Source organism: Paenibacillus azoreducens (assembly GCF_021654775.1).
Lineage (GTDB): Bacteria > Bacillota > Bacilli > Paenibacillales > Paenibacillaceae > Paenibacillus_AQ > Paenibacillus_AQ azoreducens.
Genome location: NZ_AP025343.1, coordinates 173,015 through 230,685 on the forward strand (window position 1 = coordinate 173,015; position 57,671 = coordinate 230,685).

55 protein-coding genes (2 of these 55 running past the window's edge) are annotated in these 57,671 nt (G+C 50.2%); 44 read left to right on the forward strand and 11 right to left on the reverse strand.

Annotated features, from left to right (window positions below; all coding sequences use genetic code 11):
• A protein-coding gene (locus L6442_RS00850) for a TetR/AcrR family transcriptional regulator (protein ID WP_212981213.1) crosses the window boundary here: on the reverse strand, nt 1-704 show its 5' portion. It extends 73 nt beyond the left edge of the window; 704 of the gene's 777 nt are visible here — the first part of the coding sequence; the start codon lies at nt 702-704; its stop codon lies off the left edge, out of view.
• Nucleotides 705-914: 210 nt separating this feature from the next.
• On the opposite strand from L6442_RS00850, the gene L6442_RS00855 reads away from it, so the two are divergent.
• The 16 genes from L6442_RS00855 (at nt 915) to L6442_RS00930 (ending at nt 17,840) form a co-directional block, all read left to right on the forward strand.
• Entirely contained in the window at nt 915-1,799 is an 885-nt protein-coding gene (locus L6442_RS00855; protein ID WP_212981212.1) for an ATP-binding cassette domain-containing protein, read from the forward strand.
• Nucleotides 1,796-2,584 carry an ABC transporter permease gene (locus L6442_RS00860; protein ID WP_212981211.1) on the forward strand — a complete coding sequence of 263 codons (789 nt, stop codon included), beginning with the start codon at nt 1,796-1,798 and terminating at the stop codon, nt 2,582-2,584. The genes L6442_RS00855 and L6442_RS00860 overlap by 4 nt, the downstream gene beginning before the upstream one ends.
• A gap of 489 nt (nt 2,585-3,073) precedes the next feature.
• Nucleotides 3,074-4,051, forward strand: coding sequence for a ring-cleaving dioxygenase (locus L6442_RS00865; protein ID WP_212981221.1), 978 nt, complete (start codon nt 3,074-3,076; stop codon nt 4,049-4,051).
• Between the two features lie 190 nt (nt 4,052-4,241).
• Entirely contained in the window at nt 4,242-5,186 is a 945-nt protein-coding gene (locus L6442_RS00870) for a phosphotransferase family protein (protein WP_212981210.1), read from the forward strand.
• Nucleotides 5,187-5,520: 334 nt separating this feature from the next.
• Nucleotides 5,521-6,870 carry a glycosyltransferase family 2 protein gene (locus tag L6442_RS00875; protein WP_212981209.1) on the forward strand — a complete coding sequence of 450 codons (1,350 nt, stop codon included), beginning with the start codon at nt 5,521-5,523 and terminating at the stop codon, nt 6,868-6,870.
• Nucleotides 6,871-6,888: 18 nt separating this feature from the next.
• Nucleotides 6,889-7,989: an acyltransferase gene (locus tag L6442_RS00880; RefSeq protein WP_212981208.1), complete on the forward strand. Its 1,101-nt coding sequence runs from the start codon at nt 6,889-6,891 to the stop codon at nt 7,987-7,989.
• 5 nt (nt 7,990-7,994) lie between these two features.
• A complete protein-coding gene (locus tag L6442_RS00885) occupies nt 7,995-9,140 on the forward strand; it encodes a glycoside hydrolase family 18 protein (protein WP_212981207.1) in 1,146 nt (381 codons plus the stop codon).
• Between the two features lie 120 nt (nt 9,141-9,260).
• Entirely contained in the window at nt 9,261-10,448 is a 1,188-nt protein-coding gene (locus tag L6442_RS00890; protein WP_212981220.1) for an NAD(P)/FAD-dependent oxidoreductase, read from the forward strand.
• A gap of 35 nt (nt 10,449-10,483) precedes the next feature.
• Nucleotides 10,484-11,347, forward strand: a complete 864-nt coding sequence (gene sigJ, locus L6442_RS00895) for an RNA polymerase sigma factor SigJ (protein WP_212981206.1) — start codon at nt 10,484-10,486, stop codon at nt 11,345-11,347.
• Nucleotides 11,348-11,628: 281 nt separating this feature from the next.
• Nucleotides 11,629-13,239: an ABC transporter substrate-binding protein gene (locus L6442_RS00900; protein WP_212981205.1), complete on the forward strand. Its 1,611-nt coding sequence runs from the start codon at nt 11,629-11,631 to the stop codon at nt 13,237-13,239.
• A 171-nt stretch (nt 13,240-13,410) separates the two neighbouring features.
• Nucleotides 13,411-14,361, forward strand: a complete 951-nt coding sequence (locus L6442_RS00905) for an ABC transporter permease (protein ID WP_194234769.1) — start codon at nt 13,411-13,413, stop codon at nt 14,359-14,361.
• A 4-nt stretch (nt 14,362-14,365) separates the two neighbouring features.
• Nucleotides 14,366-15,211, forward strand: coding sequence for an ABC transporter permease (locus tag L6442_RS00910; RefSeq protein WP_212981204.1), 846 nt, complete (start codon nt 14,366-14,368; stop codon nt 15,209-15,211).
• A 38-nt stretch (nt 15,212-15,249) separates the two neighbouring features.
• Nucleotides 15,250-16,263 carry an ABC transporter ATP-binding protein gene (locus L6442_RS00915; RefSeq protein WP_212981203.1) on the forward strand — a complete coding sequence of 338 codons (1,014 nt, stop codon included), beginning with the start codon at nt 15,250-15,252 and terminating at the stop codon, nt 16,261-16,263.
• Nucleotides 16,260-17,147, forward strand: a complete 888-nt coding sequence (locus L6442_RS00920; protein WP_212981202.1) for an ABC transporter ATP-binding protein — start codon at nt 16,260-16,262, stop codon at nt 17,145-17,147. The genes L6442_RS00915 and L6442_RS00920 overlap by 4 nt, the downstream gene beginning before the upstream one ends.
• 20 nt (nt 17,148-17,167) lie before the next feature.
• The gene (locus L6442_RS00925; protein WP_212981201.1) at nt 17,168-17,596 is read left to right on the forward strand and encodes a hypothetical protein; all 429 of its coding nucleotides are present in this window, start codon (nt 17,168-17,170) and stop codon (nt 17,594-17,596) included.
• Between the two features lie 70 nt (nt 17,597-17,666).
• Nucleotides 17,667-17,840 (forward strand): hypothetical protein, encoded by a 174-nt coding sequence (locus L6442_RS00930; RefSeq protein ID WP_212981200.1) that lies wholly within the window; start codon nt 17,667-17,669, stop codon nt 17,838-17,840.
• Nucleotides 17,841-17,998: 158 nt separating this feature from the next.
• Here L6442_RS00930 and L6442_RS00935 read toward each other — a convergent pair whose 3' ends face one another.
• From L6442_RS00935 to L6442_RS00950, 4 genes are read right to left on the reverse strand one after another with little or no spacing between them, the layout of a single operon-like run.
• Nucleotides 17,999-19,006, reverse strand: a complete 1,008-nt coding sequence (locus tag L6442_RS00935; protein ID WP_194234763.1) for a FecCD family ABC transporter permease — start codon at nt 19,004-19,006, stop codon at nt 17,999-18,001.
• On the reverse strand, nt 19,003-20,010 hold the full coding sequence (locus tag L6442_RS00940) for a FecCD family ABC transporter permease (RefSeq protein WP_212981199.1): 1,008 nt from the start codon (nt 20,008-20,010) through the stop codon (nt 19,003-19,005). The genes L6442_RS00935 and L6442_RS00940 overlap by 4 nt, the downstream gene beginning before the upstream one ends.
• A gap of 6 nt (nt 20,011-20,016) precedes the next feature.
• Nucleotides 20,017-20,958 carry an iron-hydroxamate ABC transporter substrate-binding protein gene (locus L6442_RS00945; RefSeq protein WP_212981198.1) on the reverse strand — a complete coding sequence of 314 codons (942 nt, stop codon included), beginning with the start codon at nt 20,956-20,958 and terminating at the stop codon, nt 20,017-20,019.
• A 40-nt stretch (nt 20,959-20,998) separates the two neighbouring features.
• The gene (locus L6442_RS00950; RefSeq protein WP_212981197.1) at nt 20,999-21,784 is read right to left on the reverse strand and encodes an ABC transporter ATP-binding protein; all 786 of its coding nucleotides are present in this window, start codon (nt 21,782-21,784) and stop codon (nt 20,999-21,001) included.
• A gap of 211 nt (nt 21,785-21,995) precedes the next feature.
• Here L6442_RS00950 and L6442_RS00955 point away from each other — a divergent pair, with 211 nt between their 5' ends.
• The 6 genes from L6442_RS00955 to L6442_RS00980 all read left to right on the forward strand — a co-directional run bounded on the left by L6442_RS00955 (nt 21,996) and on the right by L6442_RS00980 (nt 30,059).
• Nucleotides 21,996-23,051, forward strand: a complete 1,056-nt coding sequence (locus tag L6442_RS00955; protein ID WP_212981196.1) for an NAD(P)/FAD-dependent oxidoreductase — start codon at nt 21,996-21,998, stop codon at nt 23,049-23,051.
• Between the two features lie 141 nt (nt 23,052-23,192).
• A complete protein-coding gene (locus tag L6442_RS00960) occupies nt 23,193-23,690 on the forward strand; it encodes a DinB family protein (RefSeq protein WP_212981195.1) in 498 nt (165 codons plus the stop codon).
• A 60-nt stretch (nt 23,691-23,750) separates the two neighbouring features.
• Nucleotides 23,751-24,752, forward strand: coding sequence for a helix-turn-helix transcriptional regulator (locus tag L6442_RS00965; RefSeq protein ID WP_212981219.1), 1,002 nt, complete (start codon nt 23,751-23,753; stop codon nt 24,750-24,752).
• Nucleotides 24,749-25,051 carry a putative quinol monooxygenase gene (locus L6442_RS00970; protein ID WP_194234757.1) on the forward strand — a complete coding sequence of 101 codons (303 nt, stop codon included), beginning with the start codon at nt 24,749-24,751 and terminating at the stop codon, nt 25,049-25,051. The genes L6442_RS00965 and L6442_RS00970 overlap by 4 nt, the downstream gene beginning before the upstream one ends.
• A gap of 507 nt (nt 25,052-25,558) precedes the next feature.
• On the forward strand, nt 25,559-28,366 hold the full coding sequence (locus L6442_RS00975) for a bifunctional diguanylate cyclase/phosphodiesterase (RefSeq protein WP_212981194.1): 2,808 nt from the start codon (nt 25,559-25,561) through the stop codon (nt 28,364-28,366).
• A gap of 55 nt (nt 28,367-28,421) precedes the next feature.
• Nucleotides 28,422-30,059 (forward strand): thiamine pyrophosphate-binding protein, encoded by a 1,638-nt coding sequence (locus L6442_RS00980; protein WP_212981193.1) that lies wholly within the window; start codon nt 28,422-28,424, stop codon nt 30,057-30,059.
• Between the two features lie 787 nt (nt 30,060-30,846).
• On the opposite strand, the gene L6442_RS00985 is transcribed toward L6442_RS00980, so the two are convergent.
• Nucleotides 30,847-31,608: a hypothetical protein gene (locus tag L6442_RS00985; protein WP_237100168.1), complete on the reverse strand. Its 762-nt coding sequence runs from the start codon at nt 31,606-31,608 to the stop codon at nt 30,847-30,849.
• A gap of 242 nt (nt 31,609-31,850) precedes the next feature.
• On the opposite strand from L6442_RS00985, the gene L6442_RS00990 reads away from it, so the two are divergent.
• The 9 genes from L6442_RS00990 (at nt 31,851) to rlmN (ending at nt 40,821) form a co-directional block, all read left to right on the forward strand.
• The gene (locus L6442_RS00990; protein ID WP_212981192.1) at nt 31,851-32,531 is read left to right on the forward strand and encodes a cupin domain-containing protein; all 681 of its coding nucleotides are present in this window, start codon (nt 31,851-31,853) and stop codon (nt 32,529-32,531) included.
• Between the two features lie 342 nt (nt 32,532-32,873).
• Nucleotides 32,874-33,320, forward strand: coding sequence for a hypothetical protein (locus tag L6442_RS00995; RefSeq protein ID WP_212981191.1), 447 nt, complete (start codon nt 32,874-32,876; stop codon nt 33,318-33,320).
• A gap of 18 nt (nt 33,321-33,338) precedes the next feature.
• Nucleotides 33,339-33,551, forward strand: a complete 213-nt coding sequence (locus L6442_RS01000; RefSeq protein ID WP_212981190.1) for a helix-turn-helix transcriptional regulator — start codon at nt 33,339-33,341, stop codon at nt 33,549-33,551.
• A 343-nt stretch (nt 33,552-33,894) separates the two neighbouring features.
• Nucleotides 33,895-34,869 carry an aldo/keto reductase gene (locus L6442_RS01005; protein ID WP_212981189.1) on the forward strand — a complete coding sequence of 325 codons (975 nt, stop codon included), beginning with the start codon at nt 33,895-33,897 and terminating at the stop codon, nt 34,867-34,869.
• A 191-nt stretch (nt 34,870-35,060) separates the two neighbouring features.
• Nucleotides 35,061-35,525, forward strand: a complete 465-nt coding sequence (locus tag L6442_RS01010) for an SRPBCC domain-containing protein (protein WP_212981188.1) — start codon at nt 35,061-35,063, stop codon at nt 35,523-35,525.
• Between the two features lie 39 nt (nt 35,526-35,564).
• Complete coding sequence (locus tag L6442_RS01015; RefSeq protein ID WP_212981187.1) at nt 35,565-36,506, forward strand: helix-turn-helix transcriptional regulator; 942 nt, start codon at nt 35,565-35,567, stop codon at nt 36,504-36,506.
• Between the two features lie 68 nt (nt 36,507-36,574).
• Complete coding sequence (locus L6442_RS01020; RefSeq protein ID WP_212981186.1) at nt 36,575-37,123, forward strand: DinB family protein; 549 nt, start codon at nt 36,575-36,577, stop codon at nt 37,121-37,123.
• A 172-nt stretch (nt 37,124-37,295) separates the two neighbouring features.
• Nucleotides 37,296-38,573 (forward strand): IS110 family RNA-guided transposase, encoded by a 1,278-nt coding sequence (locus tag L6442_RS01025; RefSeq protein ID WP_237099969.1) that lies wholly within the window; start codon nt 37,296-37,298, stop codon nt 38,571-38,573.
• A 1,165-nt stretch (nt 38,574-39,738) separates the two neighbouring features.
• Nucleotides 39,739-40,821 carry a dual-specificity RNA methyltransferase RlmN gene (gene rlmN, locus L6442_RS01030; protein ID WP_194234745.1) on the forward strand — a complete coding sequence of 361 codons (1,083 nt, stop codon included), beginning with the start codon at nt 39,739-39,741 and terminating at the stop codon, nt 40,819-40,821.
• A 486-nt stretch (nt 40,822-41,307) separates the two neighbouring features.
• Here rlmN and L6442_RS01035 read toward each other — a convergent pair whose 3' ends face one another.
• Complete coding sequence (locus L6442_RS01035; protein WP_194234744.1) at nt 41,308-41,676, reverse strand: DUF423 domain-containing protein; 369 nt, start codon at nt 41,674-41,676, stop codon at nt 41,308-41,310.
• Between the two features lie 473 nt (nt 41,677-42,149).
• Between L6442_RS01035 and L6442_RS01040 the strand changes: the two genes are divergently transcribed.
• The 9 genes from L6442_RS01040 to L6442_RS01080 all read left to right on the forward strand — a co-directional run bounded on the left by L6442_RS01040 (nt 42,150) and on the right by L6442_RS01080 (nt 51,504).
• On the forward strand, nt 42,150-43,118 hold the full coding sequence (locus L6442_RS01040) for an AAA family ATPase (RefSeq protein WP_212981473.1): 969 nt from the start codon (nt 42,150-42,152) through the stop codon (nt 43,116-43,118).
• 1 nt (nt 43,119) lies between these two features.
• Nucleotides 43,120-44,223: a DUF58 domain-containing protein gene (locus L6442_RS01045; RefSeq protein WP_212981474.1), complete on the forward strand. Its 1,104-nt coding sequence runs from the start codon at nt 43,120-43,122 to the stop codon at nt 44,221-44,223.
• The gene (locus tag L6442_RS01050) at nt 44,223-45,521 is read left to right on the forward strand and encodes a hypothetical protein (RefSeq protein WP_212981475.1); all 1,299 of its coding nucleotides are present in this window, start codon (nt 44,223-44,225) and stop codon (nt 45,519-45,521) included. The genes L6442_RS01045 and L6442_RS01050 overlap by 1 nt, the downstream gene beginning before the upstream one ends.
• An 88-nt stretch (nt 45,522-45,609) precedes the next feature.
• On the forward strand, nt 45,610-46,578 hold the full coding sequence (locus L6442_RS01055) for a helix-turn-helix transcriptional regulator (protein WP_212981476.1): 969 nt from the start codon (nt 45,610-45,612) through the stop codon (nt 46,576-46,578).
• Nucleotides 46,579-46,622: 44 nt separating this feature from the next.
• On the forward strand, nt 46,623-47,111 hold the full coding sequence (locus L6442_RS01060) for a GyrI-like domain-containing protein (RefSeq protein ID WP_212981477.1): 489 nt from the start codon (nt 46,623-46,625) through the stop codon (nt 47,109-47,111).
• Between the two features lie 172 nt (nt 47,112-47,283).
• Nucleotides 47,284-47,685, forward strand: a complete 402-nt coding sequence (locus tag L6442_RS01065; protein WP_194234738.1) for a BlaI/MecI/CopY family transcriptional regulator — start codon at nt 47,284-47,286, stop codon at nt 47,683-47,685.
• 32 nt (nt 47,686-47,717) lie between these two features.
• Entirely contained in the window at nt 47,718-49,961 is a 2,244-nt protein-coding gene (locus tag L6442_RS01070; protein WP_212981478.1) for a M56 family metallopeptidase, read from the forward strand.
• 174 nt (nt 49,962-50,135) lie between these two features.
• Nucleotides 50,136-50,543: a hypothetical protein gene (locus L6442_RS01075; RefSeq protein ID WP_212981479.1), complete on the forward strand. Its 408-nt coding sequence runs from the start codon at nt 50,136-50,138 to the stop codon at nt 50,541-50,543.
• A 148-nt stretch (nt 50,544-50,691) separates the two neighbouring features.
• A complete protein-coding gene (locus L6442_RS01080) occupies nt 50,692-51,504 on the forward strand; it encodes a polysaccharide deacetylase family protein (RefSeq protein WP_212981480.1) in 813 nt (270 codons plus the stop codon).
• A 237-nt stretch (nt 51,505-51,741) separates the two neighbouring features.
• On the opposite strand, the gene yedF is transcribed toward L6442_RS01080, so the two are convergent.
• Nucleotides 51,742-51,969 (reverse strand): sulfurtransferase-like selenium metabolism protein YedF, encoded by a 228-nt coding sequence (gene yedF, locus L6442_RS01085; RefSeq protein ID WP_212981481.1) that lies wholly within the window; start codon nt 51,967-51,969, stop codon nt 51,742-51,744.
• Nucleotides 51,959-53,185 (reverse strand): selenium metabolism membrane protein YedE/FdhT, encoded by a 1,227-nt coding sequence (gene yedE / locus L6442_RS01090; RefSeq protein WP_212981482.1) that lies wholly within the window; start codon nt 53,183-53,185, stop codon nt 51,959-51,961. Before yedE ends, yedF begins: the two co-directional genes overlap by 11 nt.
• Nucleotides 53,186-53,412: 227 nt before the next feature.
• On the opposite strand from yedE, the gene L6442_RS01095 reads away from it, so the two are divergent.
• From L6442_RS01095 to L6442_RS01105, 3 genes are all read left to right on the forward strand, one after another.
• Entirely contained in the window at nt 53,413-53,691 is a 279-nt protein-coding gene (locus tag L6442_RS01095; protein WP_194234732.1) for a hypothetical protein, read from the forward strand.
• 253 nt (nt 53,692-53,944) lie between these two features.
• A complete protein-coding gene (locus L6442_RS01100; RefSeq protein ID WP_212981483.1) occupies nt 53,945-54,646 on the forward strand; it encodes an N-acetylmannosamine-6-phosphate 2-epimerase in 702 nt (233 codons plus the stop codon).
• A gap of 16 nt (nt 54,647-54,662) precedes the next feature.
• Nucleotides 54,663-55,583, forward strand: a complete 921-nt coding sequence (locus L6442_RS01105; protein WP_212981484.1) for an ROK family protein — start codon at nt 54,663-54,665, stop codon at nt 55,581-55,583.
• A gap of 127 nt (nt 55,584-55,710) precedes the next feature.
• On the opposite strand, the gene L6442_RS01110 is transcribed toward L6442_RS01105, so the two are convergent.
• On the reverse strand, nt 55,711-56,193 hold the full coding sequence (locus tag L6442_RS01110; protein WP_212981485.1) for a GyrI-like domain-containing protein: 483 nt from the start codon (nt 56,191-56,193) through the stop codon (nt 55,711-55,713).
• 231 nt (nt 56,194-56,424) lie between these two features.
• Nucleotides 56,425-57,309: a LysR family transcriptional regulator gene (locus tag L6442_RS01115; RefSeq protein ID WP_212981486.1), complete on the reverse strand. Its 885-nt coding sequence runs from the start codon at nt 57,307-57,309 to the stop codon at nt 56,425-56,427.
• Nucleotides 57,310-57,476: 167 nt separating this feature from the next.
• Between L6442_RS01115 and thrC the strand changes: the two genes are divergently transcribed.
• A protein-coding gene (gene thrC / locus L6442_RS01120; protein ID WP_212981487.1) for a threonine synthase crosses the window boundary here: on the forward strand, nt 57,477-57,671 show its 5' end (the start). The gene runs 1,044 nt beyond the window's last position; the window shows 195 of its 1,239 coding nt (coding positions 1-195); the start codon lies at nt 57,477-57,479; the stop codon falls past the right edge of the window.

Sequence of the window (57,671 nt, forward strand, 5' to 3'; positions counted from 1 at the left end):
TCGAAGTCGTCCGGGATCGGGTTGGCTCCCTGAACCTCATCCGTATAGGCTCCGGACATGACGACCGGATATAAATCCGGGAAACGATCGGGCGTCACCAGCTTCTTCAAGGCGTCGCTGTAGTCGAGACCCGAAAACGATCCCGGACTTTTGCCGGCTTTAAGAGCCTGATCCATATCTTTCATAACGATTCCAATAGAGCGGGCGTAGCTGCTGAGAAGAAGGATGATCGACATTTTCTCGTAATCGTTGAGCGGAAGACCCCGGGTGCACCGTAATCCGATATCTACGATCTCCAGATTTTTGGGCGTAATGGGCACACCGGAAATCGGAATATCGGTATACCAGGGATGTTTCCGCATGACGGCGAGAGTGTCTCTTACATACCTGCGCATCTTTTCCCGCCAATCCAGACCCTCTTCTTCCTCAGGAATGTCCATATCGCAGGCCGCATCCATCATCAGCAGCAGTAAATCGTCTTTGCTTGGAACATAGCGGTACAGGGACATGGTCGTAAAACCGAGAGACGAAGCGACCCGGCTCATGGACACGGAGGAGAGACCTTCCTCATCCGCAATTGCGATGGCGGCATCAACAATCTTTTGGATACTCATCTCTCTTTTGGGTCCCCGCTTCGGCGGCTGGACAAGCCCCCAGCTGAGCGCTACCCCAAGAGGCAGGTTGCCTACTTTTTCATTATCCATTGCTTCACAATCCCCTCATGACTGATCAATCAGTGGTTCAGTTGCAGCTTCTTTGACCTCTTCCTCATTCATTTTATCCGAAAGGGGGAACAGATTTATATAAATTTTACGATTTTAGTTGCACTGTAATTGTATATGCAATATACTGTGTATGCAATAAACTGTTTATGACATACACAATATATAACCAGATGAAGAGGAGGAGTACGAATGAGCTCTTTGGCGATTGAGATTTCCAGTTTGCATAAAGGTTTTGGCGGGCAAGCGGTTCTGAATGGCATCGATTTAAAGGTTCCTGAGGGCAAAATCGTCGCGCTGCTCGGTCCAAATGGAGCAGGCAAAACAACCTTGATCAACATACTTTCGACGCTGGTGGCTCCGGACGGAGGATCTGTCAAGGTTGCGGGATACGATGTAGTCCGGGATAAAGAAAAGGTGAAGCAGTCGATTAGCCTGACAGGACAATTCGCGGCGGTGGATGAAGCTTTGTCGAGCGAGGAAAACCTGCGGATGATGGGCAGGCTTTGCGGACTTTCGCGCTCCGCGGCGCGGCTTCGGACCAACGAGCTGCTTGAACATTTTGGCCTGGCCGAGGTTGCGCGTAAGCGGGTAAAAACTTTTTCGGGCGGGCTGCGGCGCCGCTTGGACCTGGCGCTCAGTCTGGTAGTCAGACGCCCGATTTTATTTCTGGATGAGCCGACGACAGGGCTTGACACCCGCAGCAGGCGCGCATTATGGGATATCATTCTCGATTTGTCCGCAAACGGGGTTACGGTGCTTTTGACGACGCAGTATTTGGAAGAAGCCGATCAGCTGGCAGACTCCATTGCCGTCATTTCAGGCGGACGTATTGTCGCCCATGGAACCCCGGCAGAGATGAAGTCCCGGGTCGGGGGCGAAGTGGTTGAACTCCGCAATGCCCATGATGATGTCATCCGTGAAATCCCGACAGGCGGCAGTATTGCGGATGTGAAGGATATTTTGGATGGGCTGGCGCATACAGCCGAGGAAGGAATGCGGATCAGCATCCGCAGACCGAGTCTGGACGATGTGTTCCTGGCTTTCACCGAAACGGAAAAGGGGGCTTCCTTATGATTCACAACACATCGGCAATGAAAAAGCCGTCCCAACTCGTGACAAGCAGCGTATTTATCGGACGCAGCCTGCTGCACAGCCTGCGCAACACCGAAGCGCTGATGATGGCAATCATGCTGCCCATTATGCTTATGCTGCTGTTTACCTATGTATTCGGGGGAGCTCTTGACCCTGGCGGGAATTATGTGAATTATGTCGTCCCGGGAATCATTTTGTTATGCGCGGGTTTCGGATCATCCAGTACGGCCGTGGATGTATCGACCGACATGACCAATGGCATCATCGACCGATTTCAGACACTGCCGATTCGCAGCATTCATGTCATTACGGGTCATGTGGTTTCAAGCCTCATCCGGAATTTGGTCGCAACCGTCATCGTCATCGGAATTGCGCTTCTTGTCGGATTCCGGACTAACGCTGGTTTGGCGGCATGGACCGGAGCGGTAGGCATGATCGCGTTATTCATTTTGGCCTTCACATGGCTTTTCGCCGCGATTGGCCTTGTTGCCAAGACACCGGCCGCCGCAAGCGGCTATGGCTTTGCCCTGCTCTTCCTTCCGTATCTGTCCAGCGCGTTTGTTCCAACGAGCACGATGCCGATTTGGCTGCAGGGTGTGGCAAACCATCAGCCGATCACGCCTGTCATCGAAACGATCCGCGCATTGTTAACCGGCAGTCCAGTTCATACCGAGATTTGGTGGGCGCTTGGCTGGTGCGTGCTGATTCTGGCCGTGTCTATGGTCTGGTCCGCCTGGTCGTTCCGCCGAAAGGCCGGACGGCGGTAGGCCTGGAACAATCTCCATCTATCCTTCAACTTATGGCAGCTGCTAAATAGACCGAACCCTGCTCAGGGCGGTCTATTTTAACGTGTTTTACTGCCGGTGATAGTGTGGTGGTTGAGTAGAAATCGTCCAGATGGAGGTGGGAATGGGAAAGTAATCATGGCTGCCGCTGTTTTTTAAACTTCGTTATAAATCGTCGAACTGCCGCAGGATGGGCATATGAACATTTTATACGAAGATAGCTTTTAAATATCGGGCCATTTTTCCAATTCCTTATCTCATTCGTTCATTCAACTTATATAGTTCTTTATTTTCCAGTATACAGCTGTATTTTATATGGGACCTGGTAGCTTACTTTTAGATAGCTTGACACAAAAAGTTCATCGTGCTATATTTATCTTAAAATAAAGATTCTTTATCATTAACAGTTGGCGCCAACTGATTGTAGATAAAACTTTTGGGGAAAATATAAACCACAAGGAGGAAATTATGATGAACGGATTAAAGGGAGTACATCACGTAACGGCAATAACAAGCAGCGCGGAAAAGAACTATCAATTTTTCACTTATGTGCTTGGCATGCGTTTGGTGAAAAAAACGGTAAACCAAGATGATATTCAAACATACCATTTGTTTTTTGCAGACGATAAGGGCAGTGCGGGCACGGACATGACGTTTTTCGATTTTCCCGGCATTCCGAAAGGGGTTCACGGCACGAATGAAATTTCCAAAACCTCCTTCCGGGTGCCGAACGATGCGGCGCTGAATTATTGGGAACAACGGTTCGACCGCTTGAACGTCAAGCATTTCGGCATCCAAGAGATGTTCGGGAAAAAGACGCTTTCCTTCACGGATTTTGATGATCAACAATATCAGCTGATTTCCGACGAGCATAACGAAGGTGTTCCATCCGGCACGCCATGGCAAAAAGGACCGATTCCGCTGGAATATGCGATCACCGGTTTGGGACCTGTTTTTGTACGGATCGCTGACTTTGATTACTTCAAAGAAATGCTGGAGAAGGTGCTGGAATTCAAGGAGATTGGCCAAGAGGGCTCGTACCATCTGTTCGAGGTTGGCGAAGGCGGCAACGGGGCGCAGATTATCGTGGAATACAACGCTGTACTGCCTCCGGCTCGGCAAGGATTCGGCACCGTGCACCATGCCGCATTCCGTGTAGAGGACCGCACCGTGCTGGAACAGTGGATTAAACGACTGGAGCGGTTCGGATTTTCTACCTCCGGTTATGTCAACCGCCATTTCTTCGAGTCGCTGTATGCGCGGGTGGCGCCGCAAATCCTGTTCGAGCTGGCTACGGACGGCCCAGGGTTTATGGGGGATGAGCCCTATGAAACGTTGGGCGAAAAATTATCGCTTCCTCCTTTCCTGGAGCCGAAGCGCGAACAGATTGAGAAGCTGGTTCGTCCGATCGACACCGTTCGCAGTACGATTGAGTTTACCAAAGAATAAGACAAAGCATACAGAGGGGACATGCATTGATTGCAAGTTCCCTCTTTTTTCTGCATAAAAGAAAATTGCGAGCACTTAACCCGGCCGGGCCGAAACACGTAATCTTCAGCTATAGCTAAACTTTCACGGGATACGTGCATGGTCTTCGGATACAATTCAGATAGGTTCAAAAGGGAAGGAGCCATTCGCATTGCATAAAAAACAAGCCCCGTCCATGGACAAGGTTGAAGCGGTAGTGCATCAGATTTTGGGCGGTACTGTTCTAGGGATCGAAAGGGAGACGCAGGGCGTGTCGACATATGTATACCGTATTGAAACAGGGAAAGAGACGCTCTACCTCCGGATCCTTCCGGAGCATGAAAAAAGCTTCGCTGCCGAGGTTCTGGTTCATAACCTGCTGCTGCAAAAGGGAGTACGGGTGCCGGAAGTGGTCTATTTTGCAAATTGTGACGAGTCGCTTGGCATGTCGGTGATGCTGGTCCGGGAAATCCCGGGTACGCATGCCGGCGAGAATCTGACCCGGGAGGAATATGATGCGGTTCTGATGGATGCAGGACGGCAAATCGCTTTAGCGAATCAGGTTCCGGTTGACGGTTACGGCTGGATTCAAAGAGGCAAACATGATGGGAAGGTTTTGCGCGGCGAACACAGTAAAATAAAAGATGTCATAACGGAATTTCTGGAACCGGATTTGAGCTTTCTGTCCGAGGGCATCTTGCCTGCAAACGAAGCATCAAGAATACGAAGCATTTTGGAAAGCGGAGCGCCGCTGATGGGCAGGCATGAGGCCAGATTGGTTCACGGGGACTTCGACGATTCGCATATTTTTCAGCAGCATGGGGCATTTACGGCCATCATCGATTTTGGCGAAATTCAGGGGAGCAGCCCGCTGTATGACCTCGGACATTTCAAAATCCATGATGGGCAGCGCTACCTTGGATACCCGGCTCTGGCGGAAGGCTACCGTGAGGTCGCCGCGTTATCTGCAGAGGATCAACTGGAAATTGACCTTTGGGCACTATGGGTCGGCGTGCGAAGGCTGGGGATCATTGGCCGCAGGCACCCGGGTGCCTACCTCAATCATTTGCGCCAAGCGGTGCGTAAGGAACTGGAGTGCATCGGGAGCAAGTTATGATTCATCTCCACATAGACTTGAGTGAGAAAAAGAACATACGAAAACGGCTCCTGCAAATACGCAGGGGCTTTTTCTTTTTCGTTGAAGAAAATTCCTCTCGCTAATGCCGATTTCCGCTCAAAAACATATATTTCCCCCTTGATTAGACAAAGTTATCCCTAATAATACATAAAAAACATAAAAATAACTTTAATAGGAAATATCATCCAAAACGGAGAGCGAACATGAAAAGAGCACATGTATTCGTTTTCTTGTGGTGTAAAGCGGTTTTACTCCGAAAGGAAGATTAGGATAGTTTAGTACTAGAGATATAAAAAGAGAGGAGGAGCGTACCATGTCATACCTGTTTTATGCAACGGCGGTTGTGTTTCTGATATTTCAAGTTTTGTACACGGTGATTCCGCTCTTGTGCAGCAAGGTGAAAAAACTCCATCCGGATCTGGCGGAAAAATCGATAGCGGTGCTTGTTCCTGCTTATAACGAGGAGCTGACGATCAAAAATTGCATTGATGCCATGGCAGGCCTGCATTACGGCAACCATGAGATCATGATCATTAACGACGGCTCCAAGGATGAAACCTTCTCCAGACTGGACGAGCTTTTGCAATTGGAGCCTGATGGCCGAAGGCCCGGGTACCAGCTTGCCTATAAACCGGTTAAAGGCGTATACCGCTCGAACCGCTACCCCCATATTTTTGTGATCGACAAGCAAAATGGCGGCAAAGCGGATTCCTTGAATGCAGGGATCGATTATGCCGTATCGGAGATCGTCATTACGCTTGACGCAGACAGCATGCTTGAGGCGAATGCCCTGAAATACGTCAATCAATACTTTCATGACAGCGATATTGTCGCGCTTGGCGGAACCGTCAAAATTGTGCAGGGAGCGGAGAAGAGGGGCGGCGTCATTATGGAGAAATTCAAAGGCCCGGGGCTGATCAAAAGCCAAATCATCAATTATACGCACGGCTTTTATGTCCGCAAATTAACGCAGTCCTTTTTTAATTCCATTGTCGTCATATCCGGCGCGTTCGGCGCTTTTTATAAAGATATTTTGGTGGAGGTGAACGGCTTCCGCAGCACCGTGGGCGAAGATATCGATATCACTTTAAAAATTCACGAGTATTTAAAAGCCAATCGCTTGAAAAAAAAGCTGGTGTACGCGCCCGAAGCGGTATGTTATACGGAATGCCCGGAAAATCTGCCTAACTTCTATAAACAGCGCATCCGCTGGCAAAAGGCGTTTGTCGACTGCATCCTGATCTATTGGTCGCGGCTGTCCCGCGATTTTCGCGCCGGGGTCAACCTGTTTTTTGCGATCGACGGCTTTATGCTCGGAACCTTCTCGGCTTTTACGACGCTCATATATCTTGTGCAGGCGCTTTTCGCCGGGGGAAACGTGATGCACGCGCTCATTTTTCTGCTGATCAGCGTGGTGGTCAATGCGCTACAAATCATCATTTCTTTGGGGTTATGCAAAAAATACGGCAGCAGCTATACCGCCCTGGACTATGTAAAAATGTTTCTGTTCAGTCAAATGGAACTGCTGACCTATCGAAATCTGCTGCTTTATATCAATATTGCCGGGACATTCAAATATTTTGACAACGATGAGGGCTGGGGGTTCGTCGAAAGAAAAGGCGTGGCGGCGATCAGTCAAAACATCGCATCCGGATCGAATTAAGAGTAGAGGAGGCCCCATATGGACAGCGTTATTCCAAGAAAAAGAATTTTGTATGTGGATTGCTTAAGAATCCTGTCGATTATAGCCGTCATAATGCTGCATTACACGGCGGAGCTGCTTACCACCTCCAATGATTTCAATTCGGCTTCATGGTGGATCAGCAATTTTTTTAATTCGATATCGCGGTTTGCGGTTCCGGTATTTTTTATGATCAGCGGGGCGATGATTCTGCGCACGGAAATCGGGTCTTACCGGGCTTTTTTCAAAAAAAGAGTGGTACCTCTGCTCATCTCGCTCATTAGTTGGTCATTTATCTACGGCCTATATAACCAATATTTTATTTTGAAAAGCAAGATGGGCGCCTTCGAATTTCTGCTGGATTTCGGCTATCGGCTGCTGACGGACCGCAATTACGTGCATTTATGGTTTCTGTACGCGATTATCGCCATTTACCTAACGGTTCCTTTGGTCAGCAAATTTCTCAAATCATGCAGTGAAAGCGACCTGAGATATTATTTGCTCCTGTGGTTTATTGTGAACATCGCTTACCGTTTAGTGTACGATTCCGTGGAACGCCTGACAGGCATGCAACTGAGCATTCCGATTTTAAACATCCCGTTTTTCATGGGTTATCTCGGCTACTTTATTTTGGGCTATTACCTGTATCATTTCGACCTGCCGCTCAAAGCTAAAAATATATTGTTTAATATGGGCATTCTCTCTTTCTTCATCGCCCCGGTGGCAACTTATTTCGTTTCGGTTCACAGCGGCGTGCTCGACGAAATGTTTTACGGCAACTACTCTATTACCACCTTTTTTATGGCTGCCGGCATGTTTGTTTACTTCAAGGAAAAAGAGGATGCCATGAGCGCAAAAGTCAATCATAAGCTCCAAATGCTGATCGGCTCGGTCTCCAAAGCCAGCTTCAGCGTGTATCTGATCCATCTGCTCATCGAACTGATCGTGTCGGGAGGAACGGAATTTCAGGCAACGGTTCTGGAGGCGGCACTGCATCTTGCGGTCAATATTTCGTTGATCTTCATCATCAGTTATGTCACCGTCAAGATCCTGAATTTGAATAAAGCGGCGACATACATCCTGTTCGGCGGAAGAGGGTAAATAGGATGAAGATCAGCTTATATACAAAAATCATCGTCGTCGTTTTGCTGGCGGGCATGGGCTTATATTTCTATCAATTCTCAAGCGCGGCGGACCGTAAAGTAACGGCGGTATACGTGGAGGCTTGGAAGGATGCCAAGAACATCCGGTTGTCCGAAAAAAATGTGGATATCGCGTTTATTGCTTTTGCGAAAATCGACGGAACGAAGATTTATTTTCATAAGGATGAGGAGACCAATCGGCAGATCAAGGACAATATTAAGAAGATGAAGGAAAATAATCCGAGCACCCGCATGGTGCTCGCCATAGGCGGGTATGGAGCGGACGGCTTCTCCGATGCCGCAATGGACGGCAACCGTTATCTGTTTACGGAGAGCATTATCCAAACGGTCAAGGAGCTGGGTCTCGACGGCGTGGATATCGACTGGGAATATCCTGCGTTCCATGCCTGGAATACGCAAAAGTCGCGTCCCGAAGATACGCAAAACTTTACGAGCCTCATGAAGGAACTGCGGGACAAGCTGTACCGGCTGCCGTATAAGAGCAAGGGCTACCTGCTGACCTTCGCTGCAGGCACGCAGGACTGGTATTTTCAAAACGTTGAGGTCAAAAAGGTCGAGAAGTACGTCGATTACATCAATGTGATGAGTTATGACTTGATCGGCAAATGGTCTGATACGACAGGTTTTAACGCCAACTTGTATATGGACCGCCAGAAAAAATCGAAGATGAGCGTCGATCAAATTATCGGCATGTATCTCGATCACGGTATCGAAAGCAAGAAGCTGCTGCTCGGCATCCCTGCCTACTCATATGCTTGGAAGGATGTGAAGAGCGGTACGGACGGCGCCTTTTCCCTCGGGAAATCCATCGATATCGACCGGATTGACCTCACCTATAAAACGATACAGAGATCTTATTTGAACAAAAACGGCTACAAGCGCTACTTCGACAATCAGGCCAAAACGGCTTATCTCTACAACGGAAATACATTTATCACCTACGAGGATCCGGAAGCGCTGATCGAAAAGGTAAAATACATCGAGAAACACGATCTGGGAGGCGCGATGGTCTGGGAGTATTCGCAGGATGCGGAGGACGGAATCGTAAAGTTTCTGGGGGATCATCTGAGTAAAATAACCTCCGAGTAAATAACCTCCGGGTGCACCGCCATATATGATGGAGCCCATCATTTACTTTGGAATCATGCTGTCACAAAATGATGCCCGTTCTCGTTACATGTGCAAATGAGAAAAGGGAGTGAAAGCATGATGAAAAATTTAACATGTGTCGTTGTAGGCGGAGGATATGCGGGGATTCATGCCGTCCAGGCCATCCGCAAGGCTGTGAAGGAAGGGAATATGCCGGAAAAGCTGAGACTGGTGCTGATCGATAAACAGCCTTATCACCTGCGCAAGGTGCTGCTCTTTAAGCCGGCTGCGGCTCAGACGGGGGAAATTACCGTTCCGCTTGAACAACTGTTTCCGGAAGGGGTTGAACTGATCGAAGCCAGCGTTACAAGCATTGCATCTGCCGGGAAGAGATTGCAGTATCAGGATGCGAAAGGACTTACCCATGCGCTGGATTACGATATCCTTGTGCTAACCGTAGGCAGTATTGTGCGTGAACCCGAACCGGAGCAAGGCGGGATCGCTTTGACCGGACTGGAAGCGGCCGCCCGCATCCGCGCGGTTTGGGAGGGGAATTTACGGCAGGCGTCTATTGAACCCCAGGCGGAAGAGCGGAAGAGGCTCATGACGATTGCCATTGCCGGCGCCGGCATTAGCGGGATTGAGACGGCTGCCGAACTGGCCGCGGGGGTTCGTTTGGATGCGGAAGGTTTTGGACTCGATCCGAAGGATGTGAATATCCTTTTGTACAATGCGCAGGACCGGCTGTTCCCCCAAGGACCCGCAAAGGCAAGCCGCAAACTGGAAAGTTTGCTGGCCGCAAGCGGCGTTACCACGGTTCATCAGCGCAAGGTGCTTCAGGAGCAGGATGGGTTGCTCAGCTTGTCGAGCGGCGAAAAGACCCCTGTCGGCTTATGCATCTGGACCCTTGGCACGCGCCCGAACCCGGGGCTGCGGAAGATGGGGTTGCCGCTGACGCCTGACGGTTTCGTGCCTGTCGATGGAAGCTACCGCGTCCAGGGGGCCCAGGGTCTGTACAGCATCGGCGACTGCGCCCGGATCATCGATCCCGAAACGGGACGCGAAGACGGCAAGACCTGCAAGGAAGCGACGCCTCAGGCGGCGAGGCTAGCCAAGGTGATTGCCGCGGATTTGAACGGACAGCCGGCGCCCCTGCACAAATCGTATATGGATTTCTTCTGCATCGGGCTGGGCCCGCAGCAAGGACTGGTCTGGACCCGCCAGTGGGGGCTCGACCTCATCATCACAGGCAAGCTTGGCGGGCGGATCCGCAAGATGACCTGGGACATGGCAAGTCTGCTAAAATAGACATATCCAATTTCGCGTGATGGGGAGAAGAGCCGATGCAGGAGCTGTATAAGCGTTATAAAGGATTGCTGTTTTCGCTGGCTTATCAGTTGACGGGTTCCGTTTCGGATGCCGAGGATGCCGTGCAGGATGTATTCGTGAAAATCGTTGACGTGAATCCGGAACGTCTGGCCGAACCCAAAGCCTATTTGTGCAAAATGGTCACGAACCGCTGCTTGGATCTGCTTAAATCGGCCCGGAAGCGGCGGGAGCAGTATTTCGGGGAATGGCTGCCCGAGCCTCTTCCGACACAGGCCGAGGATGCTTCCGAGATTTTGATCCGCGGCGCACTGCTGTCCTATGCGATGCTTGTACTGTTGGAGAAGCTCACTCCCGCAGAACGGGCGGTGTTCGTGCTGCGCGAAGCCCTCGGATTCGAATATGGGGATATCGCCGACCTGCTTGATAAAGGCGAACCGAATTGCCGCAAGCTGCTGAGCCGGGCGCGGGCGAAGATGGGACTTTCCCCGGATGCGGATGTTCCGGTCCAGGCCGAGGAAGCGAGCGAAGCGTGGGTGCGGCGGCTGCTGGCAGCGCTGGGGCAAGGACAGGTGGAGCGGGTTGTTTCCATTTTATCGGAAGATGTGGTGCTCATATCCGATGGAGGCGGGAAAGCATCGGCTGCCGTTCATCCGATTATGTCTCCGGAACATGTAGCAAGGTTCCTGCTTGGCTTGATGCGGAAGTCTTCCGGATTAACGGGCGGCGTAGAGATCGAACTGGCGGAGCTGAACGGTCAGACGGCGATTATAGCCCGTACGCAGAAGGAAATCGATACCGTCGTGCTTCTTCACGCCGAAGAGGGGGCTATTCGCAAGCTGTATTTTGTGAGGAACCCGGATAAACTCCAATTTCGATGATCACTTTCGACAATTTTCGAAATTTAGATCTAGCATTTTTTCATATTTACTACTAAAATAAAGTTAGTAGATAAGGATTACGCAATTGACTGTAAATAAAGCTAAAGCAAGGCCGCATAAATCATGCGGCCAATTGCTTTAGTTCTTATTTATACAGGGATTTTAGTGAAGTGCTATGTTAAATTGAGAAACCGGAAGAGGATCTGAATTAAACATTGCAATTCCTAGTAATCCGATATACAATAAAACACAGTTTCATAGAGAGTGGGGGATAAGACATCATGAAGAAATATTTTTCAGGGGTCATTATTTTGGCATTACTGACCATGCTGGTCACGGCATGCTCTGGAGATAACTCAGGAAATTCGGCATCGCCTTCCGATGCATCTTCCGATGCTTCGCAAACATCCGGGCAGCCGAAAGACGGAGGCAACCTGATTATCGGCGTTGCGGCCGACCCGGTGATCCTGAACCCGAACTATGCAGGGGACCGCGTCAGCTTGACGATCGACCAGGCTCTTTTTGCGCCTTTGTTCCAGGTCAACAATGGGAAGAAAACATTTTATCTGGCGGACAGCCTTGAGCCATCCGCAGACAAACTGACATATACCTTGAAGCTCAAAAGCGGTTTGACTTGGCATGATGGCGAGAAGCTGACGGCTGACGACGTCGTGTTTACGATCGACAAGATTTTGGATGAGAAACAAAACAGTATGCTGAGAAGCAACTTTATTATCAACGGCAAGCCGATCAAAGCGGTGAAAGTCGACGACACTACAGTTGAATTCAAGCTTCCGCAAGTAAGCCCGGCATTCGAAGCGACGCTGGTGCAGGTATCGCCGATTCCGAAGCATATTTTCGAGCATGAGGCCGATATCGAGAAAAGCCCTAAGAACAATACGCCGGTCGGTTCCGGACCGTTTAAGTTCAAGGAATATAAAACAGGCGAATATGTAACCTTGGAGCGCTTCGATAACTACTTTGGCGGCAAACCGCATCTCGATTCGATCACTTACCGGATTTCCAAAGATGCCAATGCAGCGAATCTGGCCTTGCAAAACGGCGAAATCAACATTAAATATGTCGATCCGCAGGATGCGGCTACGATCGAGTCCACAGGCAATTTCGAAATGAAAAATTACAGTGAAGGACGCTTGTCCTACATGATCTTTAATGAAAACAGCGACACTGGCCTGCTGGCCAAAAAAGAAGTTAGAGAGGCATTGTCTTACGCGCTGAACCGCGAAGAGATGATTCAAGTGACTTATATGTCGCCTGATTATGCCGATCCGGCCAAATCCTTTGTCACGCCTGACGGTTTGTATCATGACAACAACGTCACGACGTATGACAATAACGTAGATAAGGCCAAAGAACTGCTGCAGGCAAACGGGGTCACCGGCAAGAAGCTGCGCTTTATTATCACAAGCGGGAACAAGGCACAGGAGGCTATCGCCCTGTATGTTCAGCAAAAGCTGAAAGAAGTCGGGGTTGACGTCGAAATTAAATCGATGGATGCTTCCGCATTCAACGACAAATTCACGGATCCTAAAGCAACTGATTTCGAGCTGACCGTCGGCGGCTATATCATGGGCTTCGATCCGGACGCATACAGCATTCTGTTCACGACGGGCAGCGATTCCAACTATGCGCATTACTCGAATAAAGAAGTCGACCAGCTCTTCCAGCAAGGAGCGAGCGAAGGCGACGACGCCAAACGCGGAGAAATCTACAAAAAACTGCAGGAAACAATCGCTTCCGATGCGGTAATCTATCCAATCGCGTATACGAAAACGATCGTTGCCGTGGACAAGAGATTCGGCGGCTTGGACGAAGCCGTGCTGAAACCGGTCGTCATCTTCGAGGACCCGTCCAAGTTGTACATGAAATAAGGATGATCTTACTTAAATTGACTTTGTAAGCATAAAGCGGTGCTGCGCCATAAGGCGCAGCCGTTTTACGTTCTCGTTAACGTTCTTTCGAATGCGTTGAATCATCCGCAGCAAGCTGCTCTGCCATGAACAAATATCGAAAAAGAGAAACGAAGCTAGGAGAAGAAAAGCATGAGAAGAATGATTGTCAGAAGATTATTGCAAACCCTGCCCATGCTCTTTTTTGTGTCCATTGTCTGCTTCATTTTGGTTAAAGCGGCGCCCGGAGATCCCGTGCGTTCTTTTGTAACGCCAAACATGCATGCTGCGGACATTGAGCGGGTTAGGCATAATCTCGGCTTGGACAAGCCTGCATATATTCAATATTTTATATGGCTCAAAGAATGTTTGACCGGCAATTTCGGTTATTCGCTTGTGAACCATAAGCCGGTGTTAGGACAGATTCTGGAGCGTTTGCCCGCAACCGCAGGACTGATGGCGTCAGCCATTGCTCTGGCTGTTGTTTTGGCTATACCGCTCGGATTGATCGCGGGGGCAAACCGCAACCGCTGGGTGGATAAGCTCGTTAACCTGATGGCTTATATCGGCATTTCGCTGCCGCTCTTTTGGCTCGCGATATTGTTGATGTACTTTTTCTCCATAAAAATGCATTGGCTCCCAAGCATGGGAATGCGCACGATCGGCGTCAATTCCGCGCTTGACGTGATCAAACACGGTATTTTGCCTTGTACGGTGCTGGCCATCGGTTTCCTGACAGTATACGTCAGATATATCCGCTCGAGCACAATCAGCCAATTGAAAGAAGATTACGTACAAATTCAGTATGCTTTTGGTTCGACCAAATGGATCATTTTATTCCGGCATGTGATGAAGCATGTCCTGCTTCCCATCATTACGCTGCTCGGGATGTCCATGGGCGACTTGGTCGCCGGCGCGATCGTTACCGAAACGGTATTTTCCTGGCCGGGCATCGGCTCGCTGGGGATGACGGCCGTACGGGGCATGGACTATCCCGTCATCATGGGCATTACATTATTTTCTTCCGTTCTGCTGATCCTGGGGAATTTGCTTGCAGATATCCTGTATGGCATCGTGGATCCGAGAATTAAAACAACGAGGTGATCTCATGAAACGGAATAAATGGATAAACGTAGCCCGCGAGCTGATGGGAAACAAGGTGGGGATCGCCGCCGTCATTATTTTGTTTCTGATTACCCTGGCTTCTATATTAGCATTTCTGTCTACCAAGAATCCGGACCAAATGAACGCCCTTGCCCGGCTGCAGCCGCCAAGCAGGGATCATTGGTTCGGCACGGATGATTACGGACGCGACACGTTTACGCGCGCTTTGTATGGCGGCCGTGTCTCCTTGTCGGTCGGCTTCTTATCGATGATATTCGCAACGGTGATCGGCGTGACGGTCGGAGTTATCAGCGGTTATTTCGGCGGGCTGATCGACAGCCTGCTGATGCGTTTCCTGGACATCATCATGTCCATTCCGTCCTTCCTGATCCTGCTGTTGCTCAGCGTGTATTTGAAGCCAAGCGTGGGCAACATCATCGTGATTATTTCGCTGCTGATGTGGATGAGCATCGCCCGGGTCGTCCGGGCGGAGACGATGGCGCTGAAAGAGCGCGAATATGTGTTATATGCCAAGGCATCCGGACAAAGCACATTCGGCATTATTTGGAAGCATATCTTGCCGGGGCTATTGTCTGTCGTCATAGTCAGCGCGACGAATAATATCGCTTCGGCGATTATGATGGAATCATCGCTCAGCTTTCTGGGCTTTGGCGTACAGACGCCGAAAGCGACATGGGGCAGTATGCTGAACGGGGCGCAGGGGTATATCGCCCAGGCTCCGTACATGGCGCTGTTCCCGGGATTGCTTATTTTCTTGACTGTACTTTGCTTTAACATACTTGGAGATATTTTGCGAATCGGCCTGGAACCAAAGCTGGGCAAAAGATAAACCGCCGGCGTAAGACGAAAAAGGAGTGAGAAACCAAGATGACCAAACAATTGCTGACCGTCGATGAGCTTAAGGTCTCATTCCAAACCAGGGACGGCCAAAATCAAGCGGTGCGCGGTGTCAGCTTTCATGTCGGCGCCGGCGAAACCGTAGGGATTGTCGGCGAATCCGGCAGCGGCAAAAGCGTGACGGCCAAAGCCATCATGGGTTTGATTACCCCGCCCGGGAAAGTAACAAACGGTAAAATCGTTTTTCAAGGAACGGACCTGAGCGGCCTGAGCGAAGGCGAGTGGCGCAAGCTGCGGGGCAACCGGATCGCCATGGTATTTCAGGACCCGATGACGTCGCTGAACCCGGTCAAAACGATCGGCTTCCAGATGGCGGAGGTGATTCGCCGGCACCGCGGACTTGGCAAAAAAGAAGCGATCCAGGAAGCGGTGGAAATGCTGCGCAAGGTCGGCATTACCGAACCGGAACGCCGCGTGAAGCAATATCCGCATGAATTCAGCGGCGGGATGCGCCAGCGGGTCATGATTGCGATGGCCCTCTCCTGCAGCCCGGAGCTGCTGATTGCGGACGAACCGACCACGGCGCTTGACGTAACGATTCAGGCGCAAATTCTGGATCTTCTAAAGCAGCTCAAGGATGAATCGGATACCGCCGTACTGCTCATTACCCATGACTTGGGCGTGGTAGCTCAGGTATGTTCCCGCGTTGTCGTGATGTATGGCGGGATGGTAATGGAAGAGGGCACCGTCGAAGATATCTTCTATCGGACCGGTCATCCGTATACCCAAGGCTTGCTGCGTTCGCTTCCTAAACGCGCAGGTGCGGGCAAAGAACGTCTCGTTCCGATTGAAGGCTCGCCGCCCGATCTGATTGACCCGCCAGCGGGCTGTCCGTTCCGGGACCGCTGCCCATACGCGTTTGGCAAATGCTCGGAGCTGCCTGAGATGGCGGAGCTTGGCGAGGGACATCGTTCCCTTTGCTGGCTCGTGCAGGAACACAGCACGCTGGAACAGGCGTTAGCGGAAGGGGAAGCGGATCAATGAGCGAACAAATCTTGGTTGATGTACGGAACCTGAAGAAGCATTTTACGAAGGGACCGGAAGTGCTGAAGGCCGTGGACGGCGTCAGCTTCCAAATCCGCCAAGGCGAGACGTTCGGGCTCGTGGGCGAATCGGGAAGCGGCAAATCGACGGTTGGGCGCTGCCTGATCCGTCTTTATGATTATACGGGCGGCGAGGTGTATTTCGACGGACAAAACCTGTCGAAGCTTAGCGATAAGCAGCTGAAGCCGTTCCGGCGGCGGATTCAAACGATTTTCCAGGACCCGTATTCCTCGCTGAATCCAAGCATGAGCGTGCTGGATCTGATCGGGGAGCCGATGGATATCCACGGCATTTACAAACAGGCGGATGAACGCAAGGAATTCGTCGCCGGTTTGCTGGAAAAAGTCGGACTAAAACGCGAGCATCTGTACCGTTACCCGCATGAATTCAGCGGCGGGCAGCGGCAGCGGATCTCGATTGCGCGGGCCATGTCCGTGCGGCCCGATTTTGTCGTATGCGATGAGCCGATCTCCGCGCTTGACGTGTCGGTACAGGCCCAGGTCGTCAATATGCTGGAAGATTTGCAGGCCGAATTTGGCCTGACCTATCTGTTTATCGCGCATGACCTATCGATGGTGCGCCATATTTCCGACCGCATCGGGGTCATGTACAGAGGGCGTCTGGTAGAGGTGGCGGAAAGCGATGAGCTGTACGAGAACCCGCTGCATCCTTACACGAAGGCGCTCCTCTCCTCCATTCCGGTCCCGGATCCGCGTGCGGCGAACAGCAGAATGGCGGTTAAATATGAGGTCCCCACGGCAAAGGACGGCACAGTGCCTGAGCTGCGGGAAGTGAGTCCGGGCCACTTTGTGGCGGATCATTAAGTAAGAGGAGGCGCTGAAATATGGAAAAAAATCCTGTCAAGTTGTCCCAATGGGATGCGTTAATGCTGGAAGGACTGCGGGCATACGGATGGTCCAGTGAGGAATTGCTGCGGAAGGTTCGTGAACGCGACTTGCCGGAGGACCACAGCATTTATGAATTTGAATATGAGGAATTGGCGGCGTTTGCCGAGGCAGAGCCTGAGACTTTCGAGTCTGCGGTCAAGGACGGCTATTCCATCAAATACAACACGTTAGGGGGCCTTCGTTCCTGGATCGCAGTCGCGTACGGCTTGGAGCCGGAGATCAACCGCGAACCGGGGCAAGAATCGGTGACCGCCGAGCTTACGGACGCCCAGAAGGAGCGGCTTGAGTCCGTTCTCTCTTTGGGCTGGGCGATTCAGGACGCCGGAAAACCCGGCGTATACCGGATCGTTCCGCTCAATCGTTAAGCGATAAAAAAGCACCTTCCATGGATCAGTTCGCACGAGCATGCGTATTTGAGTCCGGGAAGGTGCTTTTGTGTTTTTGAGAAACGGTTGGCTGCTTGATCCGGAGTTTCTTGTTGCGAACGCGCATCTTTTTCTGGCGTTCCGGCGCTTATGGATTATGGATGAGAAGCTTGCGAAAGCACGGACAAATGGGGAAGCTCTAACGAAACGTGGTATCGCTATTTGGGGCAAAAAGGGCATTTAAAAATTTTAACGAAACATGGTATCGCTATTTAGCCAAATGAAGAGCTCTTCATGAGCATCTATGCTAAATAACGATCCGGAGTTTCGTTAGATTCAATTTGCCCCCATTATTGAGAAAATAGCGCTCTGTAGTTTCGTTAGAGAGCAGTGAACATGCGCCTACTTTTTCAAAAGCAAATAAATAAAATAAGGTGCGCCGATAAGAGCGACCACGATGCCCGCCGCAAGCCCGTCCGGATCGGCCACCTGGCGGCCGATGGTGTCGGCGAGCACGAGCAGCCAGCCTCCGATCAATACGGCTACCGGAATAAACAGCTGATTGCGCGGCCCGACCAAAGCTTTGGCGATATGCGGCGCCATCAGCCCGATAAATGCGATCCCGCCCGTAACGGACACGGCGGAGGCCGCCAGCGCCACGGCTGTTAACAGGAGTACGACGCGCTCCTTGTTCAGCGATAGGCCTACCCCGATCGCTACAGGTTCGTTCAGCGATAGCAGGTTCAGCCGGTTGGCTTTATACAGCGTAAACGGAACCAGAATAATAAGCCAAGGCAATAACGCCCAAATAAAAGGCCAGTCCGTTCCCCATACGTTGCCTGCGAGCCACTTGGAGATGAAATCGACTTTTTCCCGCTTGGCGGAAGAAATCAGCACGACCATCACGCCCGAGAGCGCCATGGAGAATCCTACGCCCATCAGCACCAACCGTATCGGCTGCATGCCGGTTGTACGGTTGTATGAAAAAAAGTAGATTAGACAGGAGGTCGCAAGTGCGCCCGCAAAAGCCACCAACGGCAGCAAATAAATAAATGAGCCGGCATCGATGGGGGCAAACAGGAAAAATACCGTTACCGCTACGCCCGCGCCGGAGTTGATGCCGACAATGCCCGGGTCGGCGAGATCATTGCGGGTAATTCCCTGCAAAATCGAGCCTGATAAGGCTAAAGCCATGCCTGCCAGCAGTGTAATAATGATCCGCGGCAGACGAACGTCGAACAGCACGAAATGTTCTTTGAACGTGCCTTTTCCAAGCAAGGTTGGTATAAGCCGGTCAAAGGAAAGGGAGGAATATCCCAGCCCCATGCTGACAATGGAAGTCAGCGCGATAAGGATAAGCAGGGCCAGCAGAATCAGCCGCTGCTTCCTGATAATAGACGGATGAATCATGAGAATGCCTTTCCTCCTTTGCGCACGATGATGAGGAAGAACGGCAGGCCCAGCGCGGCGACGATGGCTGCCACCGGCACTTCATAAGGGGCGCTGATGGTCCGGGCCAGCGTGTCGGCGAGCATCATAAATGAGGCGCCGGCAAGCGCGGACATCGGAATGGCAAACCGGTAATCCGTGCCGACAATGGCGCGTACAATATGCGGAATCATCAGCCCGACAAAGGTCAAGCTGCCTACCAGGGCGACGGAAGCCCCTGCCAGCAGAACGGTGACGATAAATAAAATGGTCTTGATTCGGGTAGTTTTCTGTCCGAGTCCGACGGCGACTTCCTCGCTTAGGCTAAGAATCGTCAGTTGTTTGGACAGGCAAATCGCCATGATGATGCCGATGACGATGAATGGCACAATGACCTGAAGTTGTTCCCAGTTGGCTCCGATCAGACCGCCTGATGTCCACATAGACACATCCTTGGATATTTTGAAGGTAATGCCGACGCCATCCGCCACCGCATACAGGAAAGCCGAGATGGCGGCGCCTGCCAGTACGATGCGCAGCGGCGAGAAGCCGCCCCTTTTGACGGCGCTGATCCCGAATACGAGAGCCGCACCGGCAGCCGCACCGATAAAACAAGCCACCATCAAGCCAAAATAGTTGACCCCAGGCATAAACGCTACAGTCACGGCTAGCGCGGCATTCGCACCGGCCGTCAGTCCAAGCAGGCCGGGATCGGCCAGCGGATTTCGGGTCATTCCCTGCATGATGGCGCCGGAGACGGCCAAAGCCGCTCCGACGAAGACCGCCGCGATCTCACGCGGCAGGCGGATTTCGCGGAGCATCGTCAATTTTTCGCCGGTTTGGCTGCTTGTCAAAGCAAACCATACATCCTTAATCGAGGTGTCTGCCGCACCTAACACCATCGCGAGTACGAAAACTGCAATCAAGAAAACGGCTGCCGCAATCAATTTATAGGTAAAGGGGATTCGTTCGATTTTTTCGCTCATATCACATTACTTCCCGAGAAATTGTTTAATAAAGAAGTCTAGCTGGTAATCCAGCGTTAAAGCATCGTTGAAGAAAAACGCTTTGGCGTCGGTAACGAAAACATGATTGTTTTTGACGGCGGGAATATTTTTGTACGTTTCCGTATTTTCGAATGAATTGTCCGCGTCTTTATTTTTGCTGAAGATCACATAATCGCCCGCGAATTCGGGCAGCACTTCCGGAGACAAAGCATAATAACCTTCTTTCAAAGCGGAGGCCTTCACTTTTTCCGGCATTTTCAGCTTCATTTGTTGATACAAAATTTCTGTGCCGCGTCCCCAATTGTCGCCGAAGACGTACAGCTGTTTGTCAAAGCTTTCGATGACGGATACCGTAGCGTTTTCGCCGATTTTGGCTTTGATCTCTTCGCCGGCTTTTTCCGCGCGTTGTTTGAAGCTATCCACCCAGCTTTGAGCCTCTTTTTCTTTATTAAGAAGCTTGCCGATCTCCAGATGCTGCGTCAAATAATCCACTTTTCCATACGTAAAGGTAACGGTTGGAGCAATTTGTTTCAGCTTATCGATATTTTTAATATTGGACAGGCCGATGATCAGATCCGGATTCAGTTCAATGATCTTTTCCAGATTCTCGTCGGATACTTCCTGCACATCCTTTAACTTATCCTGGAAGTTAGGGTTGGCTTTGGACCAAGAATCGACGCCGATCAGGTTAACGCCCAGAGACAGCACATTACCGGTGAACGACGACAGAACGACGACGCGTTTCGGATCGGCAGGGACTTCGATAGGGCCGTTTTCCGATTGGTAGGTGATCGTTTTGGGTTTGGCGTTCTCCGCGGCTGCGTTTCCTTCCACTTTTCCGCCGGACGGCTCGCTGGTTTGTTTATTGCCGCAGGCGCTTAGAATCAGGATAAGACATAATAAAAATGGGAAAAATGCTTTTTTCATGAGGGTGCTGCTCCTTTAGGGTTTTATAGAATCCGTCCGTTTACCGGATCAGGTTATAGGTAACGCACATCGGCTTGTTTGTCCGGGGGTCGCGTCCGATGGCCGCATCGATTTGATAGACCTGCTTCAGCACTTCCGGGCAAATGACTTCCTCGCCGCTGCCTGTCTTTACGATCTCCCCGTCTTTGAGCGCAATGAGGTAATCGGCAAAACGCGCAGCCTGGTTGATATCATGCAGTACCATGACGATGGTTCGCTCCTGCTCCAGATTCAGCTTTTCCAATAGCTCCAAAACCTCCAGCTGATGCGCCATATCGAGGTATGTGGTCGGTTCGTCGAGGAAAATGATGTCCGTTTCCTGCGCGAGCGCCATGGCGATCCATACCCGCTGGCGTTGTCCGCCCGAGAGCGTATCCACCGGACGGAATTTATACTCCTTGGTTCCCGTTTCTTCCAAGGCCCAGTCAATCACTTCATAATCCCGGGCCGTCAGGCGCCCGAACCCCTTTTGATAAGGAAAACGTCCGTAAGATACCAGCTCGCCGACTGTCAGTCCTGCTGCGCTTTCGGGCGTCTGCGGGAGAATGGCCATTTTTCTCGCCAGCTGCTTCGTATTTTCCTTGGCGATGTTTTCGCCGTCGAGGATCACCGTTCCGGCCTGATGCGGAATGATGCGGGTGATCGCTTTCAGCAGGGTGGATTTGCCGCATCCGTTGGAACCGATGATCGCGGTAATTTTTTTATCGGGAATGCGCACGCTGAGATTTTTGACAATCGAGCGTTCGCCATATCCAATGTTTAAATCGGTGGTGTACAGACGGACCATGATTTGCCTCCTTATGTATCTCGTGAATTTTAAGGATAATCGGAGATAAACTCAAATAAAATGATGATAATGATTCTCAATATCAAAAAAAGAATAAGGTGATTTAAGTAAAATGTCAACATAATCTTGAAAATAGGAAAAAATACATGTATATTCTTAATGAGAATGAGAATTGTTATCAATTATAATGATTTCTGAGGAGCGAGCGGGAATGTGCCAAGAGGAAATTTTCGATATCACGGTAGTCGGCGGGGGACCAGCCGGGCTGTACTCCGCTTTTTATAGCGGGTTAAGAGAAATGAAGACGAAAATCATTGAATTTCAGCCTGAACTGGGAGGTAAAGTTCATGTGTATCCGGAGAAAATGATCTGGGATGTCGGAGGACTGATGCCGGTTACCGGCGCTAAGCTTATCGAGCAGCTGGTGCAGCAGGGGCTGACGTTTAATCCCGAAGTCGTGCTGAATGAGAAAGTCGAGTCCATTACGCGCCGGGAGGATGACATTTTCGAGCTGCATGGAAGCTCGGGCCGCATCCATTTGTCCAAAACGGTTATCGTAGCCGTCGGCGGCGGTATATTAAATCCTCAGAAGCTGGACATTGAAGGGGCAAGCCGCTTCGAAGTCAGCAATCTTCATTACACCGTGAAGTCGCTGAAACAGTTCAAGGACAAGACGGTGGTGATTTCCGGCGGAGGCAATGCGGCCATCGATTGGGCCAATGAACTGGAGCCTATAGCCAAGAAAGTCTATGTCTCCTACCGCAAGGATGCGTTGAATGGACATGAAGCCTCGGTGGGGCATCTGCTGAGCAGCTCGGTGGAATGTTTGTTCCACACCTCCATTACAAAACTGCATGCGCGCAATGATCGCGAAATCATTGAACGCGTCGAGCTGACCCATCATCAGACCGGCGAGGTGACCGAGCTCTATGTGGATGAGGTCATCATCAATCATGGTTACGAGCGCGATATGACATTGCTGCAAAACAGCGCTCTCCAAATCGACATTGCCGACCAGCACTATATCGCCGGCACGCCGAACAGCGAATCTTCCGTACCCGGTCTGTATGCGGCGGGGGACATTCTGAAGCATGAAGGCAAGCTGCATCTGATCGCAGGGGCCTTCCAAGATGCGGCTAACGCGGTGAATAAGGCGAAGCAGTTCATTGAGCCGGAAGCCGGCGAGTTCGCTATGGTTTCTTCGCATAATGAGCTGTTCAAGGATCGGAACAAAGAGCTGGTTAAGAAAATGATGGGTTCGATCTGAACCTTATACTTAGATAAAGTCCTCTCTTGAGAGGGCTCCTCAAATTTGAATCCTTTCAAAAATCACTGACCGTAACTGTCAGTGATTTTTGTTTATACTCATAAGCAAGAGAGAAAAATAATTCTATTGGAGGAATGAATCATGTTTACAAGCATTGACGATTTTGCTGCGGAATGGTCACAGGAAGCCAAGATGACAAAGCAGGTCATGAATCTGCTGACGGATGAATCGCTAAATCAGGCTATCACCGATAAGCACCGGACGCTCGGTAAGCTGGCTTGGCATCTGGTCGAGTCCGTCGGCTATATGACTTCCTTGGGACTGAAATTCGAAGGGCCCGATAACGGTGAGAAAGTCAGCAATTCAGCGGTAGCGATTGCGGAGGAGTACGAGCGGATTAGCGAGGCTATTCTGGAGGCGGTCAAGACACAATGGGATAACGAGTCGCTCCGGGTAACCCAAACGGTTTTCGGTGGGGAATGGAATAACGGCGCTTCTTTACGCTTCACCATCATGCATCAGGCGCACCACCGGGGACAAATGACTGTTCTGATGAGACAAGCCGGGCTTCGGATTCCCGATCTCTACGGTCCCAATTATGATTCCTGGATCGAAAGAGGCATGGAACCGCGCGCTTAGGAGCGATACAATAGTTGCTAATACCCTGAAAAAAACTTTATCATGAAGGGAATTAGTATGATGTCCAAAGCAGATAATATGCTGTCCATTCTGTGGATGTTAAGATCAGGCAAAAAAATGACGGCGCAGCAGCTTTCCGATGAACTGGAAATCCATGTCCGCACAGTATACCGCTGCATCGACTCATTATGCGCCAGCGGAGCGCCCATCATAGCCGATTCCGGTCCGAATGGCGGTTTTCAAATTATGGGGGAATTTGCGGAATCTCCGCTGCTGTTCGATACCGAAGAGCAAAAAGCGCTGGTGCATGCTTCCGTATTCGCCAAGGAAGCCGGATATCCGTTCACTGATGCGCTGAACCGGGCCATCGACAAGCTGAAACGGTATACCAACGAGAAGCAGCTCCATCAGCTTGAGCGCCACAGCAGCGGAATATCGGTTCTGCATCCCCCGATTGACGGGCAGCAGAAATCGTTCCTTCAAATGCTGGAAGGTGCCATTGCTTCAGGCCAGACGCTGAAAATGAATTATGCCAAAGGTAGAGACGGTACCGTGATTACCCGCGATTTTGATCCGTACGGCATCGTCCATTGGAAGGGTCAGTGGTATACGGTCGGATATTGCCGGCTGCGCCGGGAAATGCGTAATTTCCGCGTGGACCGGATCACGCAATTGGAATTAACTGATCAGCACTTTGAGCGTCCGGAAGATTTTTCGGCCAAAGGTGTTCTGCTTAACCAGCTGCTGCCTGACACTTTGCTTGATGATTCTCTCGTTACCGTAAGGGTCCAGGGACATGAACATGTACTGAATGAACTCAGGCAGCATTGGCTGTTTGGCCATGCGCTGACAGATCAAAGTCCGGGAGAAGCGGTGTTCCGGCTGGAGCCGTCTTCCCTTCAAGCGTTTGTCCCTTACTTTCTTCTTCCATACGGCAAAGCGTTGACCATCCTCGAACCGGACATGCTTGTCATGAAAATGGCCGAAGTAAGCGCAGGGATCGCCGAGCATTATAGAAATATGCTATCGAAATCCATTACCCCCAAAGGAGATAGGCAATGAACAAATTCGCCATGTATGGAAAACTGACCGCCCTGCCGGGAAAGAGAGATGAGCTTGTGGGCATCCTGCTTGAGGCGGCTGATATTCTTCAATCGAACGCAAACTGTGATTTATACATTGTCAACGTCTCGGATGATTATCCTGACACGGTATGGGTCACCGAGCTATGGAAAGATCAAGAGGCGCATGCAGCCTCATTAGCGGATACGAAGGTTCTGGAACTGCTGCAGCGCGGACGTCCGCTGATTGCGGGCGGTGAGCCGCTTCAGCTGCGTCCTGTGGGAGGGAAAGGATTATAAAATCCTCAGTTTGACGAGAAATCCCTTCTATATGAGACGCCGGTTTCTTTTTCTTGACATGAAAATGTCCAGACCCTGAAAAAACAGGGGATCGCCCCCTCTTTCCAAGCGATCCAGGTGGATCGTCATCTTCTTCATGTTCTGCACCGCAGCCGTCATCAAGGCCTCTCTCTTGAGAGGTTTTTTTTGTATACAGGATGATGTTAAGCGCACTGCATCGTAGACAGAATTATCCGTTACCCCCCGACTTTTGCACCGCTGTTTTCCGCTCGTGCAGGACTCTCAGCCACCCAATGGAGAAAATAACTAAAAATTACTATATTTTTAGGATTGGATATATAAAAAAGCTACCAGTTTGAGTTAAAATAAGGAAAATAGAACCTTATATCAGACTAGATGTAACCAAGTTTAGGGTTGGGAGATCATGCGCTTATAGTACGGAAATAGTTCATATTTAGCAGGACCATACATCGATGACAAACGAAGACGACAAGGGGAGAGCGTGTGATGGTGAAGGAGCAAACGAGGTATTCCCGGCTCGCCAATATTACAAAATTAATTAACACCAAGCTGGAATTAAGAGAAGTACTGCAGCATGTTACGACAGCCATCTCGGAGGAAATCGTCCAGTGTGATTCGGTAGGGATTTATTTGCCGCAGGATGACGGGACTTTCAGAGGATATGTCGGCAAGCCGGAAATCATTAACGGTATGACGCTGGACATGCATATCATCGATACCGACCGTGATCAGTTGGCCAAAGAAGTGATCGAAACGCAAAAAACGATCTATATTCCGGACACATCACAAGATGAACGCCCTGACTCCTGGGCAATTGAAGGTTTTGAAATCAAATCGCTGCTCGTTCTTCCCATCTCGTATGAGAAGGAACTGTTTGGACTCGTATTTCTTTTTGATTACGGCATCCCGATGAACCTGACGGAATCAGAAATTCAAACGGTCGAGGCCTATGTCAATATGGCGGCCGTCGCGATCCGCAATGCTAACAATTTGACGCATAAGGAAAATCTGATTGCCGAAAAACAGCTCCTGCTCGACGTGACGCGGAACCTGTCGTTGTGTTCTACCATGCAGCAAGGGCTGGATACCTGCTTTTACTATATTGCGAAAGTACTAAACAATTATAATGTCGGGGCGCATTTGCTGGATCCGCTCGCAGGCAAAAGAATCAAACCGGCCAAGCTCAGCAAAAACAGCGATTGGTCGGAAGAAGACTGGATGCGGACCCATCAGAGGATGAAGATCGACCCTGAAAATGATTACGTTTTCCAAGAAGTGGTCCGCACGAAAAAAGTCATCATTATCCCGGATGTATCGCAGGATCATAGGCCCAATCATCAGGCCTGCCGCGATTTCGGGATCAAAGGAATGTACATGTTTCCGCTCGTGTCCATGGGCGAGGTGCTCGGCGTCATTGCCGTCGTAAATCTCGGCGAAAAAATTATGAGATATTCGGAGGCTACTATCCAGCTCTGCCAATCGATTATTGAAGCGACGGCTTCAACGCTGTCCAATCTGCTCTATATGGAGAAGCAGGAGGTCATTATTGAGGAAAGAACCTCGGAGATTACCTTCAAAAACAAAGAGCTTGAAAGAGTGGTCGCCGAGCTGCAGCAGCTGAGCCGCGAGAAGGAACTGATCCTGAACTCGGCCGGGGAAGGGATTTTCGGGCTGGATTTGGAGGGGAACATCACCTTTTGCAATCCGGCCGGGGAAGCCATGCTTGGCTACGAAACCAAAGGCGAACTCATTGGCCAACCTTGCAGTGTCATTTTTAATGGGGAAAAAGGCGGGAGAATCGAGGCATGCGGCATCGGACAGCGCAAGTGGAATAAACTGCACACGGATGATCGCTTCTATCGCAAGGATAATTCCAGTTTTCCGGTTGAATACGTGATCTCTTCCATTAAGGAAGGGGACAACATCGTAGGCGATGTGGTTACGTTCAAGGATATTACGCAGCGGAAGCAGATGGAGGAAGAGATCAAATACCATGCATATTTTGACAGCGTCACAGACCTGCCGAACAGGGTCCTTTTGAAGGACAGGCTGAATCAGGGCATCAAGTATGCGCAAATGAATGGGGGGAAATTAGCGCTTCTGTATCTGGATCTGGACCGCTTCAAATTTATTAACGATACGCTGGGACATACTTATGGCGATTTGCTTCTGCGCGATGTAGCCAAGCGGCTCAGTGCCTGCATTCCCAAAAGCGCCACCGTATCGCGGCAGGGCGGGGATGAATTCACGATCTTTTTGCCGAACATCAACGGAAAAAAAGACATCATGAAAGTCGTCAACCAGGTGATCGCCTCGTTCGCGGAGCCTTTTTACGTAAAGGAAAACGAAGTATACATCAAAACAAGCATCGGCATCAGTCTGTTTCCGGACCACGGGGATACGAGCGAAACGCTTATCAAAAATGCGGACACGGCGATGTATAAATCGAAAGAAATCTCCGGGAACAGCTATCATTTCTTCAGCATGGGCATGGATACGCGGACCTTTGAAATCGTTAAATTTGAAAATGCTTTATATAAAGCTCTCGATCAGAATGAGCTGATGATCTACTACCAGCCGCAGATTAACTATGAGACCCAAACGATTGTCGGCGTTGAAGCCCTGCTTCGCTGGAAGCATCCGACTGAGGGCATGGTGGCGCCGGACGAGTTTATACCGATTGCCGAGGAGACCGGTCTGATCGTTCCGATCGGGGAATGGGTGCTGCGGAATGCCTGCATGCAAATCAAGGAATGGCATAAGATGGGGCTCCCACATATCAGCGTATCGGTGAATCTTTCCGCTAGACAGTTTGAACAAAACAACTTGTTCAGCATCGTCAAAAACATTCTGAAAAAGACCGATTTATCACCTGAATACCTGCACCTGGAAGTCACGGAAAACCAAATCATCAAAAATTCCGATGTCACGCTCAAAACGATGGAGCAGTTGAAGCGCCTTGGCATCAATATCGCGATCGACGATTTTGGCACAGGGTACTCCTCTCTCGGATATTTGAAGAACTTCCCGATCAGTACGCTGAAAATCGATAAGTCTTTCGTGCAGGATATCATCAAGGACGACGACAATGCGGCCATCACGAACACCATTGTAACACTGGCGCAGAACCTGAATCTGAATGTCATTGCCGAAGGCGTTGAAACGAAGGAGCAGGCGGAATTTTTGGCCGCGCGCAGCTGTTACTTGATGCAGGGGTATTATTTCAGCCGCCCGATGAAAGCGGAGGATATCGCTAAATTATTTCTATCATACGGATTGAGCCAAAGCCCGTAGGCTTGGTTCAATCCCTTACATCATAGATGAAAAATGTAATTTTAGGAGGTTTTTTATGAAAGCAGCACGCGCAGTTCTAGAGTATTTGAAAAGTCAGGGCGTCAGACATATTTTTGGAATTCCCGCCGGTTCGGTGAATGTGTTGTTCGACCAGTTGGTGGAAATGCCCGAGATCACTCCGGTCGTCACCAAGCATGAGGGGGCCGCTTCTTATATGGCGGCGGCTTATGCCAAATATTCGAACCAGCTGAGCGTTGCGATCGGCTGCAGCGGACCCGGCGGCACCAATCTGGTTACCGGCGCGGCCAATGCCATGCGGGAACATCTGCCGGTATTATTCCTCACCGGTGCGGTTCCGGTAAATACGCTTGGTCTCAATGCTTCGCAGGAGCTGGATGCCGAGCCGGTGTTCCGTTCGGTGACCAAATACAGCGTAACCGTCCGCGAGTCGAAGGATTTGCTGCCTGAAGTGGTGAAGGCGGTTGAAATCGCGATTTCCGGTGTGCCGGGACCTGTACATGTAGCGATGCCGATCGACGTGCAGCAGGGGGAAGTTTCGAATGTGACCATTCCTGAACCGCCGAAAAGAGCGCCGATCGTTCCCGATCTGGACACGATCAAGCAGGTGGCACAGGAACTGGCGAAACGCGAAAGCGGTTATGTGTTCGTGGGACAAGGCGTCCGTTATTCCGTGGATCAGGTGCTTGAGCTGGGGGCTCTTCTGAATTGGCCGATCGTAACGACACCGCAGGCCAAAGGACTGATTCCGGAGGAACATCCGCTGCTATCGGGCGTGTTTGGATTTGCCGGACATGAAGGGGCTTCGGCGCTGATTAATGAAGGAGACGGACAAGCCCTGCTGATTCTCGGTTCGAGTTTGGGCGAAACTGCAACAAACAACTGGAATCCGAATTTGACGAAAAACCGGTTCTGCGTGCAAATGGATTTTGACAAGACGGTATTTGGCCGCAAATATGAGATCGACATTCCGGTTCTGGGCGATATCAATTTGAGCCTGATGTTCCTGCTGGAAGAATTGAAGGCGCTTGGGCTGCCAAAAGCAGGCGGGAAGGCGTTTGCCAAGCAGCAGGCATACGTTCCGACAGAGGAATACAATACGCAAAACGTGCTGAAAAACCTGCAAAAGCATCTGCCTGCGGATACGCGGTATACCGTGGATATCGGAGAATTCATGTCCTACGTGATCAATTACATGAATGTGCTTGATTACAACACATTTGATATTAACGTACACTTTGGCGCGATGGGCAGCGGCATCGGTTCCGCCATCGGCGCGAAGTTCGCGGACCCGGACCGTCCGGTGGTGTGCATTACAGGCGACGGCTGCTTCTTTATGCATGGCATGGAGATATTGACGGCCAAGGAATACAGACTGCCGATTCTGTTCGTCGTAATGAACAACGCCCGCCTCGGCATGGTGTATCATGGACATGAGCTGCAGTATAAGCGATCGCATGCTTCCTTCTTGCAGCAAGAAATCAGCATCGCGGCAATGGCTGCGGCAATGGGGGTTCCAAGCTATCGTGTCGACGAACTGGGCGACTTGAACCAGGAAGCGCTAAGCAGCCTGTTGAATGCAGGCGGTCCTGCAGTTCTGGAAATCGCTTTGGTGGACAACAACACTCCTCCAATGGGCGATCGCGTGAAATTCCTGTCCTCGTTCGGGAAATAAACGTGTAAAGGTTGGCTTTTGCAAGCAGGGTAATCCCTGGATTTAGAAATGGTTTGTTTCATCGATATACCGAAGTTGAACAGCGGCGCAGGGGAGATTCCCTAGTGCCGCTGTTTTTGGTTTTGCGAGCATTGTTTGCCGAATTTTCAGCGTTCCCTGGTTGTCGCCTATTAGAACGCACTGGATTTGCTTCTACTGCGGACAGCCGAAACAATTGACAGTATATTTAATCGGATTGAATTTAGGTAAGGTGGCTTCACTGAAAAGCTGGATTCAAAATTAAAAAGGTGAATTCCTGCGAAAATGCATCCTTTTATTGTAGTTTAGTAGGAGAGTAGGTAAATTGATGCGAAAGTGCATCATTTCCCGCTAAAACTATCATCATTGGCTTAAATGGCCGAAAAAGCCTGCAGATTTGCAGGCTTTTCTGTATAAAGCAGCAGAATTGCGGGAAAAGGATGCACCTTTGCAATTTTCCTTTTAAATAGAGACTTCGTGCCACCAACGTGGTGCTCATAAAAATGGGAATTTCGAGGGTTTTTCTGTTTGCAAATTTTCGGCTTCTCCACTCGATTTTATATGGATGTTCTGCCGATACCTGCACATGGAAACATACAGTTCAGGTCATTTTAACGTGGGAGGAAGCTTTTTTGAAGATTATAGAATTTATAAATTTTAAGCGGAGCTTAAGAAATCCTATAATCGCAAGAAAAACATCCGCTAAATGCGGTCTGTCTTCCTAGAAAGTACGTCGATAGACGTTTTTCTTATGTCTCTCGGATTCCTCCTACAAATGAGCAAAGGAGCTGCGGATTGTGGCCATGATGGCGCCCATCGTTTGCCCTTTGAAGGCATCCGGCACGGCTTGTCCATCAGGACTGGCATAATAGAGGCCCTCGTTCTCTCTGCTCTCTTGGCGCTTGCAATAACCGAGCCCCATCAGAGCGTGCTGCAGATCTTCCGGCAGTTCGGTCGTTCCTGTCCGCTCTATAAAATAAGAGGTGGGATATACTTGAACGTCCACATCTCCCTCGCCAGTAGACACTACGAACAGATCATGATCATGTTTTACGATCCATTGTCCTTTGGAATACAGCGATATTTTGGCATTTTCAAGCCCGGAGATGGCGTCAAGATTAACTCCGAACAAATGGTTGAGCATCACGCGGATTTCGGGACCGGCGATACGTTTGCCAAACGCGGCAAGCCGGGAATCGATAACGGCCCGGGGAAGCGGGGTATGATCCTGGCTGGCTTCTTCAGGCAGCCTGTTTTGGACTGCGGCAGAGGTTTCTTTGTCTCCACCCGACAGCAGCACTACATTATCCAAATCCATGCCGAAAATATGCCCCACGACATCATGAATGACATCGCCCGTGATTTTGCCCGAAAAAGAGGTGAGATAGGCGTCCATAAGCTGGGCTTTGGTCATTTGGTTCCGGTGTTGGTCCAGCTCTTCAGGACTGGCTTCAGGCATGTCCATAACCAGTGTTTTGTTGATGCCTTCTACGATGAATGCGGGAATATTGATACTGTTTATACGGTTCATAACACCCTCCGAAATGGTTGAAGTGATCTGTTTTGCATAAATTGTCAGCCTTATTTTCCATTATAACTCAATTTGTTCGATGAATAACAAAAAATCCCATTCTGCCCGCAGGTCTGTTCGATAAGAAGGAATGATGTAATGAGGAACTAAAAGGGGAAGGAGCAATTTTTGGGCTTTGTGCATATAGTGGGTAGACATTTACCTAAACATTATGCAAGATCCTGCCAGAAGGAGGCCCGAAAGTGAAAGTTGACCTGACATCTCTGTCTCTAAATCTTAGCGCGGACTCCAATGAGGTTGTCAATTACCGCCGTGATCCGCAAAATTACGTTACGCAGCTTTTTGGCGCACAGCAGCTGGCCATTTCAACCGGTTTTCTTAATGTGCATATGAGTCAGGGCGTCATGGTCAATCCGCATTGGCATACGAATGTGAATGAACTGGTAGTCGTGATTACGGGCGAGGTCATAGCTTCTGTATTTAACCCGTTTTCGCAGAGGTTGATGACTTACCGGCTCAAACCCGGACAGGTAGTACAGTTTCCCAAAGGCTGGTTCCACTGGATTGTGTCACTCACCGACAATACGTTCATCATGGCGATTTTCGATCAGCCGACCCCGGATGTTGTTTACGCGTCCGACTTTCTGCGTTTTCTTCCAAAAGAGATTGCGGAACGCGCATACTGCGTCAATCCGGAGGAATTCGCCAAAGCGGTCGCCCCCATTTCGCAGTCGGCTATTTTAGGCCCACCGGTGAACTGTGGAAACAGAGAAACTTCTCCCGCTCGCACACAGCCGGCACAATATATATCAACCTCCTATCCTGATCTTCAGCCGGAGCAGCTGCTATCGAATGCGCTAAGTCCGTATCGTACACAGCAGATGTATCCATATGGGGCGGACCCAAACCGTTTTTGGTGGTGAAATACTTAGGGAGGGGCGATGCTTCTCATTTGTCTAAGGGAGAACGTTTTGAGAAAAGGCATCTTGAGCTGCTTGGGCTTAAGGTGCTTTTTTTTGAAAAAATGAGAGGCTCATATTTGAGCGTTTGGCAAAAATCCAAGGAGCGGCTTTCAATCAGCAATATATAGAGCGAAACGGTTTAGTTCGTCTATATATTGTACCCGGGAGCGGTTGGAATCGAATTTTGCAAAATCCTGATTTAGGAAAAGAAAATACAACAATAAAATTGGGAAATGATTCTTGACTGATTGTAACCTAAAGGTTATATTATGAGTAGCACAGGTTACATTTAAGGAGGAGAATATGTTGGTAACAGGGATTTCGACGCTTGAATCGAAACGCAAAAGATTTTTGGTTGGACTCACCATTGGCTTTATTATCTGGCAAGTTCCGTATTTGGCTTCCTATTTTACTTCAGGTAAGAACCATATGTCGCTATCGGGCGGCTGGATGACATGGGTTTCTGTGGCGGGAAGCGTCATATGGGCGTATTATTTGATCAGGATGCAGCTTGAATCATGGCTTCTCCGCAAAAGACGTGAAGTGGTCAAAGCTTTGAACGATGAATACATCCGGTTGATTCGGACGCGGAGTTTTGCGGCTGGATTTTGGGTGCTTATGGCTGTGATTGCCGTATTGTTCCCCCTCAGCTTTTGGGTTGATATCTCGACTAGCTTCGTTTTACATGCCGCTTTGTTTACGGGCGTTGTTTCTTCAACGCTAGCCTATATGAGTTTTGAAAAAGAATAATGCCAAGGGTGAAACACCATGAATGATGAAGTATTAGAGAATACGATAAAAATGAACCGGGCCAGGCTTCAATTGACCCAGGAGCAGCTGGCGGAGCGGATTGGCGTAACGCGAAAAACGATCAACACGATTGAAAACGGCAAGTTTATTCCCAGTACGGTATTAGCGATTAAGCTGGCCAAGGTGTTTGGCATTACGGTAGAGGAGCTGTTTATTCTCCGCGAGAACTAGCGTATTGGGCCATTTGGCATAAAGCAGCAAAGGAGCAGTACTTGACCTTCAAGGTTTTAAGTACGGCTCCTTTTTGCAGAGAATCAGGATTGCGAATCATGATGTAGTCCGATTCGTAGTCTGCCGTGCGAGGTTCGGGGGTTCGAGCTTCAAGATCATGGACTTCCATTCCTCGATATCAATCCGACGGGACCAACCTGCCAGGGTATCATTGACAAAGTTGGGCGGAAAACGTATAGTTTGCTAACAAAACAATGGAGCAGGCGGCAATTTGCGGCAGTTCCTACGGAGCAGCAAGCGCAGATGATGGAGTGAAAATCGATTACTGAAGGAGCGAATGTGAATGAGATATCGCCGGCTTGGGGGCAGTGGTTTGGAAGTATCCGTATTAGGTCTGGGCACCAATGCTTTTGGAAAACGCGCGGACCAGGAGGAGTCTGCCCGGATTATCCATCATGCGATAGACCGGGGCGTTAATTTTATCGATACAGCCAATATTTATGCGGGTTCGGAATCGGAGCGGATCATTGGCGAGGCCTTGGCAGACAAAAGGCATGGGGTGGTGCTGGCCACGAAGGCCGGGCTGGTTAACGGGGAAGGTCCGAATACTAAAGGTTCGTCACGTTACCATCTAATGCAGGAGCTTGACCGCAGCTTAAAGCGCCTGCAAACCGATTATGTGGATCTGTACCAGATTCATACGTTCGATCCGCATACACCGCTGGAGGAAACCCTCCGCACGCTTGACGATATGATTCGCAGCGGCAAGGTGCGTTATATCGGGGCGTCGAATTATGCCGCGTGGGAACTGATGAAAGCGTTGGGAATTAGCGATATGAGGGGTCTGAACCGGTATGTTTCCATCCAGACGAGCTATTCGCTTGCCGACCGCACACCGGAGCAGGAAATAGTGCCGTTGTGCCTGGATCAGGGAGTGGGGATCATCCCGTATTTCCCGCTGGCAGGCGGGATCCTGACGGGAAAATACAGCTTTGCCGACCGGGCGCCGCTGAATTCGCGTGCGCAGACGGATCTGAACTTCGGCCGTTTCATCAATGACCGGACATTGGAACTTAGCGAATCGGTAAGCAGACTCGCTGAAGATAGCGGCTGCACGCCAAGTACGTTGTCACTGGCATGGTTGATGGAGCAGCCGGCCGTTTCAACAGTTATCGTGGGGGCTACCCGTACGGAGCAGCTGGACGAAAATCTGAAGTGCCTGGAGCTGAATCCAGGCCGCAATGTACTGAACAAGCTTGACGGTATCAGTGAAGCGTTCCGGTATGGCCGCCCATTTGCGACGTATCGGTTGTCTTAATCAAGGATTTTGGATCAGGTTGGGTAATTTTTTAGGAAGCATGCGACCATACATTGACAAATTCATTACCCGGAACTAGGTTTGGAATGAATAGAGGCTTTTAATATTATCGATAGGATATACAAAAATGAAAACCGGGGATGATGGAGAGCGTAATCTCCTGGACATCCTGCATGGAGGCTGATCTTCAAATGAACCGATCGAGGCAGTTCGACAAGCTATTGGAAGGCGGCACTCAGAAGTCTAAGCCGGTAGGCCTGACTGCGGCGGCAGGTTATCAAATCGGAGTTCGCCGAACCGTTCCTTTGTCCCCTGAAGAGGCCTGGCGGCTGTTGGTTTCACCGGAAGGAAAGAAGCTTTGGATCGGTAAAGCGTGCGGTTTGGAGCTTGAGCCGGGACAATGTTTTGCATCGGATGAAGGAATCACGGGTGAGCTGAGGATCGTGAAACCGATGGAGCAGCTGCGGATGAAATGGCAGCGTGCGGAATGGAAGCAACCGTCGACGCTTCAGATCCGAATTTTACCGACTGCGCAAGGGAAAGCGACCATCAGCTTCCATCAGGAAAAGCTTGAAGATCAGACGGCAAGGGAAGCGATGAAAAATCATTGGGAAGAGGCGCTGACAATGCTTAAGGAACTCGCGGGACGTCCCTGAAGAAAGATTGATATCACAATCGGAGAGTGAACATACCTCATGAACAGAACGGATCGCTTACTGGCGATCGTCCTTGAATTACAGAGCAGAAGGACGGTCCGGGCCGAGGAACTGGCCGCAAAGTTCGAAACCAGCATCCGCACGATATACCGGGATATGCAAGCGCTTAGCGAGGCGGATGTTCCGATTGTAGGAGCTCCGGGTCAGGGTTACTCCTTGATGGAAGGGTATTTTCTGCCTCCGTTGAGCTTCACGGCCAGCGAAGCTGTAGCGCTACTGCTGGGCGCGGAATTTGTGCAAACGAAGCTGGAGCCGAATTATGAAGTGCATGCGAAGTCGTCCCGGGCGAAGATTGAAGCCGTGCTTCCGGAGCATGAGCGGAGCGAAGCCGAGCGGGTGCGCGCGACGATGCGGCTGTTGCCGGGACGGCAAGCGGAAACCAGCGGGCGTGAGCGAACAAACCTTGAGATTTTGCGCCAAGCTATGCTTGAGAAGAGAAAGATCAGCTTCAGGTACGTGAAGCCCGGACAGGATGAGCGGGAGGAAAACACGCGCACAGCAGCTCCCTATGGAATGGTTCATGTACAAGGTAATTGGATGCTGGTAGCCGCCTGCGACCTCCGCCGACAAATCCGCCATTTCCGGGTATCGCGGATGTCCGGGCTTGAGATGACTCCTTCTATTTACGAGCTTCCCGCTGGTTTCAAATTTGAGGACTACACGCCGGCGGATGACCGCGGGCTGGAAGTGACTCTGCTTGCAGAGCATAACATCGCAGGCCGGATTAAAGAGTCGGGCTGCTATTATATCGAAGAATTTAAGGAGCAGCCTGAAGGACTTTGGATCAGGCTGCGCGTTAGACGGATCGAGGAGATTTTTTCCTGGGTGCTGGGCTGGGGTGCGAACGTCACAGTATTGGAACCCGAATCGCTATGTTGGCGGATTCGGGAAGAAGCCGAAAAACTTTTGAAACGCTACTGACATAACGCTGTCAGTAGCGTTTTTGTATGATGGGTTCAGAACAAAAAAACAAGGAGTGAGAGCTAAAAATGAATATGCAGGAGATTGTGCAGAAGCTGGAAGAAATAACGGATTTATATATAAAGGAATTGGACCGTTTCAGTATGGAGGAATTGACAAGAAAGCCGGATGAAGAAGAATGGTCGCTTGGACAAATGTATATGCATTTGATCAACGCTTCCCTCTATATGCATCTCCGGAATGTCCGCGCTTGCGCGGAATCGGCTGAGGGCGTTCTTAACGGAGGCGAAAAGTCGGAACGGGGAGAGGCGGCTTACCTGAACCGGGAGTTTCCGAATATGCGAGTCCGCGTGCCAGCATCGCCGGGGTATACGCCGCCGCAGCCGGCAAGCAAGGAGCAGCTCCGCGAAGGGCTGCGCAGCGTGCTGACCCAGATGAAGGAAACCGAACCGCTTGTTTACTCGGCCCCGCCGCAAAATAAGATTGTCCATCCGGGTTTTGGCGCGCTGAATGCGGCTGAGTGGTTTATGCTGATCGAAATGCATTACCGTCATCATTTGAGGCAGAAGGAGCGCTTGGAGCAGTTTTTGGCAGGCAGTTCGCAGCAGGTGCGATAATGTTTCGAAGACAGCCGTGATAGGCTGTCTTTTTTGATTCATTACTGTTCCCCACAGCCGCTAAACATTCCTGTGTAGGCTAAGAAAATGGTCTTTGAAAAAAAAGGAGCGCCTCGTATGATAGGGGTGAGACGGGTCAAATGCCCTAAAAACCTATCAGGAGGCGCCTACTATGAAGTTTACTCGAATTGAAGTTACAAATCAACGGATTGAACGAATTACCACCCAGCACGCTATCGTGGGGATCGACATCGCCAAAGAGAAGCACGTCGCTCAAGTGACCAACTTCCGCGGTATCGTACTCACGCGTCGGCATCTGACCTTTGCAAATACGCTCGAAGGCTTTGAGAGGCTGATGCGCTTTACCCAAGAAGTACAGAAGAAGCAGGGATTGACATCGGTTATCGTCGGCCTCGAGCCGACCGGACACTACTGGTTTAATCTAGCCCATTGGCTGCGGAAACAAGGAATCGAGGTCGTCCTGGTGAACCCAGTCGTGACGCATCGCAACAAGGAGAACCGTGACAATAGCCCGTCCAAAAACGATGCCAAGGATGCCCTAACCATTGCCGATGCGGTCAGCCGCGGCTTCTATACCGAGTTTACCCCGCAAGCAGGCCAATTGGAGCAACTCAAGACGCTGATGAGTGATCGGGAATTCTGGGTGAAATATGCTATCAGTTTGGGTAATCGCATCGTCCGCTGGATCGACATGTACTTTCCGGAGTTCCAGCTTGTTTTTAAAGACTGGAAGGCCGAGCGCTCGTTGGCTTCCCTGCGGGCTTTTCCTTTACCGTGCGAGTTGCAGGACCTGAACGCCGATGAAGTCATCCAGCGCTGGCACGAACAAGGCATGAGACGCCCGGGTGGAGTTACCGGGAAAGCGAAGGCGGTCCAACTCATCCAGGCGGCCAAACGCAGCATTGGCCGTACCGAGGGATTGGAGCAGGCAAGGCGAGATCTGCAGCGCCTGCTGACGGCGTACGACCAGATTACAAGCCACCTGCAAGAGATGAAGGAAGAAGTCGAAGCGCTGCTAGGGAAGATCCCCATGGCCAAACAGTTGCAGAGCATCCCCGGGATGGGCCCGACCACGATCGCAGCCTTGCTGGGATTCGCCGGCGATCTTGGTCACTATGCCCATGGACGGCAGCTCTTGCGCCGCGCCGGGCTCAATCTGGCTGAACGAACCTCCGGCAAGTACAAAGGTCAGATCAAGCTCTCCAAACGCGGAGACAGTGCGCTGCGCAAATATTTCTTTTTGGCTATGCTCACCTTGGTGCGTGAAAACCCGGACTTCAAACGGTGGCATGAACACAACTTGAACAAGGGCATGAAGAAGATGGCTTCGTTATTCAAATTAATCGGCAAGCTGGCCCGGATCGTCATCGGGATGGTCCAGCGTGGAGAAACGTATCGCCCTGAGATCGGTGTGAAGCAGGCCGCCTAACCCCGAGGATTCCTATCGATCCCGTAGCACCTGTCGCCCCGTCGTATTACGAATATTGTCTTATTCGCAGGATCTCTAATATGCACAGAGAACCGAGTGCCAGTTTCGCAAGGGCATAGACCCGTCACCTAAACGCTATCGGTCTCCACGCCTTGGGTAGGTATGACGAAGGAATGGAAGGACAATGATCCGTTGAGACATGGGAGGGTGAACCTCCAAGGGCCAAGTGGAGCGTGCAGTATACCAGCACCCACGAAGTGCGTATAAGCGTAGCTTCTGTTCTTGCACGCCCGTTTGTCGAAAAAAGCGGTGTCTACTTCTTCATTCCGGCTCTCGTTCTGTTTTACAAGGCGAAGGAATTCTGCGAATAAGTGAGTATTCATGAGAAAACACCTTAAATACGAGGGACGAAACTGGGAAGAGTTATTGCTGTAAGATCGTGGTCAAATCAAACGTAACGAAACTACCAATCGCTATTTGGATGAAATAAGGTGAAATCACCGTTGTTTTTGATCAATAGCGATTCATGGTTTCGGTAGAATATTTTACAGCCGTATTTTGCTTGAATAACGATTGCAGGTTTCGTTAGCGACTGCAGCTTCGCTTAACAGCCCGCGTTCAATTGCAACTCATGCTCAATTGCATCTTGCGCTTAGTGAAGCCAGTTTCGAATCATCTAATTCATATCGATCTATATCGAATCAATTTCATAATGGATGTATATCGAATGCTTGAACCTATATAAGTTGAACTAAAAAAAGCATAAGGAATAGACAAGAGGGTTCAATATTCTAATGGAGAACCATGTTAGAATATTGAACCTAGGAGAAAGATTTACGGAGAAGCTAAAAGCTTTTTGAAAAAAAGCTGCTTCGTAAGCATATGCTTTGTGATCGGATTTCAACCATGAATTTAGTATAAATCAAAGAAATCTGGGAGCGGGCAGCGATCGAAAGAACATTTCATCCGGCTGCCTACATCCGTGCAAATCATTGGTTCAACTTATATAGATATTGGATCAACCAGCGGTTGGCATTATGAAATGGATTATTTCTGCCCTTGTTTTAGCGGTCGAATTTTGGGACAATAATGACAGTTTGAAGTTCTGATCTGGCAAAGTAGAGAGGAACTGAATTTAGGTTTTTGAAAAGAGGAACGTAAAAACATGAGCAAACCATCCATCTATGGATTAACTCTGGATCAGTTGGCCGCATGGCTGGCTGAGCATGGACATAAAAAATCGCGGGCGCTCCAGATTTGGAACGCGCTGTACCGCGAGCGGGTCACCGAATTCTCCGCCATGACGGAAGTGAAGCAGGAATGCAGGGATTTACTGGCCGAACATTTTGCCATCGAGACGCTGGAGGAGCATACCCGGCAGGAATCTGCCGACGGCACGATTAAATTCCTGTTCCGGCTCCAGGATGGCAATCTGATCGAAACCGTGCTGATGCGCCATAAATTTGGCCTTTCCGTCTGCGTGACTACCCAAGTGGGCTGCAATATCGGTTGCAGCTTCTGTGCCAGCGGGCTGCTGCGCAAAAGCAGGGACCTGACCAGCGGCGAAATCGTGGGGCAGGTGATGAAGGTACAGCTTCATTTGGACCGAAGACAGCGGGATGAGCTCGTTACCCATATCGTCGTGATGGGCATCGGGGAGCCGTTTGATAATTTCGAGCATATGTCGAATTTCATCCGGGTGATCCGCGATCATAAGGGATTGGCCATCGGGCCGCGCCACATTACGGTCTCCACCAGTGGATTGGTGCCGAAGATCCGCGAGTTTGCCGACAGCGATCTGGGTACGAATCTGGCCATTTCTTTGCATGCGCCGAACAACGAAATCCGGACGCAGATTATGAAGATCAACCGGGCGTATCCGATCGAACCGTTGATGGAGGCCATCGATTATTATCTCGAGAAGACGAATCGCCGGATCACGCTGGAATACATCCTTCTCAGAGATATTAACGACCAGCCTGAGCATGCGCTGGAGCTGGCGCAGCTGGTAGGCAGCCGCAGAAATCTGGCCAACGTGAACCTGATTCCGTATAATCCGGTCGACGAGCATAGCCAATATCAACGCAGCTCGAAGGAGACGATTACCGCATTTTACGATACGCTGAAGAAAAACAATATCAGCTGCAGCGTACGACTGGAGCACGGCGTGGATATCGATGCGGCCTGCGGTCAGCTGCGGAGCAAGCAGATTCGGAGCGAGCGCAAACGTGTCGCCGAAGGGAACTAGGCTGCTTGTGGACGAAAAGAGGAAATACGCTAAAAAGTGTGTGTAATTTGGGGATGCGTCAAAATGTGTAGATCATGTTGTTTTCCTCCAGGACAAAATTAGTCCCCTTTGCGCTCTTTTAAGCGGTGATCAAGGCTTCAATTAGATCATGCCCACTCCTAACGGACACCATGGACGCTATTCGGCCCAAAACGGTCAATTTTAAATTTTAACGGACACCACAGCACTTAATAACTGAATTCGTCGTCCAAAAGGGTATTTTTCATTAGATAGCTGCAACTGTGTCCGTTAGAAACTATAATGGTCGAAAATCCCCTCGATAACGTCCGCTGTGTCCGTTACAAAACCACAGGGGTGATGTCTGTTAGAGCTTGAGCAACTCCCCCTAACCGAACTAAAACTAACTGCAAAAAAGAGCGCTTGCCCTTTACATTAGGGGATGCGCTCTTTTTTTGCGAATGATGGACGTACATATCAAGCGAAAAGTTATCCTTGAGCGGCAGCAACGATAAACACAACCCATCCGGCCAAAAACGCTACGCCACCAAGCGGCGTGATGGCGCCAAGCTTCCGGATGCCGGTCAGGCTTAAGGCATACAGGCTGCCGGAGAAAAGAAGGATGCCCGCGACAATGAACCACCCTGCCAGAACCGCAAGCGATGCATGTTCGGCCACACCGGCGTAAAGACCGATCAGGATCAGGCCGAGTCCATGGATCAAATGGTATTGGATGCCGGTCTGGTATGTTTTGGTTTGGCTCTCATTCAGACGCTCTTTCAGGGCGTGCGCGCCAAAGGCGCCCAGGGCCACGGCAAGAAACAGCATGATGCCGCCGAGGATCAGCATGGTTTTCAATTTGAAATCACCTCTTAAGCCCATATTAGCGATGTCAAGGTGGTGCAGTCAATGCCAACGGTTCGTTTTTCGTGTTTTGTGCAAGTTCACTGCTTGTGCGGCGTAAGTTCACTGCTTTTGCGGAGTAAGGTCACTGCTTTGCATAAGGTCATTGCGATTTCAGCCGATTTCAGTCATGAGTTGTTGACTCATCCTCCAAATGCGAGATATTTTTGTTAAAATGGGTGGGTAAGGAAAGAAGAGTACATAGCTGTTTAACTTAAATGACAGGATACTTGCTCCATTTCGAATTCATTTCAAAATGGATGAATACGAGTATCGGAAGCTGTATATGGATGACGCTAATTGTATTGATCTGTATCCAGCCTGAATTCAAGCATTCATCGACATTATGAAATTGATTTTTTGCAAGCGTTTTACTGGAATTAACGGTTCCGCTGAAATGGCGGCAAGAAGGAAGGACGGGATGAGGTATGGAGAGCGTTCAGCAGTTAGCGCAGAAATTAAAGCAAAACATTGCAAACATTATTGTAGGCAAAGAGCATGAAGTCGATTTGCTCCTGACGGCGCTTCTCGCTTCGGGGCATGTACTGCTTGAGGATGTGCCGGGAACGGGCAAAACACTGCTTGCCAAAAGCTTGGCGGCTTCGCTCAGCTTGAGCTTTCAGCGGATTCAGTTTACGCCCGATTTGCTGCCGTCGGATTTGACGGGCATTCATTATTTTAACCAGAGGGATGGGGAATTTCATTTCCGCCCGGGTCCGTTGTTTGCGCGCATCATACTCGCCGATGAAATTAACCGGGCCACGCCCCGCACTCAATCGAGCCTCCTTGAATGCATGGAAGAGCGGCAGATTAGTATTGAGGGAGAGACGAAACGTCTGGAAAGCCCCTTTATGGTCATCGCCACGCAAAATCCCGTGGACAATCAAGGGACTTTTCCGCTTCCGGAAGCGCAGATGGACCGGTTTCTGATTCGGATGAAGCTGGGTTATCCATCAACAGACGAAGGAGTCGAGATTCTTAAACGGACTGCATCGGTAAGCGGCTTACGGGTGGAGGAAGCGGGGGTGACGGCGACCAAGGAAGAAGTGCTCGAAGCGCAGCGGATTTGCGGACAAGTGCGGATTGCCGATGACCTGATGGGCTACATCGTGGCTTTGGCCGAGGCAACCCGCGATCACGAGGAAACGCTGCTCGGCATAAGCCCGCGCGGAACGCAGGCGCTGCTTCGCGCAGCCCAGGCCTATGCGGCGCTGCAAGGAAGGGGTTATGTGCTGCCTGATGATATCAAGCGGCTCGTTCTTCCGGTATGGACGCACAGGCTGGTGCCAAGGAAACGGCATGAGGCCGGGCATGGCCAGACGGAACGCATCTTGACAGGAATCATGAATAGTATTCCGGTTCCGAGTGAAAAGGAACTCGAAAGCGGCGTGAACTAAAATGGCGGTGCTATGGCTGTTTCTTGCCTGCGGCATCGTTGTGGTGCTGCAGGGGTTGGTTTTGGGCAAATATTCCCTGCGCAAGCTGAATTATGACCGTCATTTCAGCACCCGGACCTGCCACGCGGGAGACTCCATCGAAATGGTTGAGGTCATAGAGAACAACCGCAGGGTTCCGATTCCATGGCTAAGGCTGGAGGCGATGCTGCCCGCATCTCTCGGTTTCAAACGGAGCAAAGAGACTTGGGTCAGCGAAGGCGATATCTATCAGAATCATACCAGCTTTTTCTCGCTGCCTGCGAGAACGAGAATCACTAGAACACATCAGATCCATTGCCGCGGCCGCGGCATATTCCGCATGGACACGGCAACGATGACCGGAAGCGATTTGTTTGCGCTGTACACGCCTTCCCTGCAGGTGATGCTGAGCAAGCGGCTGGTTGTCTATCCTTCTCTGCTGAACGACGGAGATCTGCCTTCTTCCTGGAAAACCTGGCAGGGGGAGCTGGCCGTACGGCGCTGGATCGTGGAGGACCCGTTTTTGTTTACGGGAGTGCGAAGTTACGCGCCAGGAGATGCCATGAACCGGATTCACTGGAAGGCCAGCGCCAGAAGCGGTGAATTGCAGGTGCATCAGCATGGTTATTCCGCCGATCCCAAAGCGATGATTCTTCTGAACATTGAGGTCACGGAGCAGATGTGGAACGTCGTCACCAAGCCGGAAATAGTCGAGGAAGCGCTGTCTTATGCGGCAACTTGTGCCGCAGCGCTTATTCATCAAGGGATGGCGGCCGGGTTTGCCAGCAACGCATATCTTTCGCCGCATGCGGATGCCCGTTTGACCCGGCTTGCGCCAGATTACGGGCTGCCGCATCTTGGGGATTTGCTTGAGGCGATGGCTGCGGTCGAGATGAAGGTGTGCAGACCCTTTCATGAGCAGCTTCGTCTCGAAGCGGCAGCGGAAGCAGCCGAGACGATTGATTATCTTCTGGTAACGCCGCACATATCCCCGGCCATCCGGGAAGCGGCCCAGCAGTTGGAGCTAAAAGGCCACCGCGTATCGGTCGTAGATCTGAACGCAGGTTTAAAGGAGGCGGAGGCATAATGCAGAGCGAGAAAAGAATCCTTATGCGCCGGATGTTGTCCATGCTGGGGAATTCGCTGCTTGAAACGGCGGCCTGTTATCCTTATCTGCTGCTGTATATGATCTATGCCATGGGGGCGGCAGCGGGCTGGCTGCTGCCGTTAATTTGCCTGTTCCATGCTCTGGGCACGTTCATCGGCTCTTGCCAGGCGGACGGCAAAAAGGCGCTTCTGCCCACGGCGCTGCTTATGGCAGCTTCGCTGCTGCCGCTCCCGGTGCTTGGGATTCGCGCAGCCATTTTGGCGGCGGTGGTATTGTTCTTGGCCATCCTGCGCGGACTGGTGGTCGGCCGCAAGGAAATGTGGCGGGCAGTCCAACTGAATTTGCCACTCGCCGGACTGGCGGCTTGTTTAATCGTATATGCTGCGGCTTCCCGGGTACAGGAGCTTGAACCGTATCGCCCGCTGCTCTATTTTATGGGTTTGTTTACGCTGTTTACCTTCCTGCTGCGTTGGAACGGAGATCGTGTACGTTATGCCTCCAATGCCCAGGAAACCGACCGGCAGCTGCTGCGCCGGATTTTATCCCGCAACCGCTGGATGACCTGGCTTGTCCTTGCCATGATCGCGCTGCTGAGCATATGGAACGGCCTGGGCGAAGGACTTGCATATATCAAGCATTGGCTGACCGGATTATTGAAGGGGCTGGGCGGAAGCGAACATCCGGAAGTGCCGGAACAGCTGGCCGAAAATCAGCCGGAGCCTATGAAACCGCCATTGCCGCCGGCAACCCACTCTCCAAAGTGGGTGCATATCTTAAGCCAAGCGTTGTTATTCCTGATGATCGCACTGGTTGCGGCCGCGCTGTTGTTTCTCCTGTATCGGCTTGTGCAAAAATGGCTTCCGGAGAAATTCCGCGACTGGATCGCCCGGCTGGCGCAACGTCTGCGGCTTATGCGCGAAATCCGGTCCGTATCGCTGGATGAGGGCAACTACGTGGACGAGGTGGAGAAGCTTGAACGTGTCCGTAAACGCCCGGGCAGGCTGCGGAAAAGGCGAAAAGCGGAGTTGTCCTTGACAGACGCGAGCGATCCGCGCAGCGCCTACGGCAGCTTGATCCATCGTGCCGTTAAACGGGGATACCGTTTTCGGTCAAGCTTTACGCCTTCCGAGAATGGGGCTGCATTGACCGCAGATCGCGAGTACACTGGATTGGAAGCGAATGATGTAAAACGGATCATCAGTCGGTATAATGAAGTTCGTTATGGTGTGGATGATAAGCCAGAGGGCAAACCCAGCTCAAAAGGCGGGCGGGTGTAGTCTTATGTTGAAGTCTCATATGTGGTTGAGCGACATCATGGTGCCCGCATTTTGAACTGCACTTTTAAACCGGAAAGGACTGCACTTTATGAAAATAGACCGTATGCTCGCCATGACCGTGCTGCTCCTGAACCGGGGCAGAATCAGCGCGAAGGAACTGGCCGACCGATTCGAGGTTTCCACGAAAACGATCTATAGGGATATGGATACGCTAAGCCGAGCGGGAATTCCAATCGCAGCCTATTCCGGAACAAGCGGCGGTTTTGAGATCATGGAGCAGTATACAATCTCCAGACAGTTCTTGACCTTGGATGAAATATACTCCATTTTTGCAGCGGTCAAAGGCGTCAAAGCCGCACTCGATGATCAGACGCTGGATGGTTTGCTGGACAAGGTGGAGACGCTTCTTTATCGGTCGCGGCAGGAAAAGGAAGTGGGACATTCTGTTTCCGCAGAGCTGCTTTTTGATTTGAATCCATGGGGGCAAGGGGTTAACACAAGGGGCAAAGTTAGCCAATTGAGACAAGCGATCGGACAATCGAGGAAAGTCAAACTTCAATACATCAATATGAACGGAAGCGATAGCGAGCGGGAAGTGGAACCGTGCCGGCTTATTTTGAAAGGGAATGTGTGGTACTTGCAGGCATATTGCCTGCTTCGTGAGGACTTCAGATCTTTCCGCCTTTCCCGTATTCAGGAGATCGATGTATTCGAGGCCCATTTCACACCGCGGAAATTGCCGCTCCAGGATACCTATGACTGGAAACCCGAATGGTCTTCCGATGCCCGCAAAAGCACCGTCAGGCTGCTGTTTTCCCCTTTGGTGAGGCATAGAGTCTGGGACACATTCGCCCCGGATCAAATATCCTTATACGATGACGGCAGCGTATGCGTTGAAGGGGAATTTTCGCTCGATGAATGGTTCTACGGCATGGTGCTCAGCTACGGAGGCCATATTAAAATTGAAAGTCCGGAGTTTGTGGCTGAGGAAGTGGTCCGCCGGGCGCAAAAAATTCTCGATCTGTACTCGAAACCGAACAATATGGTGTCCACTTAGCCCATGTACAATGAATGCATCACAGTGAAAGAAAGGGTGTCTTCATGGAATCAAACATTACGCATCGACCCTCGGCTGTCTTGACAGGCGTCAGCATCCGGACCTCCAATCAGCGGGAAAGCGGACCGGAAGGGCAAATTCCGGCTCTATGGGAAGAGTATTTCCGCAGCGGCTTTCAAGAGCGGCAGGACCTGATTAATCCTCATCTGCTGTACGCTTTATATACGGAATATGAGAGTGACGTGAACGGGGAATACAGGTTACTGATCGGGCATGAGGTTGACCGCGACCACAACAGGGAAAATGCGGCAGAAACGGCTTATATACCAGAAGCGGCGTACATTAAATTCACGACACAAAGAGGGCCTTTTGGTCAGGTTGTTCTTCAGCTGTGGCAGGAAATATGGGATTATTTCCGAACCTCCGAACTTAAGCGGGCATATACGGGAGATTTTGAGCTGTATGATATGCGCGGTTTTGATCCGCAAAATGCCATTGTGGACATCTACGTGGCAATTCAAGAGAATCGCTAAGTTCAGGCTGGCGGCGTGCAGGAAGTCGATTTAGACTAACCGGGCATGCCGTCTTTTTTTGGATTTGTTAAAATTACAATTGTAATAGTTATGCAAATAGGTTATATTTACACTTGTAATAGTTTATTCATTACTGGTTATTATTCTCAAGCGGAAAAGGGGGGAGCAAAATATGGACAAGATGCCGAAGATTTCGGAATCCGAATGGGAGATTATGAAGGTCGTTTGGCGGGAACACCCGCTGACAGCCGAGCAAATCGTGCAGCATTTGCCGCAAGGTACGGATTGGAGCGATCAGACGGTCAGAACCTTTATCAACCGGCTGATGAAGAAAAAAGCGCTGGGCTACCAAAAGTCGGGCAGAAGTTATCTGTATTATCCGCTGATTTCGGAGAAAGAGTGCGTGCGCGCAGAAAGCCGCTCTTTTTTGAACCGGGTGTTTAACGGTGCAGCCGGGCTGATGATGACCAATTTTTTGGAGGAAACCCAGCTGTCGGATCAGGAAATTGAACGGCTGCAGCAAATTTTGCTGGAGAAACAGAAAAAAGACTCGAAAGACTCATCGCGGTCTTAAAACCGTGAAATTCAACCAAATGAGGTCATACCATGAATATAGCCGAAAGCCTCTTTAGTTGGTTCGTTGCCTCGACGCTGATGGCCAGCGCTGCCGCTATCGTGGTGCTGTTGGTGCAGCATCTGTTTCGAGGACGCATTAGCGCGCGTTTGAGGCATGCGTTATGGCTGATTGTATTGTTGAGGCTCGTGCTGCCGGTCCTGCCGCAAAGCCCGTTTAGCCTCTATAATGCGGTACCTACATTGACAGACATAAAAAATGCCGTTTCCGGGTTTGCTTTCCGGCTGGACAAGCCTGCCGAGAAATCCGAAAACAGCCTAAAAGAAACTTCATATCAATCTAATTATACAACGAATGAAGCCAAAAGGGATGTTTCGCCTCCGATTTTGTTCCCGCAGGATGCGAAACCTGCCACAGAAGAGGGCATAGAGAGAGAAAGCCATCCGGCGGTTCGGATACTGGCGGTCGTTTGGCTGGCCGGTGCAGCCGTTCTTCTGGGTTACAACCTGATGTATTGGCTGCGGATCCGAACCAAACATAAACATCTCAGCCGTGTAACCGGTCCTGTAATCTTGGATATTGCAGAAGAGTGCCGCAGACTCTTTTCCATTAAACGCCCGGTGGATATTTACAGAGATCCGAATATTCAAAGTCCATATATTGCAGGCATATTCCGTCCGGCTGTTTATCTGCCCGAGCTGCTGGATGGTGAAGCAATCAGCAAACGGCTGCTGAAGCATGTGATTGCCCATGAGCTGGCTCATTATAAACGCAAGGACACCATCTGGAATATGCTCGGCAGCCTGGTATTTGCCATCCACTGGATGAATCCGCTTGTTTGGTTCATTTTGCGGCGAATGAAAGCCGACCGGGAACTGGCATGCGACGCTTGCGCCTTGGATGCGCTGGGGGAAGAAGAAGCCGTGCATTACGGCATGACGATTATAGGATTTCTCAAACGGTACTCCGCCGGGAGAAGCCAGCCGCATCTTCTTTATTTCAAAGGTTTGAACGGTCAAAAAGAGATGGTGAGGAGGATTCGAATGATTCAATCTTTTAAAAAGGGTTCTTATAAACTTTCAATCATGGCGGTTGTTCTCGTACTTTTGATCGGTACGGCAACGCTGACCAATGCGCAGGTGTCGGAGGCGGGATCGTCCGCTTGGGTTCATGCCGAAGATGGCGGGAATGAAACGCTGTTTGCTAATGAAAGATTTCGGGTATATGATAACCTTGAAAAAGGGGCACGGGTGGCGCCGTTTAAGTTTAAAGTTCCATCCTTGCTGCCAGAGGGGTATAGTTTTAGCGATATGAGCATTCAGTTCAATGATCCGCCACCAAGTGTCAGATTAGGGTACGTCAAGGCTAAAATAAGCAAATTTGGTGGCAACTTCGAGTTAAGAATCGCTCCAGGCGCCGATCTTCAGAAACAATATGATCGGATTTCCAAAATGGAGCAAGATGAAACCGATCGGAAGGATAACGGGAAAGTGATAGAGAAAGAATCCCTATCCTTAGCCGGCATGGATGAAGGCTATAAAATTACGATTCGCATGACCGCCTGGAAAGGGCAGCCGGAAAGATATTATTACATCTGGAGGGATCAAGGATTAACCTATGAATTAAGCTCCTACAACTTGTCCAGCAATGAGATGGAGCAAATGATCGCTTCAATGAAATTTCCCGATGCGAAGATAAACAAAATTTATGTAGATAATGACTATCATGGGAAAATCCTGACCTATTTGTATGATACCGAGGATATCCGGCGCGCTCAGGAGCTGGTTGGCTTTAAAGCTGCTTTTCCGCGAATGCTGCCCGGGGATTTTGCCGCCAGCGGTTCCTATGTTTCCCGTAAAGCGAATTTTAATCACGTAGAAAATGATGAAGATTCCATGCGCAAGCTGCTTCAGGTCTCATATAGTCGAGGCAATGGTGATCGGAAAAATAAAGCTGATCCCGGTATCCGAGACGTTTCGTTTAAGCAGATGTTAAACGGGGATATGTACCAGGAGATGAAAAGGAACGGCCGGGTTTCTTTTACGAGAATTGACGGAGAACGCAATAATGTTAAGCTCAAAGCAATAATTATTCAGGGTCACGAAGTACTGCGTACAGAGCCATACAAAGTGGATGGTGAGCTAAGCAGTCCCAATGAGACCAATCTGGTAAGCTATTTCTGGCTGAACGGCAAAGTATGCTATCAGGCGGTTTTCCAAGGCCAGGGACCGGAGGAACAAAAAATTGTGGAGTATTTGATGAAACCGGACCGGTAATGTAAATCGGCGAGTAAAAAGCGAAGGTGCCTGACATTGTTGTCCGGCGCCTTGTTTGTGCGTTGATTATTTTGCGAAAACGTCTTGTGCGAAGAAGAAAATAGAGTTATATTGAGGAGCCGGTTCCTATTGGGACTTTGGGTGAAATTTTTAAATAAAGGATGTTTCGAAGTTATGACTGCAAAATTCAAAGGCAACAAGATGAACATCGTCGTGTTTGGACTGCTCCTGCTCGCGGCAGTCATCCGGCTGGCGCTCCTGTTATCTTCCGGTTTCACCAAGACGCAGACCGTATGGAATATCGTGCTAATGGCGGCTCTTTTGCTTATATCCTTCCGATTTGCGCATGTTTATTCCCGTTATATTCGCATTCATGGGGATATGGTCAGAGTGGTCAATGTTCAAGCGACAAGGACATTTGATGCGAATGACGTGGAAAAGGTGATGATTTACAATAACTGGATCCGTTTTACGATGAAAGCGGACCGCGACGTATTCATTCATATGAAGGATTTGGATGTGCGGGGAAGGGTGCCGTTTATCGCCTGGGCCGCCGACCGGTTTGATATTGAAAAGGATTAGATGCGTACACTCACGCTCCTAATCCTTTTTGTTAAAAAAAGCTCTGAATCTCCTAAAGTTGAGATTTTCAGAGAATGATAGTAATGTAGAAGATGATTTCTTTTTTTGTACTAAAAAAGTAAAAAAACGCTAGGATGCGAGATTTAAGATGGAATCTAATTCTTCCAAACAACGAGGCGGCCTGTGGAAATGGCTGGCCATTCTGACGGTTGTCACAGCTTTAATCGTCTTTCTTCTAATTTCGGCCGATCATCTGCTTTTTTATCAAACCCGCTCTGCTGCGGATTCCCAACGAAGTAGGGTGGAAGTACCCGTTTTATCTTATCATTCCGTAAACTCCAAGGCGACGAATAAATATGTCGTGACGCCTGAACAGTTTCGCGAGCAGATGAGCGCGCTTCACGACATGGGCTATAAAAGCATCAATTTGCGGCAGTTCGATGCGCTGATGAAAGGCAAAATCAAGAACACGGGCAAATTCATCCTGATTACCTTTGACGACGGATATGCCGATAACTATAAACAAGCTTTTCCGATTATGAAGAAATACGGGTTCACTGCCACCATGTTTGCCATTACGAATTGGATGGGCAGCGGGTCTTATGCAACTTGGAACGACCTGGGCGAATTACAAAAGAACGGATGGGACATAATGCCTCACACCCGTTCCCACCCGGATTTGCCGCTGTTATCTTCTGAGGAACAAACCGATGAAGTCGCCGGTTCCAAGCAAGCGATCGAAAACCATCTGCACAGGAAAGTCAATGCGATGGCGTACCCTTATGGGCTGCGGAGCGAAGAGACGGTAAAGATTGTGGAAAAATGCGGATATGATTACGCTTTTACCTTCGAAGACGGTTGGACAACGTCTGAGCAAAATCCGCTGCTGCTTAAAAGACTCATCGTTTTCGGTACGGACGATCTTTCTACCTTCCGGATGAAGCTGCAAAACCGTTCGTAGCAATGGCGGGTTGCAGCCTGTATCAGCTGTTAAGCCGTATCGGAATCTCCCGAAAGCCGAGGCGTTAAATACTAAAAATCAAAGGAGGAACAACCGACATAGGGGCTGTTCCTCCTTTTAGTTCATGCCAGGCATGAGCGTCATTTACTGTGAAGCCCGGGATCGGAGGGACTGGTGAGTAGTTCAATCCCATTTAGCCAGGATAAGGGTAGGGGGTGCCGCCCCCCTCCCATTCGGTTATGCCCGGATGTAGAACAGCAGCTCGCTGCCGTTTTTCACCGGTTCTTTCTCCAGGGTGTAGCCATGTTTGACCACTTCCTCCGGCACGTTGCGGAAAGCCGCCGGGCAGTCGGCAATGACCTGAAGCAGCTCTCCTTTTTTCATTCCCTGCAATGTTTCCAGAGTGTAAATCACCGGATAAGGACAAGATTCCCCGCGAAGATCAAGCGTGTAATCAATGGACATGTTTTGTTTCCCCTTTCTTGAAACCGACGCCGAATCGGTAATTTTTTTGCCAATAGACAGCAATCGCAAAGCCGGCAGCCAGCAGCACCAATGTCAGGATCAATGCCCAGGCCGGCCCGAGCGTGTCGATCAGATTGATAGGCTTGCCCATTTTGACAAGACTGTTGTAGATGCCAAGATGATCCCAGCCGTAAGCGAGCACGGTAGCGCCGATAATATTGCCGATGAATACCGGCAGGAAGACGACCTGTCCTTCCATCAGGCGGTACATCATTCCGGTCTCGCAGCCGCCTGCCATCACGATGCCGACGCCAAACAGAATGCCGCCGATGACCGTGCTTGGAGCAGCGATTTTGGTGATCGGGTCCATTCCGTTGACCAAAATGATGATCAGCGTCACGACCGAGCTGACAGCCATGCCAAGCGTGATCGCTTTGGTCATGGTTGCGCGTCCGCTGATCCACAGATCGCGGAAAGCGGAGGTAAAGCAGATTTGACCTCTTTCGATCAGAATGCCGAAGGCTGCGCCAAAAAGGGCCGCGGTGCCGAGCATGTTTTTGCCTTCCGCGTAAAAATAAATGATCAGACCGGCGTACGCCAAGGCGAGGATTCCGCCGATATAGGGCTGGATTTTCTTGCGTTCCTTGACGATCGCGGCCGTGTTGCCCTTTTGCAGGACCGGCTTGCCTTTCCACCAGGAGGTGCTCACGATTTTGACGCCCGCAAAAGTTCCGACTGCTGTCGCTACGATAAAAATCCAGGAATGCAGCGAGAATTGCGGTACGCCCGTAAAAAACGCGGCCAAGTTGCAGCCAAGCGCCATCCGGGCTCCAAAGCCGGCGACAAAACCGCCGATCAAGCCTTGCAGAAGCCTGCGTTTCTGGCGGGGTACCCGGATTTTGAAATTATTGTTTAGAAGCACCATAAGCAGCGCTCCGATAAACATGCCCCACACGATCCAGCCGTCTGTTCGGCTGAAGGTCGTTCCTTGCATATGGATTAATTTGAAATAGGCCCAGTCCGATATATCGACGCCGAACCATTCCAGCATATGTCCGCCCAGGCGGGTGAACTCCCCGGTTACCGCCCATACGGTTTTGGTAATCCCGAAATACAACGCGCTCAGTATTCCTGCCACGGCCATAACGATATACGGGCTCCAATACTGGTTGAACATTTTTTTGAACAAGTTTTTGACTCCTGCCTTCCGATACATGAAATAAATGAGATGGATGATGTGTATGCACCAAACCTAATTAATTTTACATGATTTTTTGCAAATTGTGTGTGATTTTCATTTTCTGTGGGCGTTTGCTTGATTAAAGTTTATGTAAAATTTATATGAAGTTTGTAAAATTGAAAATTTACTGCCTGAAAAAATGGAAACTTGATCTTTTTGTGTTACAATGGCCCTAGGACATGAAATAAGGAGATGAAAAGGCCATGAGCGGCACACTCAACGAGCAGGAGCTTGTGCAGTACATTGCGGCTGAGACGGGCGTTGAACCCGAAAGCATCAGGGCCGTCCTGAAGCATGAAAAAACGTATATCAACACGGCGGAGGCCAATGAACATGGCGAAGTCGAGATCGACAGCGATGATCTGGTTGACTACGTGCTGAGCCGTAAAGATATAAAACTGGATGAAATGACCGTCGAAGCTGTACTGGATGCCGAGATGGATTACCTGACGGATATAGAAATTGCCGTTGACGAAGATTAAGTCGCGGTTTTGAAAGATAGGCGAAGCCCATGAACCCGTAACCCGGGGGCGTGGGTTTTTTCTTGTTGAGTTTTTATGGGTATTTCGGGAAAGAAGGGCTGTGCAATTATTTCTTTTTTACTTTAGAAAGAAAAAATCTCCTATTATTAAATATATAATGGAGAAAATCTCTAATGACTGCTATAATGGATTCCAAACAGATGGGAAAACGATCCACCCGCCATTAGGCAAGCTGTAAATAGGAGATGAATCCATGGGAGATCTTTATTTTGAACAAATCCGCGGCGGATTGATTGTTTCTTGCCAGGCACTTGAGGATGAGCCGCTGCATGGAGGCGACACGATGGCCAAAATGGCCCTCGCCGCAGAGCAAGGGGGCGCGATTGGTATCCGCGCGAACAGCGTTCATGATATCGCCGCGATCAAACAGGCGACGAAGCTTCCGATCATCGGCATTATTAAACGCGATTACGACGACAGCGAAGTTTATATTACGCCAACCCTGCAGGAAGTCCAGGAACTTATGGAGGCTCGGGTCGATGTTATCGCTTTGGATGCGACCTCAAGACCCAGACCTGGCGGAGAAACGTTGAAAGAGCTGGTATCGTATATGAGAGAACAGGGTCAGAAAGTCATGGCCGATGTTTCTACGATTGAGGAAGCTTTATATGCCGAGTCCATCGGCGTAAGCTGCATTTCAACGACTTTATCGGGGTATACGCATTATTCCCCCCAGCAAAAGGACCCTGACTTTGACCTGCTGCGGGAAGCAGTTCGAAAGGTGAAGATTCCGGTGATTGGGGAAGGAAGAATCAACACGCCCGAGCAGGCGGCGTTTTGCCTTAAGCTTGGCGCGCATGCGGTCGTTGTTGGCTCGGCGATTACCAGACCGAAGCTGATCACGGAAAAATTTGCGCATGCAATCCGGAAAACGCGGGATGGGCAGATGCATTAAGGAGGCCGGTACGAAAATGAAGGGCTTGGAAGAAGGCGCAAAGGCCGTCGGCATCGATATTGGCGGAACTTCGATCAAAGGCATCGTAGTGGATGGAGCGGGACGAATCCTTGATCAGGAGAAAACGCCAACCGAGGCCAAGCTTGGCAAAGAGCGAATTTTGGCAAACGTGAAGTCGCTGCTGGATCGTTTGCTTGGCAGGCATGATGATATCTACGGCATCGGGATCGGGACGGCGGGCCGGGTGAATGTGCAGACGGGGGAAATCGTATTTGCGACCGATAATCTGCCGGGCTGGCAAGGATCGAATCCGAAGGAATATTTTGAGGAAACCTTTCATCTGCCTGTAATTGTCGATAATGATGCCAATACAGCTCTCGTCGGCGAGGCCTGGCTGGGTGCAGGCAAGGGTGCAGAGGATGTGACCATGCTGACGCTCGGAACGGGCGTGGGCGGAGCGAATATGATTGGCGGTAAGCTTTTTCGGGGAGCCCATTGGAACGGCGGCGAGTGGGGGCATACGATTCTCGTGCCTGGCGGACGGCCCTGCAACTGCGGTTTGCACGGCTGTATCGAGCAATACTTATCGGGAACCGCATTGGTGCAGCTTGCAACGGAGGCATCGGGGCACCATTATGTTACCGGTATGGAAGTGCTTGATGACTACCTGAAGGGGCAGCCGCAGATCGTTGGAGTGATCGAGCAATTTACGATTCGCCTGGCGGTTGTTATGAACAATATTCACGTGGGATTGAATCCGCAGGTTGTTATTTTGGGCGGTGGATTGATCGATTCCAAGCAAATCTGGTGGCCATTGTTTGCGGAAAAGATGGCGGACATGAAATTGAATGTGGACGTCCGCCCGGCACAGCTCGGCAATGATGCAGGGGCCTTCGGTGCGGCGAAGCTTATTCTTGAACAATTGTGTTCCCCTTAAATGAAGGCTTTAAATGCTTCATATCGTTTGCAGACTACAAAAGCCTATGCAGCTTCCTTCTTCTGCTGATCAGCATAAGAGCGCACAGGCTTTTTTTAATTTATATTTTCATATTAATGCATGGAAGTTATTCGTTTTTGGCAACCCGGATCCATACCTCGCAGCGGTAATCATCATGCGTCGTATCGCCTGAAGGATAGACCTCCAGCTCAGGTCCCCCGGCATGCCGGTAACCTCCGGTTGGCAACCATTCCTGATAAATATGCCGCCAGACTTGCTGGATCGCATCCGGCATGGGCCCGATCGATGTAAAGACGGCCCAGGCAGAGGCGGGGATGACCCGGGATACGAAACCGTCCATTGCAGCCGTATCTGCACTTGACTCTACCCCTATCATGTAATGAAAACGGCCCTCGTTTTCAAAATTCATGCAAATGCCAAACATGCCTTTCCCTTCACCCAAGCCGCCTAGCTTAAGCAAGGTCCCATCCTGTTCGCAGTCTTGCCAAAATGCCGGGATTTCCTTTAAATGATTGCCGTCCTTCACGGAAATTTCGCGTATGCTGCCGATGACCGCAAAAGCTTCTTTATCAATGATTTTATATTCCATAAGCATGTCTCTCCCTCAAAATACCGCAAAATCATAACATGACGGATGACACTCCGGCTATTTTTGCTTTTAGGCATAGTTTTGCTCCATCTTTGAATATAAAATTCGTTTCTTTTGAACCGAATTCCTTCTCTGCGAATGTTTTCTGTTCAAATCAAGATTTTGACGAATTTTGACGGACGTTGTTCTGTTTTGTACGACGCTTTTGACCCCCTAATCAAGGGCAGATGGTTAGAACTTCTTATTGATAAGCAGGTTCCGAAAAAGCTCGGCCGCTGGAGAAAGCGGGTCTTTTCGCGAATACACCGAAATGGGGTTCTTTAGCTTCACATCCCGCACATGTACTTTGGCGAGCCGTTTTTCCGATATAAAAGCTTCGGACTCCAAGGCTGAAAGAAAGGCTGCGCCATACCCCTCCATCACGACACGGATCGTTTCATGGAGACCGTTCATCTGCAGACCGATGGCCGGGGCAGGCAGATGATGTATTTTGCATAAGGCTAGAAGCTGCTCGCGGGAGAAACTGCCCTCTTCACGGTATATGAAAGGCTCCTGAAGCATGTCGGCAAGCGGAATGTCTTTGCCTGCAAGAGGATGCTCCGGATGTACGACAAAATACATCTCGTCTTCCAAGAGCGGCGTTTTGGTTAGTAGGGGATGCTCCTGATGGATGCCGCCAATGACGGCGATTTCCGCTTTGTAATGAAGGAGCAGATCAAGAGCATGACTCGAGTTGGTTGTCGTCAGATCCAGTTCTACCGCGGGATGACTCTTTTTGTAATCGGCAATGGGCCCCGGCAGCAAAAAATTCGCTGGCAGATAGGTTGCCGCAATATGCAGTTTACCTGCTTTCCCGAGTTTGATGATGTCAAGACGTTCTTCGATGGCATGCTCCAAATCAAACAGCTTTTGCGCCTCAAGAGCGAGCATGCGACCTGTGTCGGTAAGGGCAACCCCGCGCCCCTGCGGTAACCAAAGCTGAATTCCAAGCTCCTGCTCCAGTCGTTTGATCTGCGCTGTGACCGCCGGCTGACTTACCCGCAGCGTTTCTGCGGCCGTTGTCACGCTTCCGGTCTCGGCAACCTTGACCAAAAACCTGAGGGCATGCAAATTCATGGCGCTTCATCCTTTCTTTTGTATAAATCATAACTAAATATTATGAAAATAAAAATTAAATATATTAGATTTATGATACCTTTCCGCTTATTCTAAGCCTAAACCGGGGTTTGCGGCAATAATCCATGCAAGCTTTACGGAAAACGGAAAAGAGGGTGAAGATGCGGATGAAAATGGTATGCGCGGATTGCGGTTATGAACGCTCCTGGATGGAGTATGCCATCAAATGCACATGTGGGGGGCGGCTGGAGATTAAGCAGGATTTTGGCGGTTTGGACGGCGAGAAGCTTAAAGCGTTGTTTCAGAAAAGACTAGCCGAACGAGTGAGCGTATATGCCAGCGGGGTATGGCGGTATAAGGAA

Coding starts and splice junctions, on each gene's coding strand:
- L6442_RS01080 (WP_212981480.1), top strand. CDS start 50,692: ATGGAATCTAATTCTTCCAAACAACGAGGCGGCCTGTGGAAATGGCTG.
- L6442_RS01100 (WP_212981483.1), top strand. CDS start 53,945: ATGGGAGATCTTTATTTTGAACAAATCCGCGGCGGATTGATTGTTTCT.
- L6442_RS00875 (WP_212981209.1), top strand. CDS start 5,521: ATGTCATACCTGTTTTATGCAACGGCGGTTGTGTTTCTGATATTTCAA.
- L6442_RS01115 (WP_212981486.1), bottom strand. CDS start 57,309: ATGAATTTGCATGCCCTCAGGTTTTTGGTCAAGGTTGCCGAGACCGGA.
- L6442_RS00900 (WP_212981205.1), top strand. CDS start 11,629: ATGAAGAAATATTTTTCAGGGGTCATTATTTTGGCATTACTGACCATG.
- L6442_RS01095 (WP_194234732.1), top strand. CDS start 53,413: ATGAGCGGCACACTCAACGAGCAGGAGCTTGTGCAGTACATTGCGGCT.
- L6442_RS00910 (WP_212981204.1), top strand. CDS start 14,366: ATGAAACGGAATAAATGGATAAACGTAGCCCGCGAGCTGATGGGAAAC.
- L6442_RS00980 (WP_212981193.1), top strand. CDS start 28,422: ATGAAAGCAGCACGCGCAGTTCTAGAGTATTTGAAAAGTCAGGGCGTC.
- L6442_RS00970 (WP_194234757.1), top strand. CDS start 24,749: ATGAACAAATTCGCCATGTATGGAAAACTGACCGCCCTGCCGGGAAAG.
- L6442_RS01020 (WP_212981186.1), top strand. CDS start 36,575: ATGAATATGCAGGAGATTGTGCAGAAGCTGGAAGAAATAACGGATTTA.
- L6442_RS01065 (WP_194234738.1), top strand. CDS start 47,284: ATGGACAAGATGCCGAAGATTTCGGAATCCGAATGGGAGATTATGAAG.
- L6442_RS00995 (WP_212981191.1), top strand. CDS start 32,874: ATGTTGGTAACAGGGATTTCGACGCTTGAATCGAAACGCAAAAGATTT.
- L6442_RS00925 (WP_212981201.1), top strand. CDS start 17,168: ATGGAAAAAAATCCTGTCAAGTTGTCCCAATGGGATGCGTTAATGCTG.
- L6442_RS01075 (WP_212981479.1), top strand. CDS start 50,136: ATGACTGCAAAATTCAAAGGCAACAAGATGAACATCGTCGTGTTTGGA.
- L6442_RS00965 (WP_212981219.1), top strand. CDS start 23,751: ATGTCCAAAGCAGATAATATGCTGTCCATTCTGTGGATGTTAAGATCA.
- L6442_RS01000 (WP_212981190.1), top strand. CDS start 33,339: ATGAATGATGAAGTATTAGAGAATACGATAAAAATGAACCGGGCCAGG.
- L6442_RS00920 (WP_212981202.1), top strand. CDS start 16,260: ATGAGCGAACAAATCTTGGTTGATGTACGGAACCTGAAGAAGCATTTT.
- L6442_RS00955 (WP_212981196.1), top strand. CDS start 21,996: ATGTGCCAAGAGGAAATTTTCGATATCACGGTAGTCGGCGGGGGACCA.
- L6442_RS01005 (WP_212981189.1), top strand. CDS start 33,895: ATGAGATATCGCCGGCTTGGGGGCAGTGGTTTGGAAGTATCCGTATTA.
- L6442_RS00945 (WP_212981198.1), bottom strand. CDS start 20,958: ATGAAAAAAGCATTTTTCCCATTTTTATTATGTCTTATCCTGATTCTA.
- L6442_RS00940 (WP_212981199.1), bottom strand. CDS start 20,010: ATGAGCGAAAAAATCGAACGAATCCCCTTTACCTATAAATTGATTGCG.
- L6442_RS01015 (WP_212981187.1), top strand. CDS start 35,565: ATGAACAGAACGGATCGCTTACTGGCGATCGTCCTTGAATTACAGAGC.
- yedE (WP_212981482.1), bottom strand. CDS start 53,185: ATGTATCGGAAGGCAGGAGTCAAAAACTTGTTCAAAAAAATGTTCAAC.
- L6442_RS01025 (WP_237099969.1), top strand. CDS start 37,296: ATGAAGTTTACTCGAATTGAAGTTACAAATCAACGGATTGAACGAATT.
- L6442_RS01110 (WP_212981485.1), bottom strand. CDS start 56,193: ATGGAATATAAAATCATTGATAAAGAAGCTTTTGCGGTCATCGGCAGC.
- L6442_RS00880 (WP_212981208.1), top strand. CDS start 6,889: ATGGACAGCGTTATTCCAAGAAAAAGAATTTTGTATGTGGATTGCTTA.
- L6442_RS00860 (WP_212981211.1), top strand. CDS start 1,796: ATGATTCACAACACATCGGCAATGAAAAAGCCGTCCCAACTCGTGACA.
- L6442_RS01055 (WP_212981476.1), top strand. CDS start 45,610: ATGAAAATAGACCGTATGCTCGCCATGACCGTGCTGCTCCTGAACCGG.
- L6442_RS01105 (WP_212981484.1), top strand. CDS start 54,663: ATGAAGGGCTTGGAAGAAGGCGCAAAGGCCGTCGGCATCGATATTGGC.
- L6442_RS01010 (WP_212981188.1), top strand. CDS start 35,061: ATGAACCGATCGAGGCAGTTCGACAAGCTATTGGAAGGCGGCACTCAG.
- L6442_RS01040 (WP_212981473.1), top strand. CDS start 42,150: ATGGAGAGCGTTCAGCAGTTAGCGCAGAAATTAAAGCAAAACATTGCA.
- L6442_RS01070 (WP_212981478.1), top strand. CDS start 47,718: ATGAATATAGCCGAAAGCCTCTTTAGTTGGTTCGTTGCCTCGACGCTG.
- L6442_RS00975 (WP_212981194.1), top strand. CDS start 25,559: ATGGTGAAGGAGCAAACGAGGTATTCCCGGCTCGCCAATATTACAAAA.
- L6442_RS00865 (WP_212981221.1), top strand. CDS start 3,074: ATGAACGGATTAAAGGGAGTACATCACGTAACGGCAATAACAAGCAGC.
- L6442_RS00985 (WP_237100168.1), bottom strand. CDS start 31,608: ATGAACCGTATAAACAGTATCAATATTCCCGCATTCATCGTAGAAGGC.
- rlmN (WP_194234745.1), top strand. CDS start 39,739: ATGAGCAAACCATCCATCTATGGATTAACTCTGGATCAGTTGGCCGCA.
- L6442_RS00935 (WP_194234763.1), bottom strand. CDS start 19,006: ATGATTCATCCGTCTATTATCAGGAAGCAGCGGCTGATTCTGCTGGCC.
- sigJ (WP_212981206.1), top strand. CDS start 10,484: ATGCAGGAGCTGTATAAGCGTTATAAAGGATTGCTGTTTTCGCTGGCT.
- L6442_RS01050 (WP_212981475.1), top strand. CDS start 44,223: ATGCAGAGCGAGAAAAGAATCCTTATGCGCCGGATGTTGTCCATGCTG.
- yedF (WP_212981481.1), bottom strand. CDS start 51,969: ATGTCCATTGATTACACGCTTGATCTTCGCGGGGAATCTTGTCCTTAT.
- L6442_RS01060 (WP_212981477.1), top strand. CDS start 46,623: ATGGAATCAAACATTACGCATCGACCCTCGGCTGTCTTGACAGGCGTC.
- L6442_RS00890 (WP_212981220.1), top strand. CDS start 9,261: ATGAAAAATTTAACATGTGTCGTTGTAGGCGGAGGATATGCGGGGATT.
- L6442_RS00905 (WP_194234769.1), top strand. CDS start 13,411: ATGAGAAGAATGATTGTCAGAAGATTATTGCAAACCCTGCCCATGCTC.
- L6442_RS00950 (WP_212981197.1), bottom strand. CDS start 21,784: ATGGTCCGTCTGTACACCACCGATTTAAACATTGGATATGGCGAACGC.
- L6442_RS00915 (WP_212981203.1), top strand. CDS start 15,250: ATGACCAAACAATTGCTGACCGTCGATGAGCTTAAGGTCTCATTCCAA.
- L6442_RS00885 (WP_212981207.1), top strand. CDS start 7,995: ATGAAGATCAGCTTATATACAAAAATCATCGTCGTCGTTTTGCTGGCG.
- L6442_RS00960 (WP_212981195.1), top strand. CDS start 23,193: ATGTTTACAAGCATTGACGATTTTGCTGCGGAATGGTCACAGGAAGCC.
- L6442_RS00855 (WP_212981212.1), top strand. CDS start 915: ATGAGCTCTTTGGCGATTGAGATTTCCAGTTTGCATAAAGGTTTTGGC.
- L6442_RS01045 (WP_212981474.1), top strand. CDS start 43,120: ATGGCGGTGCTATGGCTGTTTCTTGCCTGCGGCATCGTTGTGGTGCTG.